This window comes from Aminiphilus sp., assembly GCF_029975095.1.
Taxonomy (GTDB): domain Bacteria; phylum Synergistota; class Synergistia; order Synergistales; family Aminiphilaceae; genus Aminiphilus.
Window position 1 is genome coordinate 1 of sequence record NZ_JARKPW010000123.1, and the last position, 41,308, is coordinate 41,308.

Annotated in this window: 33 protein-coding genes and 1 pseudogene; 19 read left to right on the forward strand and 15 right to left on the reverse strand. The window is 63.9% G+C overall.

The features are described from left to right. Nucleotides 1-986 (reverse strand): CHASE domain-containing protein (locus Q1K49_RS07350; protein WP_300524559.1); only part of this gene is annotated, 986 nt, incomplete at its 3' end. Nucleotides 987-1,325: 339 nt separating this feature from the next. Between Q1K49_RS07350 and Q1K49_RS07355 the strand changes: the two genes are divergently transcribed. Next, complete coding sequence (locus tag Q1K49_RS07355) at nucleotides 1,326-2,405, forward strand: glycosyltransferase family 1 protein (RefSeq protein WP_300524560.1); 1,080 nt, start codon at nucleotides 1,326-1,328, stop codon at nucleotides 2,403-2,405. Between the two features lie 319 nt (nucleotides 2,406-2,724). Here Q1K49_RS07355 and Q1K49_RS07360 read toward each other — a convergent pair whose 3' ends face one another. The 3 genes from Q1K49_RS07360 to Q1K49_RS07370 form a co-directional block, all read right to left on the reverse strand. Beyond that, nucleotides 2,725-3,141, reverse strand: coding sequence for a hypothetical protein (locus Q1K49_RS07360; RefSeq protein ID WP_300524562.1), 417 nt, complete (start codon nucleotides 3,139-3,141; stop codon nucleotides 2,725-2,727). Between the two features lie 32 nt (nucleotides 3,142-3,173). Then, entirely contained in the window at nucleotides 3,174-4,022 is an 849-nt protein-coding gene (locus Q1K49_RS07365; RefSeq protein ID WP_300524564.1) for a hypothetical protein, read from the reverse strand. 103 nt (nucleotides 4,023-4,125) lie between these two features. Further along, a complete protein-coding gene (locus tag Q1K49_RS07370) occupies nucleotides 4,126-5,037 on the reverse strand; it encodes a PDZ domain-containing protein (protein WP_300524567.1) in 912 nt (303 codons plus the stop codon). A gap of 366 nt (nucleotides 5,038-5,403) precedes the next feature. Here Q1K49_RS07370 and Q1K49_RS07375 point away from each other — a divergent pair, with 366 nt between their 5' ends. Then, complete coding sequence (locus Q1K49_RS07375; RefSeq protein WP_300524570.1) at nucleotides 5,404-7,074, forward strand: sensor domain-containing diguanylate cyclase; 1,671 nt, start codon at nucleotides 5,404-5,406, stop codon at nucleotides 7,072-7,074. A gap of 68 nt (nucleotides 7,075-7,142) precedes the next feature. On the opposite strand, the gene phnD is transcribed toward Q1K49_RS07375, so the two are convergent. The 8 genes from phnD to Q1K49_RS07415 all read right to left on the reverse strand — a co-directional run bounded on the left by phnD (nucleotide 7,143) and on the right by Q1K49_RS07415 (nucleotide 17,154). After that, nucleotides 7,143-8,891, reverse strand: coding sequence for a phosphate/phosphite/phosphonate ABC transporter substrate-binding protein (gene phnD, locus Q1K49_RS07380; protein ID WP_300524572.1), 1,749 nt, complete (start codon nucleotides 8,889-8,891; stop codon nucleotides 7,143-7,145). A gap of 613 nt (nucleotides 8,892-9,504) precedes the next feature. Continuing rightward, the gene (locus Q1K49_RS07385; protein WP_300524575.1) at nucleotides 9,505-10,311 is read right to left on the reverse strand and encodes a C40 family peptidase; all 807 of its coding nucleotides are present in this window, start codon (nucleotides 10,309-10,311) and stop codon (nucleotides 9,505-9,507) included. Further along, complete coding sequence (locus Q1K49_RS07390; protein WP_300524577.1) at nucleotides 10,304-11,200, reverse strand: serine hydrolase; 897 nt, start codon at nucleotides 11,198-11,200, stop codon at nucleotides 10,304-10,306. Before Q1K49_RS07390 ends, Q1K49_RS07385 begins: the two co-directional genes overlap by 8 nt. 127 nt (nucleotides 11,201-11,327) lie before the next feature. Beyond that, the gene (locus tag Q1K49_RS07395) at nucleotides 11,328-12,923 is read right to left on the reverse strand and encodes a peptide ABC transporter substrate-binding protein (RefSeq protein WP_300524580.1); all 1,596 of its coding nucleotides are present in this window, start codon (nucleotides 12,921-12,923) and stop codon (nucleotides 11,328-11,330) included. 168 nt (nucleotides 12,924-13,091) lie between these two features. Continuing rightward, nucleotides 13,092-14,117 (reverse strand): dipeptide ABC transporter ATP-binding protein, encoded by a 1,026-nt coding sequence (locus Q1K49_RS07400; protein ID WP_300524582.1) that lies wholly within the window; start codon nucleotides 14,115-14,117, stop codon nucleotides 13,092-13,094. After that, nucleotides 14,114-15,244, reverse strand: a complete 1,131-nt coding sequence (locus tag Q1K49_RS07405; protein WP_300524585.1) for an ABC transporter ATP-binding protein — start codon at nucleotides 15,242-15,244, stop codon at nucleotides 14,114-14,116. Before Q1K49_RS07405 ends, Q1K49_RS07400 begins: the two co-directional genes overlap by 4 nt. Nucleotides 15,245-15,259: 15 nt before the next feature. After that, nucleotides 15,260-16,219: an ABC transporter permease gene (locus Q1K49_RS07410; RefSeq protein WP_300524587.1), complete on the reverse strand. Its 960-nt coding sequence runs from the start codon at nucleotides 16,217-16,219 to the stop codon at nucleotides 15,260-15,262. Nucleotides 16,220-16,233: 14 nt separating this feature from the next. Further along, on the reverse strand, nucleotides 16,234-17,154 hold the full coding sequence (locus Q1K49_RS07415) for an ABC transporter permease (protein ID WP_300524589.1): 921 nt from the start codon (nucleotides 17,152-17,154) through the stop codon (nucleotides 16,234-16,236). A gap of 458 nt (nucleotides 17,155-17,612) precedes the next feature. Here Q1K49_RS07415 and Q1K49_RS07420 point away from each other — a divergent pair, with 458 nt between their 5' ends. The 11 genes from Q1K49_RS07420 (at nucleotide 17,613) to Q1K49_RS07470 (ending at nucleotide 33,605) form a co-directional block, all read left to right on the forward strand. Further along, nucleotides 17,613-18,554, forward strand: a complete 942-nt coding sequence (locus Q1K49_RS07420; protein WP_300524592.1) for a tripartite tricarboxylate transporter substrate binding protein — start codon at nucleotides 17,613-17,615, stop codon at nucleotides 18,552-18,554. 9 nt (nucleotides 18,555-18,563) lie between these two features. After that, nucleotides 18,564-19,025 carry a tripartite tricarboxylate transporter TctB family protein gene (locus Q1K49_RS07425; protein WP_300524593.1) on the forward strand — a complete coding sequence of 154 codons (462 nt, stop codon included), beginning with the start codon at nucleotides 18,564-18,566 and terminating at the stop codon, nucleotides 19,023-19,025. A gap of 7 nt (nucleotides 19,026-19,032) precedes the next feature. Beyond that, nucleotides 19,033-20,511: a tripartite tricarboxylate transporter permease gene (locus Q1K49_RS07430; protein ID WP_300524594.1), complete on the forward strand. Its 1,479-nt coding sequence runs from the start codon at nucleotides 19,033-19,035 to the stop codon at nucleotides 20,509-20,511. A gap of 31 nt (nucleotides 20,512-20,542) precedes the next feature. Further along, on the forward strand, nucleotides 20,543-22,159 hold the full coding sequence (locus Q1K49_RS07435; RefSeq protein ID WP_300524595.1) for a Na/Pi symporter: 1,617 nt from the start codon (nucleotides 20,543-20,545) through the stop codon (nucleotides 22,157-22,159). A gap of 171 nt (nucleotides 22,160-22,330) precedes the next feature. Further along, entirely contained in the window at nucleotides 22,331-23,068 is a 738-nt protein-coding gene (gene phoU / locus Q1K49_RS07440) for a phosphate signaling complex protein PhoU (protein WP_300524596.1), read from the forward strand. A 799-nt stretch (nucleotides 23,069-23,867) separates the two neighbouring features. Beyond that, nucleotides 23,868-25,184 (forward strand): O-acetylhomoserine aminocarboxypropyltransferase/cysteine synthase family protein, encoded by a 1,317-nt coding sequence (locus tag Q1K49_RS07445; protein WP_300524599.1) that lies wholly within the window; start codon nucleotides 23,868-23,870, stop codon nucleotides 25,182-25,184. Nucleotides 25,185-25,825: 641 nt separating this feature from the next. Beyond that, nucleotides 25,826-26,818 (forward strand): MBL fold metallo-hydrolase, encoded by a 993-nt coding sequence (locus Q1K49_RS07450; protein WP_300524600.1) that lies wholly within the window; start codon nucleotides 25,826-25,828, stop codon nucleotides 26,816-26,818. 9 nt (nucleotides 26,819-26,827) lie between these two features. Then, the gene (locus Q1K49_RS07455) at nucleotides 26,828-28,243 is read left to right on the forward strand and encodes a DUF4147 domain-containing protein (RefSeq protein ID WP_300524602.1); all 1,416 of its coding nucleotides are present in this window, start codon (nucleotides 26,828-26,830) and stop codon (nucleotides 28,241-28,243) included. Between the two features lie 174 nt (nucleotides 28,244-28,417). Then, nucleotides 28,418-29,611 (forward strand): amidohydrolase, encoded by a 1,194-nt coding sequence (locus tag Q1K49_RS07460; RefSeq protein ID WP_300524604.1) that lies wholly within the window; start codon nucleotides 28,418-28,420, stop codon nucleotides 29,609-29,611. Nucleotides 29,612-29,799: 188 nt separating this feature from the next. After that, entirely contained in the window at nucleotides 29,800-31,062 is a 1,263-nt protein-coding gene (locus Q1K49_RS07465; protein WP_300524606.1) for an HDOD domain-containing protein, read from the forward strand. Continuing rightward, nucleotides 31,059-33,605 carry a PAS domain S-box protein gene (locus Q1K49_RS07470; protein ID WP_300524608.1) on the forward strand — a complete coding sequence of 849 codons (2,547 nt, stop codon included), beginning with the start codon at nucleotides 31,059-31,061 and terminating at the stop codon, nucleotides 33,603-33,605. The genes Q1K49_RS07465 and Q1K49_RS07470 overlap by 4 nt, the downstream gene beginning before the upstream one ends. 115 nt (nucleotides 33,606-33,720) lie before the next feature. Here Q1K49_RS07470 and Q1K49_RS07475 read toward each other — a convergent pair whose 3' ends face one another. Beyond that, the gene (locus Q1K49_RS07475) at nucleotides 33,721-34,962 is read right to left on the reverse strand and encodes an amidohydrolase (RefSeq protein ID WP_300524611.1); all 1,242 of its coding nucleotides are present in this window, start codon (nucleotides 34,960-34,962) and stop codon (nucleotides 33,721-33,723) included. A gap of 65 nt (nucleotides 34,963-35,027) precedes the next feature. Next, on the reverse strand, nucleotides 35,028-36,122 hold the full coding sequence (locus Q1K49_RS07480) for a dipeptide epimerase (RefSeq protein ID WP_300524612.1): 1,095 nt from the start codon (nucleotides 36,120-36,122) through the stop codon (nucleotides 35,028-35,030). A 249-nt stretch (nucleotides 36,123-36,371) separates the two neighbouring features. On the opposite strand from Q1K49_RS07480, the gene Q1K49_RS07485 reads away from it, so the two are divergent. The 6 genes from Q1K49_RS07485 (at nucleotide 36,372) to Q1K49_RS07510 (ending at nucleotide 40,657) form a co-directional block, all read left to right on the forward strand. After that, nucleotides 36,372-37,850: a histidine kinase dimerization/phosphoacceptor domain -containing protein gene (locus Q1K49_RS07485; protein ID WP_300524614.1), complete on the forward strand. Its 1,479-nt coding sequence runs from the start codon at nucleotides 36,372-36,374 to the stop codon at nucleotides 37,848-37,850. Between the two features lie 178 nt (nucleotides 37,851-38,028). Then, the gene (locus Q1K49_RS07490) at nucleotides 38,029-38,247 is read left to right on the forward strand and encodes a winged helix-turn-helix domain-containing protein (RefSeq protein ID WP_213694802.1); all 219 of its coding nucleotides are present in this window, start codon (nucleotides 38,029-38,031) and stop codon (nucleotides 38,245-38,247) included. 205 nt (nucleotides 38,248-38,452) lie between these two features. Then, the gene (locus tag Q1K49_RS07495) at nucleotides 38,453-38,650 is read left to right on the forward strand and encodes a hypothetical protein (protein ID WP_300524619.1); all 198 of its coding nucleotides are present in this window, start codon (nucleotides 38,453-38,455) and stop codon (nucleotides 38,648-38,650) included. A gap of 73 nt (nucleotides 38,651-38,723) precedes the next feature. Continuing rightward, complete coding sequence (locus tag Q1K49_RS07500; protein WP_300524621.1) at nucleotides 38,724-39,197, forward strand: hypothetical protein; 474 nt, start codon at nucleotides 38,724-38,726, stop codon at nucleotides 39,195-39,197. Nucleotides 39,198-39,352: 155 nt separating this feature from the next. Further along, nucleotides 39,353-40,198 carry a UDP-2,3-diacylglucosamine diphosphatase gene (locus Q1K49_RS07505; RefSeq protein WP_300524623.1) on the forward strand — a complete coding sequence of 282 codons (846 nt, stop codon included), beginning with the start codon at nucleotides 39,353-39,355 and terminating at the stop codon, nucleotides 40,196-40,198. A gap of 75 nt (nucleotides 40,199-40,273) precedes the next feature. Further along, nucleotides 40,274-40,657 carry a hypothetical protein gene (locus Q1K49_RS07510; protein ID WP_300524625.1) on the forward strand — a complete coding sequence of 128 codons (384 nt, stop codon included), beginning with the start codon at nucleotides 40,274-40,276 and terminating at the stop codon, nucleotides 40,655-40,657. Nucleotides 40,658-40,872: 215 nt separating this feature from the next. Here Q1K49_RS07510 and Q1K49_RS07515 read toward each other — a convergent pair. After that, nucleotides 40,873-41,308, reverse strand: a pseudogene (locus Q1K49_RS07515) (hypothetical protein); the annotation flags it as partial.

The window sequence follows — 41,308 nt, forward strand, 5'->3', positions numbered from 1 at the left end:
GTCCGGAAACGCCGTTCCCGCTCGCGCAACGCCGCGTGGACCCTGCGCCGCTCCTCCGCCTCGGCCTGAAGTTCGCGGTTTGCCCGGGTAAGCTCCTCCGTGCGGTGCGCCACCTCTCCGGAAAGAGCGACGTACCGCCACAGCGCCGCGTGAACGAAGAGCGTGAGCACCACGAGCAGAAGTCCTTCCCCGAGCAGGAAATAACGGAGTCTTTCCCGAATCGCCCCGTCCCAGCCGCCCCTCGGCACGGCTCCGAGTTCCCAGACATTTCCTCCGTAGGAGATGGTCTGTCGCACCGGGTCCGCCTCGAAAACCTCCGGCATCCCCAAAAAAACCTCTCCGTTCGGATGCCGCAGCGCAAGGGCGAGATCTTCCCACAGGGCACCGAACCCCACCTCACCCAGGAGGGCCGAGAGCGTCACCACCATGGAGGCGAATCCCCAGAAACGTCCGGCGCTATAGATGGGAAGGCGCCCGGCGATGCCCCTTCCTCCCTGGAGCAGCTCGAAGGGGCCGGTCACGGAGAACCGACGCTCTTTCAGGGCGCGGCGCACCCCCTCGTCCTGGCGCGTCTCGTCCCCCCCCGCGAGGAGATCGAGCCCCAGCGCTCCCTCGTTTCCCTCCAGTGGAAAGACGAAACGAATCACCCCTTCCGGGGCCAGCGCCACCGTGCGCACGCCCTCCATTCGGGCGAAAACCCGCTCCACATAGGAAAAAAAGTGGGATTCCAGGTAGGGGTCGTCCTCTTCTCCGTGAACGTCCACGAACCCCGCGAGTCCCTCCAGGTGGAAGAAACGCCGCTCCAGCGCATTGGCGAACCCCGCTCGAAGAGGCATCACCTGGGTCAGGACGGAACGCCTCGCCTCGGCAAGGAGCTGGGTCTGAAACCAGCGGGCGATCCACCAGAACCCGATCCCGACAAGGCACGCAAAAAGCAGCGCGCCACCGAGGGGCAGCAATCCGGTCCTGCGCGTTTCCTCCGTCATGGGACACCGTCCTCTCCCTCCGGGCTTCGGAAACGGATATCCTTTTGAATAGTATAGCTTTTTTGCCGCGCCGTGTCCGTTTGGGAGCGTGCGCCGCCTGTCGCTCCTTTTTGTTTGTGACGGCGGGATTGCGGAGAGGTTACACCTTCGTGGACGCCGTTGACGCCGCGCCGCCTTCTGTGCGAAGGTGACACTATTGCTTCCACACGCTCCCGAAACGGAGAGCCCTCGCAGTCGGCTCTCCGTTTCGGAGAGGATAAAACCGGGCTGCCACCGCCCTTCGGAGGTTTTCTCCTCCGCCGAGGGCGATCCGATCCCCGAGAAGGAGGCTTTCCCGCCATGAGAATCTGCATCGCCACCGACGCGTGGTTTCCCCAGGTGAACGGCGTCGTTCGCACCCTTGCCGCCACGCGGGAACGTCTGGAACACCTGGGGCACACCGTGATGCTCCTCTCTCCGGACAGATTCCCCTCGCTTCCCTGCCCGACCTATCCGGAGATCCGCATCGCCTGGGGAGTGTGGGGAGCGGGACCGGAGATCGCCGCCTTCCGTCCCGACGCGGTGCACATCGCCACGGAGGGTCCCGTGGGACTCGCCACGCGAAGCTGGTGTCTCGCCTCGGGAGTTCCCTTCTCCACGTCCTTCACCACCCGCTTTCCCGAATATCTCTCGCTCCGTCTCGGCATGGCGCCGGAGTTCTTCTACGGCTATTTCTCCTGGTTTCACAGTGCGTCGTCGAGCGTCATGGTGGCCACGCCGAGCCTGGAGGAGGAACTGCGAAACCGTGGATTCCGGAATCTCCGCCGATGGGGACGAGGCGTGGACGCCGCGCTCTTCCACCCCTGGACCGGAAGCGAGGCGGAACGGCACGCCTTCGTGGCGTCTCTCCTTTCCGGCGACGACCGGGACAAAACCGGCGGCATGGAACCGCCGTTTCTTCTCTATGTGGGGCGTGTTGCGGCGGAAAAGAGCCTGCCGGACTTTCTGAACCTGCGCCACCCCGGCACCAAGCTCGTCGTCGGAGACGGCCCGGATCTGGAGACGCTGCGGAGAAACCATCCGGACGCACGCTTTCTCGGCGTACGGAACGGACAAGAACTCGCCAGGATCTACGCCGCCTCGGACGTCTTCGTCTTTCCCAGCCGGACGGACACCTTCGGCATCGTACTTCTGGAGGCTCTCGCCTCGGGCGTTCCCGTGGCGGCCCGTCCCGTGACGGGGCCTCGGGACATCCTGGAGCAGGGGAGCACGGGATGGCTTGCGGAGGATCTGGAAGAAGCCGTGAAGCGGGCGCTCCTCCTGGAGCGGGCCGCCTGCCGCGACGCGGCCCTCCGTTCTTCCTGGGAAGCCTGCACGGAACAGTTTCTGGACAATCTCGTTCCCGTCGGCGGCGTCCGGATGGAATCCCTTGCGTCGTGAGCGACGGAAACGTCCCTTGTCCGCCCGGAATGCGCCGTGACGACCGTTGCCCCGGAACTCCTCATCATGATGCAAGAGGGCACACGGACGTCCTGATCCGGGAACGGTCGTCTTGCCTCGGAAAAGCCTGCTCCCCTCCCACGTTGCGAAAGAGCGTTGCGTCACCTCGACGAGACGCCATGCCGTCTGTCCGCGAAGAAGCAAGAAAAGGGGCTCCTCCGAAGAGGAGCCCCTTTTTCGCGCAAGCGCCGGAACGATACGTCGGTTCCGCCCGGTCGCACCTCCGGGCCGTGCGGAACACACCGGCCCGGGGCGGGTCTCACTTCACGATCAGGGCGGGCAGTCCTACGGGCACGGAAACGGGAAGCGCCTGCGTCGGAAACAGCAGAGGCGCTCCCGCCGGAATCCACGAGGGCGACGCCACGACCACCGGCGAGGCCGCGACGCCCACGGTGACCACCGAGAGGGGTGCCACCGACACCAGGGGAGAGCCCATGTAGACGATCTGCCCGGAGGCGGTGCGCACGGCGGGATAGCCGTCGGCGGTGAGAAACACGGGGAATGCCCCGGGAACGATGGTCCAGGAGACCGCCGGGGCGGGGACGAGCCGAACCGTGTAGCCGTCGGTGTAGTCCGCCGCCGTGATGAGCGCCGGGGCGTTCGCCGCGGCGGGGAGCACCGCGCAGCACAGCAGGACAAGAGCAACGAACGGCATAGACAGGAATTTGTGTTTCATGAGAGCCTCCTCCTTCGTCGCAGGACCTGCGGTCACCGCACGCCCAGGGCCAGATGTCCCATCCACAGGTACCCCCAGATCGTGGCCTGGTTCGCCAGCGCGGGGGTTTCTCCGTCATTCCAGAGGAAGTTGTTCTGGTTCACCATCCGCACCAGAGAATAGATGTTGTGCCGGAGGATCTCCGCCGCACCCAGCCCGTCCCCGGGGGATTTCATGGCATACCAGTTCTTTCCCGTCCAGGCGAAGAGCACCGACGGCACATCACCCTTCCACGCGACGGGAACGCGGGGTTTGTCGAGAATGGCCATGCGATCCACCATGGCACTCCACCGGCTGACCTCGAGAAACGTGGGGTGCACCATCCACCAGGGAATGACGGGCACCACGGAAGCGACCGCCGCCACCGGCACGGAGGGAGGAACGGCGGCCACCACATCCGCCGGAGCCTGCACGATCACGCCCGGAGAGAACTCTCCCGCCGGCTGGGGCTGTACCGTTCCCGGCGAGGGCGCCGCTCCCTGGGGAGGAAAGAGCGGCATGAGCTGCACCGCTCCGGGGACGACGGAGCCCACCACGTATCCGCTGGGGACAATGCCCTTTCCGTCGTAGAAGCCGTAGATCCATTTCCCGTCTTTCGCCTTCATCACCGGATAGCCGTCGAAGGTGACGAACCATCCCGCAGGCATGTTGTAGGGCCGATACACATAGAAACTCATGCCCGCATAGGCAGGCTGCGTCACGAGCACCGGCTCCGCGATGAGGTGCCCCGGAGCGGGCGCGCACCAGGCCGAACCGGCAAGACCGAGCGTTCCGAGCAGCACCGCGCCGATCCAGAGCGCCGCCTTGTGCATCCTTCGTCTGTCCGTTTTCTTTCGCATCATTCCACCGCCTCCTTCGTCCGTGGCCGACCTTCCATCCCTGGATGCCCATCCTGTTCTTCCTGCGCGGTTTCGCGCAGGAACACGCCGCACGTGCTCTTTTTTCTCATTCCCCCTCGAAAAACGACGCCGACGACCGCGCATCCATTCCCACGAGGGCGAGCGCTTCCAGCAGGTGCGCCCTTCCTCTCCCCCGGGCCCGATCCGCCAGGGCGGACATGTCGTTCCAGGCCTTCCAGCGCGCCGAAGAGGACGTTCCCGCCGCCTCCCGGGCCTTCCAGTCTCCGAGAAGGGCCAGCGCCTCCTCGCGGAAGCGTTGAGCCCTTCCGAGCCGGTCCCGTGCCTCCGCGAGAAGCCGCTGTGCCTCCGGAGAAACGCCCTCGGGAAGCGGTACCGCGGCAAGCTCCCTCAGGGACTCCCGAAGCGCACGCCTCGCCTCTTCCTGAACCGCGGGGAGAGGCTCTTCGGGAAAACCGGCATCGCGCATTCCCGCAACAAAGCGGAGGCTCTCCTCCCAGGCGACGTCGCCCCGGCGGGCGGCCGCACGGAGGGCCTCCGCACAGTCGAGCACGCGCTGCTGGGCAAAGGTCGTATAGGTTCCCCGGAGCCGCACCACGTCCGGCGCGCCATCCCGCACCAGAACGACCAGGCAGGACCATCCTCCGGAAAGGCGCCGTTCGAGATGGGCCTGAACCTCCGAGGGAGTCTTGCCGGGAAGGACGTCCCCGTCCACTTCCACGAGAAGATCTCCCACGCGGAGTCCCGCCTTTTCCGCGGGACTCCCGGGGAGGACTGCCGCCACGGGAAGAAATCCCCCCGCATCGGGTGGAGCGAGACGGAGCCCCGTTTCGTATGCCGAAGTCGTTCCCGGAAGAGCGCACAAGAGAACGACCAGGAACAGCAGCAACGCTCCGAAACGTGCGGAGGAAAAACCACCCTGCCCCAGGCATTCCGGGGAGCATCGCCACGCAGCGGCTCTCCCCTGAGAACCACCCGCATGGTTCCTCCTTCCCCGCATGCGCATCCTCCTCCGTTCTCTCTCACGTCACCCATCTCCGCGGAACAACAGGGTGAAAAAAGACTTTTCCAGCGCGCCGTAGCACTGCGCTCATTTTATCACAGGCACCGTTCCTTTTCAGGTCGCCTCGCTTTTCTCCGCCCTCTCTCCGCTCTTTCCGGACCACCCGAACCGGTCCGACGGAAAGCAACCCGGAGAAAAACCTCTTGCCTCCACGAACAGACGTCCATCGTTCCGCAAAGGAAAACGCTTTTCCTTTTCTCCCGCTTCCTTCATAATCAATCCATTCGGACGGCCCCCCTCCCTGCACCGAACCGGTTGTTCCGGAAACGCCCCGGCGGGGCCGAACAGAGGAGGTCCGGAAACATGCCCGCGAAAAACACCGTCTTCGCACCCGCCGTCCTGGACAGTCTGAGCGCCCTGGTGGTCGTTCTCGACGCACGGGGACATATGGTGTACGTCAATCGCTCCCTGGCGGACATGACGGGATATGCGCCGCAGGAGCTGGAGGGACAGCCCTACCGGGAACTTCTTCCCGCCGAGGACGCGCCGCAGGTCCGCCGGATCCTCGATGCGCTTTCGGAAACGGGCGGGCCGGAGCGGACCGAGGGGCGGATTCTCTGTCGCAACGGCTCGGAACGACTGGTGGAGTGGACCATGACGCTCCTCCCCGAAGGCGGCACCGGCTCCCCTCTGGTGGTCGGCACGGGCACGGACGTAACGCTCCGGACGGCGATCCGCCGGGCACTTGAGGAGAACGAGGCCCGTTTTTCCGTGGCGCTGGAGAGCAGCGGCGACGGCATCTGGGACTGGGACATCGCCTCGGACACGGTGCTCCTCCTGGGCCCGCTCGGAAGAGCGTTGCTCGGCTCCGAGGAAGAGACGATCACCATCTCCGCCGCGGCGTGGCTCCGGCACATCCACCCCGAGGACGCCCTCCGCGCTCGGGAAGCGGTGCGCCGCCACCTCGACGGCGAGACGGACGTCTACGGCGCGGAGTTTCGGGTGACATCCCAGAGCGGAGCCGTCCGCTGGCTCCGGGACAGGGGAAGAGTGGCGGTCCGAAACGCTTCGGGAGCTCCCCTGCGGGTCATCGGAACCGCCGTGGACATCACGGAGCGCAAAGAGGCGGAACTCGCCCTCCTCCGGAGCGAGCAGCGCTACCGCACGCTCTACGACGCCGTGTCGGGGGGCGTGGTGGTGCAGAACAACGAGGGCGTCATCGTGGAAGCCAACGCCACCGCCTGCGACATCCTCGGCTACGACCGGGAGACCATGCTGGGCACGACCTCCGCTTCACCCATCTGGGAGACCGTCCACGAGGACGGTGCACCCTTTCCTCCGGACGAACATCCCGCCATGCAGGCCCTCCGAACGGGAGAACCCGTCCGGGGCGTCATCATGGGCGTCCGCCATCCGGGGACCGGGGACTTCCGCTGGCTCGTCATCAACGCCCAGCCCATTCCGAGCGCCGAGGGAGACCGGATCGAGGCCGCCATGGCCACCTTCGTGGACATCACCGCCCAGAAGCTCCTGGAGGAACGCCTGGACGCCCTCTCCGCCGTGGACGACCTCACGAAACTCTACAACCGACGGGGCTTCTTCCGTGCGGCGGAGCAGCTCTTCGAACTGGCGGGACGCCAGAATCGCCCGCTCTTTCTGGCACTCGTGGACGTGGACGGCATGAAGCACATCAACGACACCCGGGGGCATCAGGCGGGCGACGAGGCGCTCGTCGTCACGGCGGAGCTGCTCCGAAAGACCTTCCGCAAGGCCGACCTGATCGCCCGCTTCGGCGGGGACGAGTTCATCGTTCTCGGCATGGAGACGGGAACACCGCTGGAGGATGCATCGGAGCGTCTCGCGAACAACCTCGCCGCCCACAACGCACCGCTTCCCCCGGAGCAGCGCCTCTCCTTGAGCATGGGCATCACGTCCTGCCGGGAAGAGCCCCTCTGCTCCATCGACCGCCTCATCACCGAGGCGGACGCACGCATGTACGCCGAAAAAGACGCCAAAAAACGCCGGAGGCGCTGAGTCCTCCGGCGGGATCGTTCTTTCGGATTTCGACGAAACGAAAACCCCCGGTGCGGAGGCGAACAAGTTCAGCGCCGTCCGCTCCGCTGCAGACGCCGTTCCGCCTCCCGGGCTCTGCGCAGAATGTCGTACATGCCGTCGTCCCCGGGGACGAAGCCGTCGATGGCGAGCTGTTTCATCGACGGCCCCGCCAGGGGGTCCGAGGAGGAAAGACGCAGGAGTTCCCGGGCCAGGGCTTCCACGAACTCCCCGGGGGCATCCTCCCGCACCGCGATGGCGTCCTTTGGAATATCCTCCGTGCGGGCGAGAATCTGCAGACCGCTCAGATCCATCTTCCGGGACGCCGCATCCCAGGCGTCGGTGTAGGTCGCCCCCGCGGGGACCTCTCCCTTCACCAGCGCTCCGAGAACTCGGTCGTGACTGCCGAGAAAACGGACCTCGCCGAAGAAACCGTCCGGATCATACCCCTTCTCCTGGAGCAACACCCGCGGATAGAGGTATCCCGAACCGCTGGCGGGATCCACGAAGGCGAAGACCTTTCCCCGGAGTTCCGCCAGGGAGGAAATACCCGCGTCCTTTCTGGCCACGATGAGCCCCTGATAGGAGGGGCGCCCCTTCACTTTCGGAATAGCGAGAACCCGCATGGGAACATGGTCCGCCGCCACCACGTAAGCCAGAGGACTGAACCACCCCAGGTCCACCGCCCCCTCCGCGACGAGTCGCCCGAGAGCCTCGTAGTCCGCGGAGACAAAAAGCCGCAACCGCCGCCCCGCTCTCCGGGCCAACGCCTCCACGATCCCGCCGAAACTCTTCTTGATGTACCCCGGCTCCGCGAAGGGAGTGAAACCCACCCACAGTTCATCCCCGGGGCGATTTCTGGCGGTTTCGAACTGGAGTTCCAACACCTCCCGGGACATCTCTCCCATGGTGGCGGCGAACTGCTCCGCGGACTGAGCTTCTTTCGTCAGAGCCTCGCCGAGGTGGCTCACCTCGCCGATCACCTGCTCGGTGTCGCTGCCGATGACATGGGTCTCCGCGGCGATGACCTCCGCCGCCCGGGCCTGCTCCTCCACGATGCCCACCAGATCGCGGAAGCGCTCTCCCAGAGCGATCACGGATTCCCCGGCACCGCCGATGACGCGGACGGCGTCCTCCGTTCCGGCGTTCCCCTGGTCGATGGCATCCCGCTCTCTCGCCATGCCCTCCACCACCTGGGTCAGGCGGATCCGCATGTCCGCCACGGCTCGGTCGATCTCCCCGGCGACGCTCTGAGTGGAGACGGCGAGCTTGCCGACCTCGGAGGCCACCACGCCGAAGCCTCGCCCCGCGTCCCCGGCCCGGGCGGCCTCGATGGCGGCGTTCAGGGCCAAAAGCTGGGTCTGTCGCGTGATCCTGCCGATCCGCTCCAGCAACGTCACCACGCCCTGCGTGGCGGCGAGCAGCTCCTGCACCAGAGCGCCATTGGCCTGAGCCACCTCCCGAACCCGCCCCAGCTCCTCCCGGAGGGAACGGATGGACCCCACCGCGTTCAGGACGTCGTTCCTGGTCCGCTCCTCCCGGGTGGAGAGTTCCGAACCGATGGCGCCCAATTCCTCGCTCTGGGCGGCCAGATTCTGCACCTCGCCGATGATCCGCTCCACCCGCGGCGCGTAGGTTTCAATGCGCTCTCGCGTGGCAGCCGCGACCCTGCGGAGCTGCTCCGCCGCCTTGGCCTGTTCCTTGCTGACCCAGAGCGTCTGCTGCAGTTTCAGGCCCAAGGTCTCCGTCGTGTCCAGAATCCGGGAAGAAAGACACATCCGCTCCTGTTCCTGCTTCATGATCGCGCCGTTCCCTCCTCGTCGCTCCCCGTTCCGGCGGCCCCTGCACAGCACATGTTCAGGGACCACGGCGAAGCGACGCGCTCTTCCCTCTCTGGTCGCTTCGTGTCCCGATGAAAATGAAAACCTTCTTTGCCGCCTCGCGTTCCTCTGCGTTCCTCCGATGCGATCTCTCCGTGTCACATGTCCCGTCACCACCGTTTTTCTTCGCCTTCGAACCCCACCTCTCCCGAAACAAACGGTCCTTCCGCTCCGACCGATACAAACGCGCCGCAAGAGAACTCCCGGCGTTTCGTCGCGCACGCGGTCACCGGTGGTCCACTCCACACGATTCTTCTCTCCATTCTAACAGACACGAAAACAATCTACCCATTTCAGAAAGTTTCACCGACGGAAATAAAATGTATTCAAAATAATACCAAAAGGAATCCCCGGAACACCCGTGCTTTCGCACAAAAGAAAAAGCGTCCCGAAGGACGCCTTGAACAGATCTCTTCAGGTTCCGGGCACGGACACGCCTTCACGTTCCCGACGAAGCCCGGAAGCATTCCTTCGCACCGCAGAAATTCCGGAACGCCCCGGGAGAGGTTCGGACACGTTTCCCCGAAAACGGTTAAAAAACGCTCCCCCAGGCGGTGATGGAGTGCGCCAGATCGTCCCGGTAGTCCGGATCCTCCGGACGGAGGGAATTTTCCAGGACGCCTCCGGACTTGCCCGTGGAATGCACGTACCGTCCGTCTCCGAGGTAGAGACCGATATGTCCGGGCCAGAAGAGAAGATCTCCCTTCCGAGCGGCCTCGGCGGCGATGGAGCGCACGGGGAACCCCTCCTTGATGGAGGCGTCGCGATAGATGACAAGGCCGTTCAGAAGATACGTCATGGAGCAGAGTCCGGAGCAGTCGATCCCCTGGGGCGTCTTGCCTCCCCAGCGATACTGGGTCCCCAGATAGGCGAGGGCATCCTCCGCGAGATGCCTCCGGGTGCACTCCTCGCCCTCCTCGTTCCAGTTTCGAGCCGGGCGCAGCGCGCAGGCCCGGACGAATCCTTCCCTTCCGTCCGCCAGGGTGACGGAGCACCACGCGGCGTCCTCTCCGGCGGCGACTCCGCCGACGAGCGACGCCCCCCGGGGAAGGGTCACAAGCACCGAACTGCGGTAGGAGGGCTCGGAGAGCACGTCCGCAAAGGGACGGATCACCACCGAACGGGCCCCGGTCTCCCACGGGAGGACGTCACCCTCGCCGAGAGCACCCGGGCGGGCGAATCCTTCGTAGCGGTAGCGGGTCCGGAACCGGAGCCACCCCTTTTCCTCTCCGAGCACGGTGACGACCATGCCGTAGAGCACTTCGTCGGCAAGTTCGCTTCCCTCCCGGGGTTCCAGAAAGAGGGGACAGATGGGAACGGTGACCACCGCGTCACGCATGGAGCCACTCCTTTCTCGTTTCGTAAACGTAGCGGGACAGGCGCCCGATGAGTTCCTTCGCCTCCGGTTCGGGCATGCCCGTGGTGAACACGCCGAAGAAATAGGCATCCTCGGGAGCGTTCCCGCCCGGCACGTCGCCGCAGGCGGACGCGACCGTCGCGCCGGGGAAGAAGATTCCCGCATCGTGCCGCACATAGGGCAGCCCGCCGGGTTTGTGCGCGAGAAGACATTCCTCCTCGGTGAAATAACGGAGGAGCATGGAATCCGACCGGACGCGGAGCAGGATCTCCAGCGCCTTCCGCGCTCCCTCTCTTCCGCCCCAGGGGATGCTGCTCCGCCCAGAAAAGGCGTTCGAACCGGAGGAGGACATCGCGTCCGGCAGGGCAAGTCCCCGGGAAACGGCGAAAAGCGTCTCGTAGAGCAGTGCCTGATCCGCCAGGGTGGTGACGTTCTCACGGCCCTGACGGGCCGCATCGAAATCCATCATTTTCCGCCGGAACTGCGTTCCCCGGAGCCCAAGTGCCCGCCCGGCCCGGTTCACCCGGTCCATTCCCAGGCGGTCCAGGAGGAGATTCGTGGCGGTGTTGTCACTGTCGAAAATCATGAGCCGCGCCAGGTCTCCCACGGACCAGACGGGGTTGTCCAGAAGCGACACGAGGCTGTAGGGAACCTTCTCCTCCTCCCGAGGTGCAAGCGTCTCCTCCCAGGAAATGCCCTCTTCGAGAAGGGCAGCGAGGAGGAGGACCTTGATGGTGCTCGCCGCGGGCATCTCTCTGTCGACGTTCCGGCAGAAAAGCGTCCTGCCCGTTCCGTAATGCCGCAACAGTATCGCGACGGTGCCGCCGCAGGCGGTACAGCGCTCTTCAATCGATTTCCAGTCCATGGCCATGTTCGTTCCGTCTCCTCCCTCGCCCTCTGACAGAGGGGCGAGCATTGCCTTTCCGCCGGGGCGGCAAAGCCGGAGCGCCCGGCGATGTCCGCCGGACGCTCCGCAACAACGACGTTCGACCAAAAAATCAGTGGTCTTCGAGAACGACGTTCCCCATGTACCAGGAACCCATCTTGGTCCGCTCCAGTCCCTTCACGTAGGGACGAATCACGCTGTCGTCCACGGGGTAGAACAGGGGCAGGATGGGCATGTCCTCCATGAAGAGCGCATGGGCCTTGTACATGGCCTCGTCGCGCTCCGCTCCGGTGACCTCGCGGATCTTCTTGATCAGCGCGTCATATTCGGGGTTGCTCCAGCGGGGCCAGTTGGTCCCTGCACCGGTGGTGAACATTTCGAGGAAGGTCATGGGATCGGGATAGTCACCCCACCAGTTGCCGCGACCGACGTCGTAGTTGCCCTCCCGGCGTGTGCTGGCATAGACCTGCCACTCCTGGTTCCCCAGCTCCACGTCGATGCCCAGATTCTTCCGCCACATTTCCTGCACGGCCTCGGCAAGGCCTTTGTGCTCTTCGCTGGTGTTGTAGAAAAGGGTGAACTTGGGGAATCCCTTGCCGTCGGGATAGCCCGCCTCGGCGAGGAGCTTCTTCGCTTCTTCGGGCTTGGCCTTCCCCTCGGGGTCCAGGCCGAAACATCCCGAGGTCTGGCTGAAATCCTTGCCCGTGCTGTCCTTCAGCCCCTCGGGGACGAGACCGCAGGCGGGAATTTCGGAACTCTGGCGCACCTTCTCCACGATGGCCTTGCGGTCGATGGCCAGGGCGAGGGCCTTGCGGACCCGCACGTCGTCGAAGGGCTTCCGGGTGGTATTCACCGTGTAGAAGAAGGAGACGATACGCGGATAGGCCACGTATCCCTCCATCTTGGAGACCCGGGGCAACTCCTGAAGGGGAATGTTCTCCATGATGTCCAGCTCGCCGTTCTCGAAGGCCGTGAGCTCCGTAGAGTGCTCTGGGATGACCACCGCATCGATCCGGGGCAGCTTCACGTTCGCCGCGTCCCAGTACTCGGGGTTCTTTTCGAGCACCACCAGGTCGGGCTGGAAGGTGGTCATCTTGTAGGGACCGTTGCAGATGTAGGTCTCCACTTTGCGGGCCCAGTTGTCGGGGGCCTTCTCCACAATGTCCTCCCGAACGGGCATGAAGACCATGAAGGCCACGAGGTCGAGGAAGTAGGCGGTGGGGTTCTCCAGGGTCACCACGAGCGTCTTGTCGTCCGGGCAGGAGATGGCGATGTCCTCCGCCTTGCCCTCTCCCTTGTAGAAGGCCTCGCCGCCCTTGATGTAGTAGAAGATGAAGGCGTAGCCGGAGCCGACCTTGGGATCGAGGGAACGCCGCCAGGAATATTCGAAATCCTGGGCTCGGACGGGCTTGCCGTCGGACCACTTGGCGTCACGGAGCTTGAAGGTGTAGGTCTTGCCGTCCTCGGAGACGCTCCAGGATTCGGCCATACCCGGCACGAGTTCGCCGTTCCGGTCCCGGAGAAGTCCCTCGAAGCAGTGGTCGATGACGAAGCCGCCGATGAGGTCGCCGTTCAGAACAGGGTCGAGCGTCTTGGGCTCACGAGCCAGATTGTAACGCATCACCTGCTCCGCCGCAGCCGCGGGAAGCGCCGCCACGCACAGGCCGATCAGGGCGACGAGGAGCAACAGAACTACGGATCTTTTCATCTCATGTTCCCTCCCTGCAAAGGTCTTCTGATGCCGCTGCAACTCCCTTTCGCAAACCTTCGGGTCTGGAATTTCGCGAGACGAGCGTCCCCCCCTTCGCTGCCGAACCTTCTGCGGGCTTCCTCTCCCGCATATCTCTCCCCACGACACGACCGTTTCCAGGAATGTCTATGACGAGACTTTCCAACATGCCACGTAGTGCAGGGATGCGATCTCCGCAAGCCCCGGCGGAGGCATCTCCGCACACCGAGGTTCCGCGTAGCGGCATCGCGTCCGGAAGGCGCACCCCGAAGGCGGATCGAGAGGGCTCGGCACGTCCCCCTCAAGGACGATGCGTCTCTTTTCCCGCCCTCCGCCGCCGATGACGGGAATGGCCGAGAGCAGCGCCTGGGTGTAGGGGTGCTGGGGATTCCGGTAGAGTTCCTCCTTTTCCGCCACCTCCACGAGCCGCCCCAGATACATCACTCCCACGCGGTCCGACAGGTGTCGCACCATGGAGAGATCGTGGGCGATGAAGAGATAGGTCAGGCCGAACTGCTCCCGCAAATCCTCCAGCATGTTCACCACCTGGGCCTGGATGGACACGTCCAGGGCGGAGATGGGCTCGTCGCAGACGATGAATTCGGGATCCACCGCGAGGGCCCGGGCGATGCCGATGCGCTGGCGCTGGCCGCCGCTGAATTCGTGGGGATAGCGCATGGCGTGGTCCGGATTGAGCCCCACCCGACAGAGCAGGTCGTGAATGCGTTCGAGGCGCTCCTGCCCCTTGGCGAGACCGTGGATGTCCAGAGACTCCCCGATGATGTCCCCCACGGTCATGCGAGGATTGAGGGACGCGTAGGGATCCTGGAAGATCATCTGCATGCGCCGCCGATAGGGCTTGAACTGCTCTTCGGACAAGGCCGCCACGTTCACGCCGTCGAAGAGCACCTCCCCCGCGGTGGGCTCGTAGAGGCGTACGATCGCCCTTCCCGTGGTGGACTTGCCGCACCCGGATTCCCCCACCAGACCGAGGGTCTCCCCCCGGCGGATGAAGAAATCCACCCCGTCCACGGCGCGGAGCACCCGAGGCCGTTCGAACCATCCCTCCTTCTCCACGGAGAAATGCTTGACCAGACCCTTCACTTCGAGAAGCGGGCGTTCCAAAGGTACGGACGGAACGTTTTCCCTCGCCTTCGTTTCGACGACGCTCATCGGACAGCCTCCTTTTCCGGTGACGAGCGACCTTCCCGGGCGGCGAAGAGCCGCTCCCGGGCGGATGCGGGCGCTCCCGCGTCGTGGAGCCAGCAGGCGACGCGGCGCCCCGGCCCGGGACTGGAGAAATGGGGCGGGCGCTCCCGGCAGACGCGCAGTGCCAGAGGGCAGCGCTCCACAAAGGGACATCCCCGGGGAGGATGCAGCAGGTCCGGCGGCGTTCCTGGAATCGGCACCAGTCGATGTTCCGCGTTCCCCCGGCGGGAATAGCCGGGAAGCGCCCGCAGCAGTCCCACCGTGTAGGGGTGCAGCGGCGTCGCGAAGAGCTCCTCCGACGCGGCCTCTTCCATGACCTGACCACCGTACATGACGAGGATGCGCGAGCACACTTCGGAGACCACGCCGAGATCATGGGTGATGAGGATGATGGCGGTGCGGATCTTCGCCCGGAGATCGTTCATGAGGTCCAGCATCTGGGCCTGAATGGTCACGTCCAGCGCCGTGGTAGGCTCGTCGGCGATGAGCAGGGCGGGCTCGCAGGCCAGGGACATGGCGATCATGGCCCGCTGGCGCATACCGCCGCTGAACTGATGAGGGTAGTCCCGGACCCGTTTCTCCGGCGAGGGAATGCCCACGAGGCGCAATCCCTCCACGGCGCGCTCCCAGGCCTCTTTCTTCGAGATTTTCCGGTGGAGACGCAGCACCTCCACGATCTGCTCCCCCACGGTGAACACAGGATTCAGGGAGGTCATGGGATCCTGAAAGATCATGGTCAGGTCGTCTCCTCGGAGGGAGCGCATCTCCCGCTCGCTCTTGGCGAGCAGATCCTCGCCCCGAAAAAGCACCCGCCCCGCCGTGACCCGCCCGGGATAGGGGAGAAGGCGCAGAATCGACAGGGAGGTGACGCTCTTGCCGCTTCCCGATTCGCCCACGATGCCGAAAGCCTCTCCCTCTTTCAGGGAGAAGTCGATGCCCCGCAGAGCCTTCACCTCTCCCACGTGGGTGAAGAAGGAGGTGTACAGATTTTCGACCCGCAACAGCTCCGCCGTTTCCATTTTCCCGGCGGCAACGGAGCGGTCTTCAGGGGGATACGACCCGGCGGTCTGTTTTTTTTCCGTTCCGATCATCGCCCGTCTCCTCCCCTACTTCCGCAGCCGCGGGTCGAGGGCGTCACGGAGCCCGTCGCCGACGAAGTTGAACCCCAGCATGGTGATGCAGATGGATGCCGCAGGAAAAAAGAGCTGGTAGGGATAGGAGCGCAACCCCCCCAGCGCGTCCGAGCAGAGCGAGCCCCAGGATGCCATGGGCGCGGAAATGCCGATGCCGATGAAGCTCAGGAAGGACTCGGTGAAGATCGCTCCGGGAATCATCATGGTGGCCGTCACGAGAATCGGCCCCATGGCGTTGGGAATGAGGTGCCGCGTGAGGAGACGCCACGTTCCCGCGCCGAGGACACGAGCGGCGAGGACGAACTCCTGCTCCTTCAGGGCAAGGACCTGGCCGCGGACGATGCGCACCATTCCCACCCAGTACACCAGTCCCAGGGCGATGAAAATGTTGTGCAACCCCGTGCCGAGGAGCACCATGAGGAGGATCGAGTAGAGCACGAGGGGAATAGTGGAGGCGATGTCCACGAGACGCATGAGAATGTTGTCCCAGCGTCCTCCCATGTACCCCGAGAAACCACCGTAGAGAACGCCGATGACACAGCTCGTCGCCGTGGCGATGATCCCCACCAGCAGGGAGATGCGCCCGCCCATCATGACCCGGACGAAGAGGTCCCTGCCGTGAGCGTCCGTGCCGAACCAGTGCTCGGCGCTCGGAGATTCATAGGCCCGGTTCAGATTCTGCTCCCGGTAGGAATGGCTCGACAGGATCGGACCGAAGATGGCGAAGGCGAAGATGAGCGCCAAAAGCACAAGGCCGATGAGCGCCGTGGGATTGCGGCGAAAGCGGCGCCATGCGTCCTGGAGATAGGTGAGACTGGGGCGGCTGATGTGCTCCCCCTGCTGTTCCACGGCGGGGATGGGCTCCCACAGCTCGGGGGAGAGCGCCCCTCCCTCCGTCATGTCTGAAGTGCATTCCGGATATGGTGTGGTCATGGATCAGAACCTCCTCACTTGCCGACCTTGATCCGGGGATCGAGAAATCCGTAGAGGAGATCCACCGCAAGGATCGCGACGCAGAGAATGATGGACTGGAACAGGGTGAGCCCCATGAGCACCGTATAGTCCCGGTTCGTGACGCTCTCCACGAAGAATTTCCCCATGCCGGGAATGGCGAAGATCTTCTCCACCACGAAGGACCCGGTGATGATGGAGGCGATGAGAGGGCCGATGTAAGTGACCACGGGAATGAGGGCATTCCGGAGAGCGTGGCGGAAGACGATGGAGAATTCCGAGACGCCCTTTGCCCGGGCGGTGCGGATGTAGTCCTGTTGGAGCACCTCGAGCATGCTCGAACGGGTAAGGCGGAGAACGAAGGAAAGAGAGTATCCTCCGAGGGCGATCACGGGAAGCACGTAATGTTTCCAGGTTCGGAGGCCGAAGGAGGGAAACCAGTTCAACCTTGCGCTGAAGACGTAGATGAGCAGCGTCGCCAGAACGAAACTCGGAATGGTCTGCCCCAGCGTGGCGAGAAAGCGGATGAACTGGTCCGAGGCACGCCCGCTCCGGACCGCCGCGAGCACCCCCAGGGGAATACCAAAAAGAAGTACCACCCCCACGGCGAGGAGACCGACCTTCATGGACACGGGAAAACTCTGACCTATCATTTCCTCCACGGAGACGCCGACTTTCTGGAAGGATGGGCCGAGATCCCAGGTAAGAATGCCCTTGAGATAATCCACATACTGCTTCGGAAGGGGGTCGTCCAGGTGGTACTTGGCCTCCAGGGCCTTGATCACCGCGTCGGGAAGCTGCTTTTCCAACTGAAAGGGTCCCCCCGGCACCGCGTGCATCATGAGAAACGTGACGGTCACCACGGCCCAGATGGTCAACAGCACTGAGATGAATCGATTGAGCAGAAAACGAGTCAAACTCTTCCCCCCTTCTGCGTTTCCGGCTCGCAACGGCCGGGAGACGCGTCCTCATTATCGTCTTCTCCACCCTCGCGCAAGAAACATCCTGAGAGGATGTCCTTCCGAAATGGATGAAATTCTGTAATCTCTTCACTTTCTCTTGATCTCGGCATATTCCGGACAGTCCGACGCCTACCATACCCCATCGCTCCAGAAAAGGCAATTTCTCCCGTTGAACATTTGTCTTTAGTCCGACTAAATGTATATTGAACACATGACCACTCATCACATTCTTTGCCGTCTCTTTTTGGGAACACGCCTTCCCTCCGGCCTGTGCGGGGAGAGACAACCTCGCGGAAAACCATTCCGGAAGCGTTTGTTACAGAGCTGTTGCACACGTGCTAGAATGGGAACTGGAGTACCCCGTCCTCTTGCGGGCGGATGTCCCTGAATACACGTTGAGGAGGAGTCAGTCCATGAAAAGAACTTTTCTGTGGTGTGCGGTGGCGGCGTTTCTCCTTTCCCTGCCTTTTGCGGCCTTCGGAGCCTATCCGGAGAAGCCCGTGACGCTCATCGTGGCCTCCGAGCCCGGGGGCGGAACGGATACCATGGCGCGCCTCTTCGCGAAGTTCGCGGAAAAATACTTTCCCCAGCCCTTCGTCATCGAAAACCGCCCCGGCGCGGGAGGCCAGATCGGTTTCGAGGCTCTTGCCCGCGCAAAAAAAGACGGCTATACCATCGGCACGCTCTACACCCCCCACGTGGCGGCCCACATTTCCGCCAAGCGGGCAAAATACACCCTTGAGGACTTCGTCCCTCTCTTCAACTTCGTGTCCGATCCCGGCGTGGTCGTAGTGAACGCCGCAAGCCCCTTCAAAACCCTGGAGGATCTGGTGACGGCGGCGAAGGAGAAGAAGCTCAACGGTTCCACCTCCGGCCCCGGCGGAGATGACTTCTTCGCCCTGACGCAGCTCAACGAGGCGGCGGGAATCGAGATCAAGAGCGTTCCCGAAAAAGGCTCCTCGGGACAGAAGGCGGCGGTGCTCGGCGGACACGTGGACGTGGGCTTCATGAACTGGTCCCAGATCAAGCCCAACTTCCAGAGCGGCGAGATCCGCATCCTCGGCATCATGACGCCGGAGCGGACCGCGGAGCTTCCGGACGTTCCCACCTGCCTGGAACAGGGCTACCGGGTGATCTCCGACTCCTCCCGGGGATTTGCGGCTCCCGCGGGCGTCTCCGAGGAAGTCCTCAAGGCCCTCGACGAAACCTTCCGGAAGGTGCTGGACGACGCGGAATTTCAGGCGGCGGCGAAGGAGCAGCTCGAGATGAACGTCCTGGACGGCCCCGCCTACAAGGCGTATCTGGAGGAACTCCTCACCGTGACGGACAAGGCCTTCGAGAAGGAACCCTGGTAGGCGCTCCGCATGAGGCGCACCACGTCGGACGGACTTTTCGGAGCAGCCGGCCTGGCGCTGGCGGCGACGGTCGCCCTGGCGGCAACGGGCTTTCCCGAGCGCGCCGATGCGGCGGTGCGCTATCTGTACTTTCTCTCGCTCGTCCTCGGCCTGCTCTCGCTCCTTCTGGTGTCTCAAAGCCTTCTCCGCTCCCGAAGGGCAGCGGAGAAGGCTGCCTCCGCCTCCGTGGAATGGATCCGCGCACCACGCCTCTTCCTCGGCACGCTCCTCGCCATGCTCTGCTATGCATGGATCACGCCTCACCTCGGTTTTTTCCCCGCGAGCTTCCTCTTCATGCTCTGCCTCGGCTGGTTCCTCGGCTTCCGAAAACCACTTCTCCTCCTGGGGGGAACGGCGGGGCTGCTCGCCTTCATCTGGCTGGTCTTCGTCCGGTTTCTCGCCGTGCCCGTCCCCGGCGGGCCCTGGGGGTGACCGCGCCGTGACGGAGCAGCTCCTTCCCGCCCTGACGACCCTTCTGGAGCCCTCGGTGCTGCTTGCGGTCTTCACGGGCACCATCGGCGGCATTCTCGTGGGGGCCATTCCGGGGCTCACCGCCACCATGGCGGTGGCGCTTCTCATTCCCGTCACCTTCGGCATGAATCCCGCGGCGGGATTGGCGCTCATGGGAGGTGTCTACAGCGGCGGCATGTACGGAGGAGCCATTTCGGCGATTCTCCTTTCCACGCCGGGCACGCCCGCGGCGGCGGCGACATCCTTCGACGGCTATCCCCTGGCGCGCCAGGGCAAGGGAGGCATGGCCCTCGCGGTGGCCACGGTAGCAAGCTTCTGGGGCGGCATGCTCTCCACGGCGGCACTGCTCCTCCTCGCTCCTGCGCTGGCGCGGTTCTCCCTGCGCTTCGGCGCGCCGGAGTATTTTCTCCTCTCCATCATGGGGCTGGCGAGCATCGTCACCCTCACGAAAGGAAACATGGTCAAGGGGCTTCTCTCGGGTGTCCTGGGGCTCCTCCTCGCCACGGTGGGCATGGACCCCCTGTCGGGGTACCTCCGCTTCTCTTTCGGCGTGGTGGAACTCTACGACGGCATCTCCTTCATGCCCGCCCTCATCGGCCTCTTCTCGGTGAGCCAGATCCTGGAACTTACCGCGGAAAGCCGCATTCTCCAGGAGGTGGGAGCGGACCCGGCCACCCTGAAGCGGGAACCGCTCCCCAAGGGGTTGGCCCCGACCATCCTCCGGGGCGGCCTGATCGGGACCCTCGTGGGAATGCTCCCCGGCGCAGGCGCCACCATCTCGGCCTTCATCTCCTACAACGTGGCCAAGCAGCTCTCTCCGAAGCCGGAGACCTTCGGCAAGGGAAATCCCGTCGGCGTGGCCGCAGCGGAGAGCGCGAACAACGGATGCGTCGGAGGCTCTCTCATTCCGCTGCTCACCCTGGGCATTCCCGGCAACTCCGTGGCGGCGGCCCTCATGGGAGGCCTCCTGATCCACGGACTCATTCCCGGACCGGAGCTCTTCACCCGCTTCGGAGCCGTCACCTACGGCTTCATCCTCTCCCTCTTTCTGGCGAACGTGCTCTTCCTCGTACTGGGGCTCACCTGCGCTCCCCTCTTCGCGAGGGTGGTACGGCTTCCCAACGCGCTCCTCATCCCCGCCATCGCCGTTCTCTCCGTGGTGGGGAGCTACGCCATCAACAACGCCCTCTTCGACGTGTGGCTCATGCTGGCCTTCGGCGCGACGGGGTACTTTCTCGACCGGGCGGGGTTCTCCCTGGGCGCGCTGGTGCTGGGGCTCATCCTCGGCCCCATCGCGGAACTCGGCTTCGGCCAGTCCCTCATCATGTCCGACGGCTCCTGGCGCATCTTCTTCGAGCGCCCTCTGTGCCTGCTCCTCTGGCTCCTCATCGCGGCGCTCCTCATTCCCGCCTTCCGGAAGCCCCGCAGAGCAAAGGCATCGGCCTGACCGGCCGCACCTTTCGAAAAAGGCGCACACCATGGGGGATCGGGTCCTTTGGATTCTCGAAATCGTCGGGGGGCTCGCCCTGTTCCTCTACGGCGTGGAGGAATGCACCCGAAGCTTCCGACAGGGATTCGGCGGACGGGCGAAAGCCTACATGGCCGCTCTGTCGCGGCGGAAACCCGCGTCCTTTCTCTTCGGAGTCCTGCTCTCCGCCGCGGCCCAAAGCAGCTCCGTGGCCACTTCCTTCGCCCTGGGCATGACCGACGCGGGGCTTCTCTCCCTGGGCGGCGCGGTGGTGGTCATGATGGGCGCCAGCGCCGGAGCCACCTTCGTGACGCTCCTCCTCTCCCTGGAGATCGTCACCTTCGCTCCGCTGCTTTTGGCTCTTTCTCTGATAGGATCGCACCTGAGCGGTGGAGGAATCCTGGAGAAATGGAGCGGCCTGCTCCGGAGCATCGCCCTCCTGCTCACGGGCATGTTCCTGCTGAAGCTCGGTGTGGGCCCCCTGACGGCGGATCCGGAAACGCTCCGCCTCCTCGCCGCCGCCGCGGGCAATCCACTGACGCTCGGCATCGTCGCGATGGCGCTCACGACACTGCTCCAGAGCAGCTCCGCCGTGATGGCCCTGGCCCTCGCCCTGGCCGGATCGGGTGTGCTGGAGACCTCCGCGGCTCTCCCGGTGGTCCTGGGAGCGCATCTCGGCTCCACCGGAACGATTCTCCTGGCCTCCCTCGGAGGCAAGACCAACGCCCGCCGCCTCGGCGCCGCAACGTTTCTCTACAAGCTGGCGGGCACCGGAGCGGCCGTCGCGGCGGCGCCTTTTCTGGGACATCTCGCGGAGGGCGGAGGGACGAAAGCCGCCCTCGTGACGACCCAGATGGGAGTGGCCTGGCTCAACGCCCTGTTGCTCTTTCCCTTCTCGGAACGGCTGGAGGCGCGGACGACCCGCCTCTTCCGGGGGGGAGTCACCCGAATCGGCGAACCGCTTTATCTCAACGACGATCTTGTGGACTTTCCCCAACTCGCCCTTTTTCTGCTGAAGAAGGAGATGACTCGCCTGGCGAGCGCCCTGGAGGGATTCTCCCTGCTCCTCTTTCGGGACGGACCGGCCCGAAAGGAGGTCCTGCAGCTCCGGGAAGGCGTCACAGCCCTGGGAGAAACCTGCCTGGATTACACCTTCCGCGTCGCCTCCCCCGGAAACGATGCGGGGCTCCTCGCCGACCAGGCCCGCACCTCCTACGCCATGATCGCCCTCAAGGGATTGACGGACCTGCTCGCCCAAGGGTTCTTTCTCTTCTGGCAGGGCTCTTTCGCCCCTCTGCGCCCCATGCTCTCCGAGGACGCCCGATGGAGAAAACTGGAGGAACTGCTTCAGGATGTGCTGCGCCTCTCTCTCCGCGCCTTCGTGCTGGGCGACACCGCTTCGTCCAGAGAAGCCCAAGGACAGAAGGAAGCACTGGAGAAACAGGCGGAACTGCTCCGCCGCTCCCTGGCGGGCAGGGAACAGGGCACGGCGGGAGAAACGACGGCGCTTCTGGAGTATCTTTTTCTTGCGGGACGGATCGCCGGATCGGCGACGCAGGTGGCCAGGGCGGAACAGAACGAAGAACGTCTTCCGAGCCGGAAGAACGGAGAAAACGAACCTCTCTGAGAACGTTCGGACAGCGTTTCCCCAACACCTCGCCGTTCCGGGCTCTCCAAGGGGGGTATTTATGCGTGCGCTCCGGGTGCGACGCGCCGGTGAGGCCGGGACAGCACTGGACGGAGAAAGTTTTTCCCGATGGCCCGTCGCAGAACGGAAATGGAGCGGGAGGGATGTTCCATGGAGAGGCGAGAGATGCGAAACGATCCGATGGCACAGGTGGAATCTTTGCTCTACGGAGCGGACCGGGAGCGCATCCTCGCCCTGGTGGCGGAGATGGGGGAGTTGGCCGTCACTGCGGTGGAGGAGGCGGTGCACGCGCTTCAGGCGCAGGACGATGCGCGGTGCGACAAGGTGATCTCCGGCGATGACGCGGTGGACGAGCTGGAACATCGCATCGATCAGGAGTGTCTCGCCTCGATCGCACTCAGACAACCCGTTCGGGAGGATCTGCGCTTCGTCTTCGCGGTGCTCAAGAGCATTGCCGATCTGGAGCGCATCGGCGACCAGGCGGTGAACATCGCGGAAAAGGCCAAGGTCCTGAACCGGGCACCTCTGGTGAAGCCGCTGGTGGACATCCCCCGGATGAAGGACATCTGTGTCGCCATGGTTCGGGACGCACTCAAGGCCGCTCGCGAGGGAGATTCATCCCTCGCGGAGGAGGTGTGTCGCCGCGACGCCGAACTGGACAGACTGAAGGAGATGGTCTCGGAGGAACTGTTTTTTCTCATGGCAACCCGTTTCGGAGGCGACGCGACGTCTCTCCGGGGTGCGGCGGGGCTCCTGTGGATCACCCACCATCTGGCCCGCATCGGAGACCACGCCACGAACATGGCCGAACGGACCTATTATGCGCTGCGCGGCGAGGATCTGAAGAGTCGCCTCAAGCAGGAACAGGAAACACAGCACCACGGCTGAAGTCGCCAATTCCCCACATTGCGCCCTCCCGGCGGACGGCGGGTGCTTACGGCCGTCCGGGGTGTTCCGGGCATTCCGCACAATGGCGCCTCCAACCTCCGGGAGAACATGCGATTTCTGCACGAAGAAAGTTTCGTTTCGCCCTCCCGGCGGGACGACGGGTGCTTACGGTCGTCCGGGGTGTTCCGGGCATTCCGCACAATGGCGCCTCCAACCTCCGGGAGAACATGCGCTTTCTGCACGAAGAAAGTGCCGTTTCGCCCTCCCGGCGGACGGCGGGTGCTCTTCTCAGACCTTGAGCCCGCTTACGAATCGCTCGCGTCCGCTTCGGCCCTCCGGGGACCGTCGCAGAGCCGCCCTCCCTGGCGGCGCTGCGACTCTCCGGGGCATCCTGCCCCTCCGTCCCCTGCGGTCTCTCGCTTCCGCTCGCACGCGGGCCAAAGGATCTTCGAAGACCATCCCTTGTCCGCCCTTATCTCACCCTCACAAGGAATTCCGCTTGTTCGGCCCACAAGGTTCTCTCCCGTAAAAACCCCTTCGCTAAAGGAAGCTCTGAATAAAGACCTTTCGTCGCTTTCCCTTGACTCGGGTCGCATCAGGCTCTGCAAGGCGTCCTGCGGGGCTGATGCAGCCTTATCCAGAAGTTCCTAAATTCATGAGCACTCCCCTCTAAAATACTCGTCACCAGGAACTCCGGCGTTCGGCGGATCTGTCGTATCGTTGTGTTTTTTCGCCACTCCGGATAGAGTGATATCGCAACAGGAAACAATCGGTTCAACAACACCGAGGAGGCGAAAAAATGTCCCGAAACGACGGTCTTCCTGAAACACTCCGTTTCGATTCCCTGGCCATCCACGCTGGATACGAACCCGATGCGGCGACACTCTCCCGCACGGTGCCTATTTATCAGACCACGGCGTATCGATTCAAAAGTGCCGCTCATGCGGCAAGCCTTTTTGCTCTCGAAGAGGAGGGAAATATCTACACCCGCATCGGCAACCCCACCACGGAAGTGCTGGAAAAACGCATGGCGGCACTGGAAGGCGGCGTTGCGGCGGTGGCCTTCGCCTCGGGACACGCCGCCGTAAGCGGTGCCATCCTGAATATCGCGGGCGCGGGCGACGAGATCGTCTCCTCTTCCGCCCTCTACGGCGGAACGGCGAACCTCTTTGCCGCCACGCTTCCGCGATACGGCATCACCGTTACGTTCGTCGACTCCCGGAACCCGGAAAATTTCCGAAAAGCCGTAACCCCGAGGACAAAAGCCTTCTACGGCGAGGTCATCGGCAATCCCGACGCGCAGGTGCTGGACATTCAGGCCGTGGGCGACATCGCCGCCGAATGCGGCGTTCCTCTCGTCGTGGACGCCACCTTCGCCCCCCCCTGCCTCTGCCGCTCTCTCGAATGGGGCGCGAACATCGTGCTCCATTCCGCCACGAAATTCCTCGGCGGACATGGAACCTCCATGGCAGGCATCGTGGTGGACGGCGGCCGTTTCGACTGGGGCAACGGACGGTTTCCCTCCCTCTCCGAACCCGACCCGAGCTACCATGATCTGCGCTATACCGAAACCTTCGGCGCAGCGGCCTTTGCGGCACGACTCCGCACGCAGGTCCTGAGGGATTTCGGTGCCTGCCTGAGTCCGTTCAACAGTTTTCTCATTCTTCAGGGGATCGAGACACTCCCGCTCCGCATGGAGCGCCATTGCAGCAACGCGCTCGCCGTGGCCCGATTCCTGGAACGGCACCCTGCCGTCGCCTGGGTGAACTATCCGGGGCTTTCCTCCCATCCCGATGCGTCACTGGCAGAAAAATACCTCCCCAAGGGAGCAGGGTCGATCTTCACCTTCGGCGTCAAGGGTGGATTGGAAGCGGGACGACGCTTCATCGACACCGTTCGACTCTTCTCCCTGGTGGCGAATGTAGGCGACGCCCGTTCGCTGGTGATTCATCCCGCCAGCACCACCCATTCACAACTCGACAGCGCCCAACTCGCCGCAGCGGGAGTGCGGGAGGATACCATCCGCCTCTCCATCGGTTTGGAAGATCCCCGGGATCTTCTCGAAGACCTGGACCAGGCCCTCAGGAAGGCCACCGATCCCGGTGTTCTTTCCTAAACGCTTCGCCCCTGCGGACCCTGGAGGAACGCCGTGCCGCCCAGAGGAGAAGATCTTCTTCGCACCCTCTCCGGAATGCCGCGCCACCGAGAGAGAAAGAGCCTCTGAAGGAACACCATATCGCCCAGGCGGGGAGATCTTCTTCGCATCCTCTCCGGAATGCCGCGCCACCGAGGCAGGAGAGGGTAAGGCCGCCAAGGCCCTTTGGCCCGCGTGCGAGTGGAAGCGAGAGACCGCAGGGGACGGAGGGGCAGGACGCCCCGGAGAGTCGCAGCGCCGCCAGGGAGGGCGGCTCTGCGACGGTCCCCGGAGGGCCGAAGCGGACGCGAGCGGTTCGTAAGCGGGCTCAAGGGCCGGGTGGCCTTGCTCTCTCCCGCCGGACGGCACGAAGACAGCACGGAAACACACGGAAACTCTCCGCTTCTCAACTCCGTAAACCCAGGGGGAAGCGGAAGACAAAAACACACCGAAGCAGCAACCAGCGGGCAGGGTGGCCTTGCTCTCTCCCGCCGGTCGGCACGAAGACAGCACAGCGACCGCACGGAAACACACGGAAACTCTCCGCTTCTCCACTCCGTAAACCCAGGGGGAAGCGGAAGATAAAACAGACCCGCGCTCATGACCAAGGAGGTGCGATGAACATGATGGAGATCACAGGTAACGGTGTTCAGGCGGAGAAGACATTCGTCTGCTTCGAAGACATGCTGGACTCACTCTCCGTAACCGTCGTCGCGGAGGATTCCGTTCCCTACGAAAGCCCCCTGCTCGGGCAGCACGGACTTTCCCTGTACGTCGAGGCAACCCGCCAGGGCACGCGCTTCCGCTGCCTCCTCGACGTGGGACAGCATCCCGACGCGCTCGCCTTCAACATGGAACGCCTCGGCATCGACCCCGCCACACTCGACGCGATCATTCTCACCCACTGCCACTACGACCACACCAAGGGCGTCGCGACCCTGCTCCGCCGCACGGGAAAGAAAAACCTCCCCGTGGTGGGACATCCCACACTCTTCCGCCCCCACTTCTGCACGGCCCCTTCGCTCCAGCTTCTCGGTGTCCCCCCGGAGGACAGCCTCTCGGAAATCACCGCCGCCGGAGGTGTCTTCCTCGCCGTGGCCGATCCGCTCCAGCTGCTTCCGGGGCTCGTCGTCACGGGGGAAATCCCGAGAGTCTCCGGGTTCGAGCGCCCCCCCGCAGGACTTCACACCGTCGAAAACGGTGCGGTGGTCCCCGATGCGATGCGGGACGACTTGGCTCTTGCGGCATGCATCCGCGGACGGGGCATCGTGGTCCTCACCGCCTGCAGTCACGCGGGCATCGTGAACACCACGCGCTACGCCCTCGGACTGTGGGGGCCGGACACATTGGTACAGTGCGGCGGCAGTTCCGCCCTCGTCGGAATCGTCGGAGGATTTCACCTCGTGGAGGCCGACGACGAGTGCGTCGCCAAAACCGCCTCCGCCCTGGCGGAGCTGGAACCTCAATGGATCAGCGCCGGACACTGCACGGGCTGGAAAGCCCAGATCGGCCTCCAGGAACGCCTGGGGGACCGCTTTCGGCCTCTTGCGACGGGGTTGCGCTTCTTCGTGGAGGCACCTGCGGTCATCCAAGGCATGCCGGACACCCGTTCCTGAGGCGCCGCCGTGAATCCCCGGGAACGCCGTTCTTTTCTTCTGAAAATGGTCCAGGACTCCCTGAAGGAGATGACCTTCGCCCGGGCTCTTCCGGACCGCGCCTCCGTCACCTCCGAGGGGCTCCGGTGGAACGGCATACTCCAGGAGCCGCCTTATTTTCTCCTCGCCCTCGGCAAAGGGGCCCCGGAGATGGCCGCAGCCATGGCGGAACTCCTTCCGGAACACCTGTTCCTGGGAGGACTGGTGGTGACCAAGGACGGACATGGAGGACTCCTCATGGAAAAGGGACACCCCTGGACGCTTCTTGCCTCCTTTCCCCAGGAGGCACCGCCGTCTCCGCCCCCCCTGGTGCTCCGCGAGACCGCGCATCCCATCACGGACGCCCGGGCCATCGCCGCCGCAGAAGAAGCGCTTCACCTCCTGAAAAACCTTCCGCTCCGCTGCACCGTCATCGTCCTCCTCTCCGGGGGCGGTTCGGCCCTCTTCGAACTTCCCAGGTCCCCTCTGACGCTCGAAGACCTGGACGCGGCGAACCGTCTTCTCGTCACCTGCGGTGCCTCCATCACGGAGATCAACTGCGTGCGGAAACATCTCTCCGCCGTAAAGGGAGGCGGTCTCCTGCGGCATATCTTCCCCAGGAACTGCCTCTCCCTCCTCGTCTCGGACGTGGTGGGAGACCCCGTGGACACCATCGCGTCGGGCCCCACCTCGGCGGACCCCACCACCTTCGGAGATGCCCTGGATGTGTTGCGCCACTACGATCTGGAGACAACTTTTCCTCCAAGAGCGCTCTCCCTGCTTCGGGAGGGGCACCGCGCCGCCGCGGAAGACATGGACACTCCGGGCTTTCCCCGGGAATCCCTCGAAGAGACCGTAAAAAACACCGCCTCTTTCTCCGTCACCACCGAGGTGGTGCTGGGCAATCGGGCATTGCTGGAAAATCTCGGCCGCCGCCTCACACAGGCCGGGCTGCACACGCTGCATCTCTCCACCTTCGTCTCCGGCGAGGCCCGGGAAGTGGGACGTTTTCTCGCCGACGTAGCCCGTGAAATCCGCGCCTCTGGCAAGCCCGCACCTCTTCCCGCGGCGGTCCTCACCGGGGGTGAGACGGTGGTAACACTCCGAGGCAAGGGCAGGGGGGGCCCGAACCAGGAGACGGCGCTGGCCTTCGCCATCGCGGCCCGGGACCTCCCCGGAGCCACCCTGCTCTCCCTCGACTCGGACGGCACGGACGGCCCCACCGACGCCGCCGGAGGCATCACCGACGGGGCAAGTTTCGCCCGCATGTACACCGCCGGAATCGACCCGTGGAAGGCCCTTGCGGACAACGACGCCTATGCCGCCCTCGACGCGGCGGGAGATCTCCTCCGCCTCGGCCCCACGGGGACGAACCTGAACGACTGCCGGGTACTCCTGGTGGAATGACGTCCGAAAAATTTCCGCTTTGTGGTATAACCGAAAAATATCTCCGGAGTGGAGAAACACCCTTCTTCCGGAGAGGAGAGAATGCGCGCAACCGACTCCGGCCGTTGAAGAACGTGTCGTGCCTTCGATTCGAGAAGAACAAGAGAACGTGTCCACAGAAAGGAGTTTTCCACAGTGCTTGAACGAATCCGTGCCCGGGCGCGGGAACTCGCCCCGGAGATCGCCTCCTGGAGACACCATTTCCACGCCCATCCCGAACTCTCCTTCGAGGAGACGGAGACCACCCGCAGGGTGGTGGAATTGCTCCGCTCCTTCGGCTACGAACACCTCCGGATCGGCACGGCGGGGCTTCCCACCGGAGTCGTGGCCGACCTGAATCCGGACAAACCCGGACGGTGCCATGCGCTGAGGGCCGACATGGATGCCCTTCCCATGACCGAGGAGGGAACATGCCCCTATCGCTCGACGAACCCCAAAGCCATGCACGCCTGCGGGCACGACGCGCACGTGGCGATGCTCCTCGGCGCGGCCAGGATTCTCAAGGAAATGGAAGAGGACCTCCCCGGGCGGGTACGCCTGCTCTTCCAGCCTTCGGAGGAGTCACCCCACCGCAGCGGCGCCCGGGCGATGATCGCCGAAAACGCTCTGGCCGGAGTGGACACCATCTCGGGCCTGCACGTCTGGTCACCTCTCGAAAGCGGCACTCTGGGCTACCGCACCGGCCCTCTCATGGCCTCGGCGGATCAATGGGAGTGCACAATCGAAGGCAAAGGCGGACACGGAGGACTTCCCCATCAAGCTGTGGATCCCGTCGTTGCAGCCTCTCTGCTCGTCGGAGCGCTGCAGACCATCGTGAGCCGGGAGATCAATCCCCTGGACACGGCGGTCCTCACCGTGGGCAGGATCGAGGCGGGGATAACCTTCAACATCATCCCCGACAGGGCGGAAATGATGGGGACCGTGCGTACCTTCGACCGGGACGTGCGAAAGGACATTCAGGCCCGCATGCGACGCATCGCGGAGGGGCTCTGTGAAACGATGCGCTGCAAGGCCGATTTCCGTTACAAGGAGGTGCTGCCTCCGACGGTGAGCGACCCCGGTCTCGCGGCGAAAGCGGCCGCCCTGGCAAAACCCCTCTTCGGAGAGGACAACGTCCTGGAGATTCCTCCCGTCATGGCCGCGGAGGACATGAGCCTGTACCTTGAAAAAATCCCCGGGGTCTTTCTGTTCCTCGGCACGGGCAATGCCGCAAAGGGACTTACGCAGGCACATCACCATCCTCATTTCGACGTGGACGACGACGTTCTTCCCCTGGGCGTCTCGCTCCATTGTCTTCTGGCCTGGGCATCCCTGGCGGGCGCGCTGTAAAGGCCGAAATGGTCGTACCTACGGGGCGCACGCGCCTCGGCGCTCCGCATTTCCATACTTTCTGGAAGAAGAACGCTTGTGCGGTGAAAGCGGAATTTCTATAATAATGTTGCTCGTCACCGTTCTTTGTCGCAAGAGCGCCTTCCAGTATTCCGAACGAGCAAGGCGTACGAGGGGAGGAACGAACCTTGGGCACCGTCCACGTGGATGATCTCAAATCGGGCATGACGCTCGCAAAACCCGTCGTCGCTCCGAACGGACGCTTTCTTCTTCCCGAGGGAGCGGTCCTCAAGGACAAGAACATCCAGGTTTTCAAGATCTGGGGTGTCACCGAGGCACATGTAGTGGGACACGACCAGGAACGGATCGAGGAACAAAGCATCGCCCGCTTCAGTCCCGAGCATCTTCGCCTCGCCGAGGCGCATCTGGCCGTGCGTTTTCCCCAAAACGTCGCCGAATCGCACTTTCTTGCGGAGACACATCGTCTCTGCCTTCTCCGTCTGGCGGAACACCTCGCGGAGGGACGCCCGCTTCCGGAGCAACCATCGCTTCCGGAGGCACCATCCCAGGAAACGCGGGGTGCCTCCGGAAGAACACCTTCTCTTCAGGAGCTGGTGGAAGGCGAGGTTCAGCTCGCGTCCTTTCCGGACGTGTATTTCCGCATCCAGGAGGTTCTGGAGGACGCCCGGAGTTCCGCAAGCCACATCGCCGACGTGGTGAGCGAGGACACGAGTCTCACGGCGAAGCTTCTCAAGCTGGTGAACAGCTCCTTCTACGGCTTTCCCTCCCGCATCGAGTCCATCTCCCGGGCGGTGGCCCTCATCGGCACCAACGAACTCTCCACCCTCGCCCTGGGAATTTCCGTAGTGCACTGCTTCCGAAACATTCCGCCCTCGGTGTTCGACATGAAATCCTTCTGGCAGCATTCCGTGGCGTGCGGCGTCTTCTCCCGCATTCTGGCCCGGGAAAAATCGGGGCTCTCGGAGGAACGTCTCTTCGTGGCGGGGCTCCTGCACGATGTGGGACGCCTCGTCCTCGCCCGGAGCAGGCCACGCCAGCTCGCCCAGGCCATGGAGCTGAGCCGGAAGAGACGCATTCCGCTCTTCGAGGCGGAGCGGGAAGTTCTCGACTTCGACCATACCCAGGTGGGAGGACTGCTGCTCAGGACCTGGAAAATTCCGGGCGCCCTGGAAACGCTGGTGCGATTTCACCACGCACCTCTTTCGGCGCATCCCGCCGCGGAGGCGGCGGTGGTGAACGTCGCCGATGCGCTGGCAATCTCCCTCGCCATCGGCCGCAGCGGTTCCTTTTACGTCCCCTTCACGGACGACGAGGTCTGGGGCACGCTCCATCTTTCTCCGAGCGTCCTCTCTCCCACCGTCGCCCAGGCGGAACGTCAGATCAAGGAGATCACCGATCTCTTTCTCTCCTCCGAGGCCGTGGAAGAATGACCCGTAAGACGGGCGAGCGGCGCGAATCCGTACTTCGCGAGGAGATTCCGGAGCAACACCTGTCCGAAACCTCTCCGCCTCCGAAAGGGCGGGGAAAGAAAACGGCGCCTCCCCTTTCTCCGGAGGAACGCCTCGCCATCTACGCGGAGGAGAGACGCGCCGCCCTTGAAGCCCTGGGCGTCGCCGCGTCCCTCGCCCGCTTCGACACCGGCACGAGCCGCCTGGAGGATCTCCGGGCCATTCTCAAGGAAACCGAAAACCGGGCGAACATGCTCGTCCGTTTCAAGGCACTGACTTTCTACCTGGTGGACGAATCGGATTCCAGCTTCTACCAGGCTTATTGCAGCAATCTCCTGTGGGAGCGCTTCTTCGAGGAGGAACTGCAGCCCCTCATCGACGACCGCACCTTCGCCTGGGCCATCTCCCGGGAGCGGTGCGTCATCGTCTCTTCGAAAAAACGCACGGAGCGCATGCTCCTCCATGTCCTCGCGACCCCCTCCCGCACGCGGGGAATGTTCGTGGCCGTCCTCGATCAGGACAAGAAAACCATCCGGGACCACTCCCTCTCCCTCCTGTCGGTGGTGATGTTCACCGCCGCCGCGGCGCTGGAGAGCTTCTTCCTCTACAAGAACGTGCGGGAGCTGAACGCCAAGCTGGTCTCCCACATCCAGCACCTGGAGACCACCGAGAAGGAACTCGCCCGCTACCGCAACCGCCTTGAGGAAGAGGTGGGGGAACGCACGGTGGAACTGCAGAAGACGAACCGACGCCTTCGGGAGGAGATCCGGCAGCATCAGGAGACGGAACGTTCCCTCGCGGAGAGCCGCGAGCGCTTTCGGGCTCTCGTGGAAAATTCCTCCGACGTGGTGTGGGAGATGGACGGAGAAGGGCGTTTCACCTACGTGAGCCCGAAGCTTGAGGAACTTCTGGGCATTTCTCCCGAAAAAGTTCTCGGCATGCGCTTCTACGACACTTTCGACTGCGGTGAGGAGGAGCGGGAGCGGTTCCGGATCGGTCTGGAGGAGATCAAAAAACGAGGCGATCCTTTCACCCGGGTGGAATGCGCCTGGCGCGCCGCGGACGGTCGGCGCTTCTTCTTCGAGGCGAGCGGCCAACCCTTTTTCGATGAGGGGGGAACGCTTGCGGGGTACCGGGGTGTCAGCCGGGACGTGACGGAGGCCAAGAGCACCCTGGAACAAATGGCCTTCCAGGCGACGCACGACCCTCTCACCTCGCTCCCCAACCGTGCGCTCTTCGCGGACAGGCTCGACATGGCCCTCGCCCTTGCACGGCGCAAGGACGAGCTGGTGGCAGTGTTCTTCCTCGACCTTGACGGGTTCAAGACGGTGAACGACTCTCTGGGGCACGATGTGGGAGACCGCCTTCTCGTCTCCGTGGCGAACCGTCTTCGGGAGCAGATCCGGGATATGGACACGGTGTCCCGCATGGGAGGCGACGAGTTCACCTTCATTTTTCCCGGAGTGCACGACCGGGCCGAAACAGCCCGCATCGCCGAGCGGATTCTCGCCGCGGTGGCGGAGGAAATCCGCCTGGAAAGCGAGGAGAGCGCCCCTCCGCTTGACATCTCCGTGACGGCGAGCATCGGCATCGCCGTCTTTCCCTGGGACGGCGAGGACGTACAGACCCTGATGAAGCGCGCCGACGCGGCCCTGTACCGGGCCAAGGTACTCGGACGCAACGCCTACCGTTTCTGGAACGCTCAGGATACGGAGGTCTTCGGGGAGATCGTGGACGATGCGATGATGCGCAAACGTCTGGAAGAGCACCTTCAGGAGACGAGGGAGTTCCTCGACGCCGTGATCAACGCCGTGGGGCATCCCATCTTCATGAAGAACGAGGAACGCCGCTACGTGCTCGCCAACGATACCTATTGCCGTTGGATCGGGCGCCCCCGGGAGGAGATTCTGGGCAAGCTCCCCGAGGACCTCTTCTCCGCCGAGGACGCGGCGGCCTTTTCTCGGACGGATCTGCGCGTTCTCGAAACGGGGGAGTCCATCACCGCGGAAGAGAAGATCGCCGTAAAAACCGGAGCGAACGGCAAACCCCGGACGGTGCTCATCTCAAAATCCCCCTACACCGACGCAAAGGGGCGGCGCTACGTGGTGGGCAGCATTCTGGACATCACGGGCAGAAAGGCTGCGGAATACCTTCTCTCCCTCGGCGAGCACAATTTCCGCGCCATCTTCGACCAGGCGGCGAATCCCATGGTGATCCTCGATCCCGAGGGGCACTTTCTCGCGGTGAACAGCGCAACCCTCCGAAACCTGGGCTACACACGGGAGGAATTCCTCCGCCTCACCCCAAGAGATCTCGTTCCCGAGGGCCATCATTGCCTTTCTCCGGAAAATCTCGCCGTGGTCTGTACCAAGGGGAGCCTCACCTACGAAACGGTGCAGCGGAGACGGGACGGCACGCTCGTCCCCGTGGAGACCCACGCTGCCCGCATCGTCTTCGACGGCAGGCCCGCCGTGCTCGCCCTCAACCGCTTCCTGAAGGAAGACGGTGACAGGAACGAAACATGAACATCGGGGACACCGCACCTCGCACGGCATCCCCGATAGCGCCCGAATCCCGTAAACCTTCCTTTCCGCAGGGCGCGGCAGTTCCTTCCGCCCCGATGCGGCGCGCCCCCTTCGCTCAGGCGCCTTTGCCGCAGAGCACCGCCAGAGCGTTTGCCACCGTGATGGCCACCCCCAGGGGGAGGCAGGCCGGATCGATGTCGAAATGCGGATTGTGCCCCTCCACGACGAGCCCCTTCTCCCGGTTCGCCGAGCCGAGACGGAAGAAGGCCCCCGGAACGGCCTGGGCGAAATAGGCGAAATCCTCCACGCCGAGGCTCGCCGTCTCCAGTACCTCCACGTTCTCCGGTCCCAGCAGGCGCGCTCCCGACGCCGCCACCAGGTCCACGAGCGCCCGATCGTTCAGAAGCGGCACGTACCCTTCCTGGCGGCGTACCTCCGCACTTCCGCCGAGCCCTTCCGCCACCGATTTCACCACCTCCGCCACCCGGGCGTTCACCTTTTCCCGCGTCTCCGGCAGGAGGGTCCGCACCGTGGCCTCCATCTCCACCCGGTCGGCGATGACGTTTCGGGCCGTGCCGCCCCGGATCACCCCCACGGTGACCACCGCACTGTCCCGGGGATCCACGTTCCGGCTCACCACCGACTGAAGCGCCGTCAGCACGTACCCCGCGACGGCCACGGCATCGACGCCTCCGTGCGGATAGGCCCCGTGGGAAGAGCATCCCCGGAGCACGATGTCCAGCGCGTCCGAGGCGGCGCACATCTGGCCGTACTTGACGCCGATGCGTCCCACCTCAAGCTCAGGGCAGACGTGAAGTCCGAAGACCGCATCCACTTTGGGATTTTCCAGCACCCCTTCCCGGATCATGGGCTCCGCGCCGCCGTCGGACTCCTCCGCGGGCTGGAAGAGAAACTTCACTGTCCCGGAAAAACGGTCCCGCAGCTCCGCGAGCAGACGGGCCGCGCCGAGAAGGATCGCCGTGTGGGCGTCGTGCCCGCAGGCGTGCATCACCCCCGGCGTCCGTGACGCATAGGGAACCTCGTTTTCCTCCTGAATCGGCAGCGCATCCATATCCGCCCGGAGCGCCACCACTCGCGGAGCACCGCTCGAAGAAGGCGCGGTTCCCTCCAGCAGACCGAGCACACCCGTCCGGGCGACGATGCGGCAGGAAATTCCCAGTTTCTCAAGCTCCTCCCGCACACGGCGGCTCGTCCGGATCTCCGCGAACCCCAGCTCCGGATGGGCGTGGAACTCCTCGCGGAGTTCCCGCACCCATTCCGCCAGTTCCCTGGCCCTCCCGAGCAGGTCCGGAGTCGTATCCTCCACGGCAGCTCTCTCCCTTTTTCCGTCCGTCATCTCTGACATAGCCTCCTTCGATATCCTTCCAGAAGAACGCCGCAGCGCACCTCTGCATCGATGCGTCAGTGCCACACCACGTTCCGGATCTCACGGAACCCGAGCCCAGGCCCTTCGCCGAGGACAATGCGGGGACCGTCGCAGGTGATGCCTCCCTCCACGGGATCCTCCGCGCAGAGATCCGGCGTGTCCAGATCGATCCGGGTGATGCAGGGACAGGCCGCCGCCACGTGCGCCGCGGCGGTGACGCTCAATTTGGTCTCCATCATGCTGCCGATCATGGCCTCCACGCCGAAGCTCTCCGCCACCGCAGCAATCTGGAGCGCCCGGCGAATGCCGCCGGTCTTCATGAGCTTGATGTTCACCAGATCCGCCGCACCTTCCGCCAGAATGCGCGCCGCATCCCGTGGAGAATACACGGACTCGTCGGCCAAGACCGGCACGGACACGGCGTTCCGGACGAGCTTCATTCCCTCGATGTCCTCCGCGGGAACGGGCTGCTCCACAAGCTCCAGGTTCGGATCGGTCTCCTCCAGCTTCCGGAGAATGCGCACTGCCTCCTTGGGATTCCACCCCTGGTTCGCGTCGAGCCGGAAGGCGACACCAGGCCCCACCGCATCCCGGATGGCAGTGATGCGCACCAGATCCAGAGCTGGATTCTTTCCCACCTTGAGCTTGAGGATGCGAAATCCTCTGCGAACCGCCTCGAGGCTGTCCTCCACCATCACCTCCGGCGTGTCGACGCTGATGGTGAGGTCCGTCTCAAGCTCCCGCCGCCCGCTGCCGAGCAGGCGAGCCAGAGGCGCTCCGTATCGCTGCCCCCAGAGATCGTGAAGCGCCATGTCGAGCGCTGCCTTGGGAGACGAATTGTGCACGAGGCTTTTGTCCAGCCGGCGGAGGAGATCGTCCAGATCCTCCACGTCCCGCCCCAGGAGCAACGGTTTCAGGTGATCCTCCAGCGCCGCGACGATGCTTCCCCGGATATCGCCGGTGATGACCGCCGTGGGCGGCGCCTCGCCGTAGCCCACATGCCCCGTGTCCGTCTCCAGGCGCACGACGATGTCCTCCACGGAGCGCACTTCCCGCAGTGCCGTCCGGAAGGGTTTCTTCAACGGCACTGACAGGGTTCCCAAACGCATGTCGGTGATCCGCACTTCCATCGCACCTCCTCGAAAACCGTAGAAAAAATCGTTCCCGTCACCGCTGTCGCGTTTCGACCTCCGCAGCATACACGAAAAATGCCCTTTCGGCCCGGCAATGTGCGGCTCTTCTTGCGAAAAAACCTCTTTTCCTGCGGCACTGTGACCAATTCATCTTGCATTACTCCGGAGAACGGGTTAGCATGAAATTCCGGGATGTCCGGTCCGCCGGAGGCAGACCGCAGGCACGGGGAAACGGAGGCGCGAGAGATGACGGAGACGGCGCGGGAACAGGAACAGCTCTTTCCTGAGATGGGGCCTTCCTTTCGCGAGTTCATCGAGGCCAGCCCCTCGGTCATGTTGCTCATCGCCCCGGAGACCGGCGCGATCGTCCGGGCGAACGAGGCGGCGGCAGTCTTCTACGGATATTCCAGAGAGCGGCTCGAACGCATGCGCATTTCGGAGATCAACACCCTCACTCCGGAGGAAATCCTCCGGGAAATGGACAAGGCAAGGGCGAACCGCAAGAGTTTTTTCCGCTTCAGCCACCGACTGGCCTCGGGAGAGCTGCGAAGCGTGCACGTCTATTCCTCCCCCGTCCAGGTCGAAGGAGAACGGCTGCTCTGTTCCATCGTCCAGGATGTGACGGACCTGAAAAGCGACGAGGACCGGGCGGAACGACGCCGTCTGGAGGACCACCTCGCCCGCAGCGTGGCCCTCCTCGGCGCCGCCATCGAGTCCGTGGCGGAGGGCATCATCGTGGTGGACCTGGAGGGACGGGTGCTCATCTACAACGCCAACTTCGAACGCTTCTGGAACACCACCCCGGGCTGGAGCGCCGCCTTCGGCCCGGAGGAACGGCTGGCGTTCCTGAGCCGCCTCGCCGAGGACCGGGAAGAGTTCGTGAAGCTCATCCAGACCGTCCGGAACCGCCCCGACATGGAGCGGAGCGGCACGGTGCATCTGGCGGATGGGCGGATCATGGAGTTCGAGTCCCGCCCTTTCCGGGCGGAGGAGACCATTCTCGGGCGCATCTGGAGTGTCCGGGACGTGACCGAACGGGAGGAGGCCCGAAAGGCCCTCGAGACCTCCCTCCGGGAGAAGGAACTGCTGCTGCGGGAAATCCACCACCGGGTGAAGAACAACCTGCAGACCGTGGCGAGCCTCCTCTCGCTCCATCTGGGAACCACGGCGAATCCCAAGGTAAAAGAGGCGCTGATGGAAAGCCGCGGCCGCGTGCAGAGCATGGCGCTCATCCACGAGAAAATCTACCGCTCCCGGGACGTCTCCGCCGTCAATCTGGGGGAGTACGTGGCGGACGTGGTGCGGAGCGTGGCCGGAGCGTTTGGCCTGCCCAGCCAGACCGTGACGCTCGACATCGAGGCGGAACCACTTCCCCTGGACATCGACCGGGCCGTTCCCTGCGGCCTCGTTCTCAACGAACTCGTGACCAACGTGTACAAACACGCCTTTCCGCAGGGGCAGGAGGGAACGCTTTTCGTGCGCATCGCCGCGGACCGGGAGGGATTCGCACAGATTACCATCGCCGATGACGGCGTGGGGCTTCCCGAAGGGTTCGACCCTCGAGCGCTGCACTCGCTGGGAATCACCGTCGTGGCCGCCCTGGTGGAACAGATCGGAGGAACACTTCATTTCTCCTCCGGCCCGCAGGAAAAGGGCACGACCGTACACATCAGCTTTCCCCTCGGAGACGGCCGGAACGGAAAGACTTCGGTGCAGGCGGTGTAACGAGAACGTCATTGCCTTCCCGAAGAATCTTGCCTATAATGACGATGTGCCACGTCACAAGGAGCCGAATGACACTTGTGTAACGCACCCCGGGCTTTTTCGAAGGAACGAAGAAGATCGGGGAATCGAAGCGCACCGGGGAACGTGCGGTGCGCGGTTATTCCGAGGAGGGGATCACGTGGAGGTGTCGCAGGTTTTGAGCGTGGAAGCCATCGGAGAAGCGGCGGGAGTGGTCTGGTCCCATCTCAGCGACAATGGAAGAACGACCCTCACGGCGCTGCACAAAGCCGTCCCTCTGCCGGACAGGCTCGTGGACACCGCGGTGGGCTGGCTCGCCCGGGAAAAGAAGATCGCCTTCGAGACCGAGGGACGAACGACCTACCTCTTCCTTCTTTAGCGAACACACACCCCTCCCGGTTTCAAACGGGAGAGGTCGTTCCAGCGGAGCATTCCTTCCACGCAGGCGTTCCTTCGGGGCAACCCAGGAGCATTCGTGGCATTTTTTCCGTGAACAGTGAAAAAACTGTTACAAACATCTCTTGACCTTCCCTGGAAAGAGAACTAGCCTTAAGAAACAAGAGCAGGGAAGGATGTGGCACCCCATGACCGACCGTGAGGAATCACTGGCAAGCCGTCGCGTACGGGTCCTCGATCCCGTGCGGGGTATGCTCGAGTGCAGAGAATGCGGTGCCAGATGGATTGTCCCTCCTCATCCCCGAGAGGAAGGACTCCCGCCGGGCTATTGGAAATGTCCCAATCGTTGCAACTGTCCCGACGAGAGCCGGGAGGAGGAACACTGACGGCCCCGTGCCGTCCCGAAGGAAGTTCCCCGGCAAACAGCACCTCCGGAAAAACGGGAAGGTCTGACACGCCATGGATGACGAGAAGAAACGACACCGGTTCGCCGCTGCGGAAGCGGGCAAGGCGATGATGTCCCTCATGCTGGGGCGTCCCGCGTATCCGCTCTCTCTTCCTCCTTTTTCCCCCGAGAAAACCCTGGAAAAGTCCGATCCGTTTCTTCCCTCCCACCTGCGCGACCCCCGGCGACGACGCGCCCTCGCGGAAGGGCACGTCCTCTTCGCCCTGAGCGGCCTCGCCGCAGTGCGCCTTCTCCTGGACGACCGGACCCGCCCCTACCTGGACGATCCGGACGTACAAAGCGCCTACGACGCGGCCCGCTCCATCTGCGGCAGCGAGGAGGAGTGCGCCGCCTTCGTGGAGTGGCTCTGGCAGCGATGCATTGCGTTGCTCTCCCTTTCTCCCAGGCCCGAACGAATGCGCGCTCTGGCGGAACAGCTTCTGCGGAAGGGAAGCCTTTCGGAGCGGGAGATTCTCCGCCATCTCTGACGGCAAGAGCACTGCTTCCGTCTGTTTTTCAAATTCTTTACACTTTCGACATGACAAGGACACGCAAACAGGGTACACTGGGGACCGTCGCGGATCGAGCGAACCGGAAGAAAACGTCTCCGCCGCTTGCGAAACGCGGAAGGAGGAAACCCGTCATGACGCAATTCCGCAGCATTTTCATCTCGGACATGCATCTCGGCTGTCGCTGGTGCCAGGCCAAACTTCTCGCATCCTTCCTCTCCTCCGTCGAATGTGAAAACCTCTTCCTGGTGGGCGACATCATCGACGGCTGGAAGCTCAAACGCCGGTCGAGCTGGCCTCAATCCCACAACAAGGTTCTCCGGAAAATCCTCAAGATGTCCAAGAAAACCAGGATCTGCTACATCCCCGGCAATCACGACGAATTCCTCGACGAATTCGACGGATACCATTTCGGCCACATCGAAATCGCACGGAGCGCCAAACACGTCACCGCCGACGGCAGGCGTTTCCTCGTGATCCACGGGGACGAATTCGACCTGGTGGTGAAATACAAGCGCTGGCTCGCCGTGCTGGGTGATCTGGCCTACGAGATCTGCCTCCAGCTCAACAGTTGGCTCAACTCCCTGCGTTCCCTCCTCGGCCTTGGATACTGGTCCCTTTCTCAGTATCTCAAACACAAGGTCAAGGATGCGGTGAACTTCATCGGCGACTTCGAGAACGCGCTGCTCCATCGGGCACGTACCTCCGGCGTGGACGGGATCATCTGCGGCCACATTCACCGCCCCGCCATCCGCCAGGTGGAGAACATCACCTACGCCAACTGTGGCGATTGGGTCGAGAGCTGCTCCGCCCTGGTGGAGCATCCGGACGGCACACTGGAGATCCTTCGCTGGAAGGACATGGTCTCCCGAATCCCCTTCGTCACCACCGGGGGAGAGATGGTCTTCCGCGACCCCGATCCCGCGCCACGCCCCACACCGGATCCCGTTCTTCCCGAGCCGGTGACCTCGCCTTTCTGACGTTCTTCCTTCCGATCCGGGCCGAAACGGCCCGGATCGGTACTTTTCACCCATCCACTCAGGAGGTGCGTTTCAGTGGGATACGAAAGAAATCTCGCCATCCAGCAGAAGCACCGGATTCAGCAGTCGGACCGCCGCATTCGCATTCTCGAGACGGAGGCGGAGACTCTCCGGGGAGCCCGGAAGATTCTCGAACGGTGGAATTCGAGCCTGGAGTGCTGGATGTGCGAGATCGACCGCATCACCACGGACCCGCGCGTGCGGCATATCACGCGGAGAGCGCTTTCGTTCCTTCGGGAGCCCGTTCCTGTCGGGGAAAATCTGGATCTGTACGAAAGTGCCCTGGATTTCATCAAATGGGAGCGCCGGAGCCGGACATCGGCCTTCGCCGAAGGCAAGGACACATCCCGCAAGCCCCTCCGGAAAGAGGCGAGGGATGCGGCACTGTCCCGGGGCTGACCCGGGGGAAGGGGCAACGCGGAACATACTTCGGAGCGCGTAAGGCGCCTTCGGGCGCTGCTCCGGCAGACAACCGGTGATCGCCTTTTCCGAAACAGCGCGGAGAGGCGAGGCTCCTCCTCCGAGGAATGCCTCGCCTCTCCAAAACGGAACCTGACGGACCGCCCCGGTCGGAAGAGCCTGCGTCCTCCCCGGGGTACAGGTGAAACGGCGACTCACGCCTTTTTCCGGGGAATCCCCTTTGTGGGAAGGGCCGGGGCTCCCGTCGGCGCTGGAACGAGCCCCGACTCCGCTCCGCCCACGCTGAACTGCGACAGAAGCTTCTGGATCCGCTCCGCACCGGTCGCGGTCTCCTGGGCCTCTCTGGCCACGTTCTCCGACGCCGTGGAGGTGCTCTCCGTCGCCTGTCGGATGTTTTCGATGGTGTCCACCACGGTGAGCGTTCCCTTGGTGACCTGGTCGATGCCGGAGGCCATCTCCTGGGCGGCGGCGGCCTGCTCCTGCGAGGCCGCGGCGATGTTCTGCATCACGTCGTTCACCCGGGCGATCTGGGCGAGAGACTGCTTCAGCTCCTTCTCCGCCTCCGCGGCGGCCGCCACGGTCTCTTTCATGATGGTTCCCGATTCGGTGGTGATGTCCAGGGACTGCTTC

Bases quoted from the DNA above. Each gene is read 5' to 3' on its own strand.
- Q1K49_RS07355 (WP_300524560.1), top strand. From the start codon at position 1,326: ATGAGAATCTGCATCGCCACCGACGCGTGGTTTCCCCAGGTGAACGGC.
- Q1K49_RS07360 (WP_300524562.1), bottom strand. From the start codon at position 3,141: ATGAAACACAAATTCCTGTCTATGCCGTTCGTTGCTCTTGTCCTGCTG.
- Q1K49_RS07365 (WP_300524564.1), bottom strand. From the start codon at position 4,022: ATGATGCGAAAGAAAACGGACAGACGAAGGATGCACAAGGCGGCGCTC.
- Q1K49_RS07370 (WP_300524567.1), bottom strand. From the start codon at position 5,037: ATGCGGGGAAGGAGGAACCATGCGGGTGGTTCTCAGGGGAGAGCCGCT.
- Q1K49_RS07375 (WP_300524570.1), top strand. From the start codon at position 5,404: ATGCCCGCGAAAAACACCGTCTTCGCACCCGCCGTCCTGGACAGTCTG.
- phnD (WP_300524572.1), bottom strand. From the start codon at position 8,891: ATGAAGCAGGAACAGGAGCGGATGTGTCTTTCTTCCCGGATTCTGGAC.
- Q1K49_RS07385 (WP_300524575.1), bottom strand. From the start codon at position 10,311: ATGCGTGACGCGGTGGTCACCGTTCCCATCTGTCCCCTCTTTCTGGAA.
- Q1K49_RS07390 (WP_300524577.1), bottom strand. From the start codon at position 11,200: ATGGCCATGGACTGGAAATCGATTGAAGAGCGCTGTACCGCCTGCGGC.
- Q1K49_RS07395 (WP_300524580.1), bottom strand. From the start codon at position 12,923: ATGAAAAGATCCGTAGTTCTGTTGCTCCTCGTCGCCCTGATCGGCCTG.
- Q1K49_RS07400 (WP_300524582.1), bottom strand. From the start codon at position 14,117: ATGAGCGTCGTCGAAACGAAGGCGAGGGAAAACGTTCCGTCCGTACCT.
- Q1K49_RS07405 (WP_300524585.1), bottom strand. From the start codon at position 15,244: ATGATCGGAACGGAAAAAAAACAGACCGCCGGGTCGTATCCCCCTGAA.
- Q1K49_RS07410 (WP_300524587.1), bottom strand. From the start codon at position 16,219: ATGACCACACCATATCCGGAATGCACTTCAGACATGACGGAGGGAGGG.
- Q1K49_RS07420 (WP_300524592.1), top strand. From the start codon at position 17,613: ATGAAAAGAACTTTTCTGTGGTGTGCGGTGGCGGCGTTTCTCCTTTCC.
- Q1K49_RS07425 (WP_300524593.1), top strand. From the start codon at position 18,564: ATGAGGCGCACCACGTCGGACGGACTTTTCGGAGCAGCCGGCCTGGCG.
- Q1K49_RS07435 (WP_300524595.1), top strand. From the start codon at position 20,543: ATGGGGGATCGGGTCCTTTGGATTCTCGAAATCGTCGGGGGGCTCGCC.
- phoU (WP_300524596.1), top strand. From the start codon at position 22,331: ATGGAGAGGCGAGAGATGCGAAACGATCCGATGGCACAGGTGGAATCT.
- Q1K49_RS07445 (WP_300524599.1), top strand. From the start codon at position 23,868: ATGTCCCGAAACGACGGTCTTCCTGAAACACTCCGTTTCGATTCCCTG.
- Q1K49_RS07450 (WP_300524600.1), top strand. From the start codon at position 25,826: ATGATGGAGATCACAGGTAACGGTGTTCAGGCGGAGAAGACATTCGTC.
- Q1K49_RS07470 (WP_300524608.1), top strand. From the start codon at position 31,059: ATGACCCGTAAGACGGGCGAGCGGCGCGAATCCGTACTTCGCGAGGAG.
- Q1K49_RS07475 (WP_300524611.1), bottom strand. From the start codon at position 34,962: ATGACGGACGGAAAAAGGGAGAGAGCTGCCGTGGAGGATACGACTCCG.
- Q1K49_RS07480 (WP_300524612.1), bottom strand. From the start codon at position 36,122: ATGGAAGTGCGGATCACCGACATGCGTTTGGGAACCCTGTCAGTGCCG.
- Q1K49_RS07485 (WP_300524614.1), top strand. From the start codon at position 36,372: ATGACGGAGACGGCGCGGGAACAGGAACAGCTCTTTCCTGAGATGGGG.
- Q1K49_RS07495 (WP_300524619.1), top strand. From the start codon at position 38,453: ATGACCGACCGTGAGGAATCACTGGCAAGCCGTCGCGTACGGGTCCTC.
- Q1K49_RS07500 (WP_300524621.1), top strand. From the start codon at position 38,724: ATGGATGACGAGAAGAAACGACACCGGTTCGCCGCTGCGGAAGCGGGC.
- Q1K49_RS07505 (WP_300524623.1), top strand. From the start codon at position 39,353: ATGACGCAATTCCGCAGCATTTTCATCTCGGACATGCATCTCGGCTGT.